This is a genomic window from Burkholderia sp. Bp9143, from assembly GCF_003853645.1.
Lineage (GTDB): Bacteria > Pseudomonadota > Gammaproteobacteria > Burkholderiales > Burkholderiaceae > Burkholderia.
In genome coordinates, this window is the sequence record NZ_QTPO01000015.1 from 113,603 (window position 1) to 154,959 (window position 41,357).

The window sequence follows — 41,357 nt, forward strand, 5'->3', positions numbered from 1 at the left end:
GCGCATGCACGACGCGGATCGAGCCGTCCGCGTGCTGCAGCCGCGCTTCCCATTCGTCGCCGTGGCGTTCGGCGGATACGAGCTTGGTGCGGGTGAGGATCTCCGCGCCGCGCTCCTTCGCATCGAGCGCGTTCAGCACGACGAGGCGCGCGTCGTCGACCCAGCCGTCCGAATACACGAAGCCGCGCTTGATCGAGTCGATCAGCGGCGCGCCGGCCGCATGGCGGCGCATGTCGATGCCGCGCGAGCCGGGCAACAGTTCGCGCTTCGCGAGGTGATCGTAGAGGAACAGGCCGATGCGGATCAGCCAGGCCGGCCGCAGGTTCGGCATGTGCGGCATCACGAAGCGCAGCGGCCACATGATGTGCGGCGCCGCGCGCAGCAGCGTCTCACGCTCCTGCAGCGCTTTGCGGACGAGTCCGAATTCGTTGTATTCGAGGTAGCGCAGGCCGCCGTGAATCAGCTTCGTGCTGGACGACGACGTGTGCGACGCGAGGTCGTCCTGCTCGCAAAGCAGGACCGACAGGCCGCGGCCGGCCGCATCGCGCGCGATGCCCGCGCCGTTGATGCCGCCGCCGACGACGAGCAGATCGTAGCGATTCGGTTGGGTCACCCTGCTGTCCTTATCGTCTGATGGAAATGGACGAACATGAAATGTTCGAATTCGAAATTTAACGAACGAAATCGAAAAAGTAAAGTTCGAATAAGCGGGGCCAGTAGCGCGTGGCGCGATCCCGGACGATACTGGCGGAATCGACCGCTTCGCGAGGTGAATCATGCGTATTGGGATGTGGGCCGGCGCGTGCGCCGTCGTGCTGGCAGCGTGCGGCGCCGGCACGCCGCCGCTTGCCGGCAACTGGCGGGCGCCGTCGTTCGTCGACCTGCAGACGTCGTGCGGCGGCACCGCGCACGACTGGGGCGCGGACGCGCAGCCGGTCTATTCGACGCTGTACGACGCGTATGTGGCGAAACGGTATCGCGGGCTGACGCAGGCGAACTATTGCGCGTTCGTAAACGAACTTTCGGCGCACTATGCGGCGCCCGACGCGGCGGGGCGGGCCGGATGGGTCGCGTATTTCAACGGCGCACGCGCGCAGGCCGTCAGCTGGCGGGCCGCGGTCGATCCGACGCTGCGCGGCGGCTGACGCCGGAACGCTGCGGGAGGCGGGAAAACGGGAAAAGCGGCGACCGGAAATCCGGCCGCCGCGCTCAGGTCAGGAACAGCGGGACTTCAGGAATAGCGGCATTTGATGGATCGCAACGCGGCGTCGCCGGTTTCGGTCACGCAGTATTTGCGTCCCGATCCCAGCCCTTCCAGCCGCACGAGCTGCTGTTCGAGCAGCGCGTCGAGTTCATCGCGATCCATGTCGCCGTGATCGGGGGCATCCTTCACAAGCAGTAGCGTGGCGAATTCATGCGGACTCAGCATCGTTCTCTCCATGGCAATCGGTTTGCCCGCGCCGCCGGCGCAAACGCCGGTGCGCGATACCCCGCAGGGTATGGCTTGGGGGGAAAGCTGTATTCGCCGGCCTTGGGATTCGCACACGCCTTGGCACAGGCGGATCGGGCGAACGGGCCGGGGAACTGGAGTCTAGTCGAGCGCGCGGGCAACGACAAATCGTGCCCCGTTAATTTTCAGTTTGACAGGCCCGCGTGCCGCAAGCGGTTCGGTCGCCGCGCCAACTTCTTGATTTCACTTGAAGTTTCAGGTGCGGTGCAGCATCGCAAGCGTCATTCCGGGACGTACACCTGGGTGCCCGCGTTCGCCACCGCGTCGGCCATCTCCGGCGGCAGCGGCTTGTCGGTGAAGAGCGCATGGACCTGGCTCAGGTGGCCCTGGCGCACCAGCGCCGGGCGGCCGACCTTGGAATGATCGGCGACGAGGTAGACCGTGCGCGCATGCTGCATGATCGCCTCGGCCACGCGCACCTCGCGCGTGTCGAAGTCGCGCAGCGTGCCGTCGGCCTCGATCGCGGACGTGCCGATGATCGCGTAGTCGACCTTGAACTGGCGGATGAAGTCGATCGCGAGTTCGCCGACGATGCCCTTGTCCCACGGCCGCACGATGCCGCCCGTGATCAGCACCTCGCAGTCGGGGTAGCCGCTCATCATCGACGCGACGTTCAGGTTGTTCGTGATCACGTGCAGCCCGTGATGGCGGTTCAGTGCGCGCGCAACTTCCTCGGTCGTGGTGCCGAGGTTGATGAACAGCGATGCCTGGTCGGGGATGTGCGACGCGGCGAGCGCAGCGATGCGCCGCTTCTCGTCGTGGAACATCCGCTGGCGCGCGGTGTACGACACGTTCTCCGAACTGGTCGGCAGGCTCGCGCCGCCGTGGTAGCGGCGCAGCAGGTTCAGGTCGGCGAGCCAGTTCACGTCGCGGCGGATCGTCTGCGGCGTGACCGCGAAGTGCGCGGCGAGATCGTCGACGGTCACGAAGCCGTCGCGCTGCACCCATTCGAGCAGTTCCTGCTGACGCGCGTTGAGGGTGAGGCGGGGATCTCGGGTCATGGCTCGGCGGTCAGGTCGTGAGGCGGAGCGGGTATTGTAAGGGCGGGAAGGGCGTTCGACCGGCCTCCGGCGTATCACTGCCCGGAATTCATGCGGAAAGAGCATGGATTCATGTGACAAATGAATTTGTGCGATCGCGCGGATCGCGCTGCAATGGCGGACTGTCCGCGCACGCCAGTCGTGCGTCCGGCGCGTTCATTCAGCTTTCGACGAGGTCGAACCGATGACTGGCTTCAACTGGCACAACCCGTATCCGACGACCCGCATTCCGGTGTTCGCGCGCAACGTCGTGTCGACGTCGCATCCGCTCGCCGCGCAGGCCGGGCTGCGGATGCTGTGGAAGGGCGGCAATGCCGTCGATGCGGCGCTGGCCGCCGCGGCCGCGATCACGGTGGTCGAGCCCGTGTCGTGCGGGCTCGGCGGCGATGCGTTCGCGCTCGTGTGGGACGGCGGGCGGCTGTCCGGGTTGAATGCGTCGGGTGTCGCACCGGCCGCGTGGAATCCTGACTATTTCCGCAAGCGCCACGGCGAGGATGCGCACGGTATCGCGAACAAGCCGACGCGCGGCTGGGACACCGTCACGGTGCCGGGCGTGATCGCGGGCTGGGAAGCGCTGCATGCGAAGTTCGGGTCGCTGCCGTTCGCGGACCTGCTCGAGCCGGCGATCGAGATCGCCGAGCGCGGCTATTCGGTACCGCCGATCGTCGCGCACAAGTGGGCGGCCGCGGTGCCCGAACTGCAGGGGTTGCCGGGCTTCGCCGATACCTTCATGCCGCGCGGGCGCGCGCCGCGTGTCGGCGAACGCATGTGCCTGCCGGGCCACGCGCAGACGCTGCGCACGCTCGCGAAGGACGGCCCGCGTGCGTTCTACGAGGGCGCGCTCGCCGCGCGGATCGCGGCGTTCGCGCGCGAAGGCGGCGGCGCGCTGACCGAAGCCGACTTGCGTGCGTACCGGCCGGAATGGGTCGAGCCGATCGGCAAGCGCTTCGGCCGCCACACGATTCACGAGATCCCGCCGAACGGGCAGGGCATCGCGGCGCTGATCGCGCTCGGGATCGCCGAGCATGCGGGCCTGACCGAATGGCCCGTCGATTCGGTCGACTCGCAGCACCTGCAGATCGAGGCGATGAAGCTCGCGTTCGCGGACGTCTATCGCTACGTCGCCGATCCGCGCGCGATGGACGTGACGCCCGCGCGGATGCTCGACGACGCGTATCTCGCGGAACGCGCGAAGCTGATCGATCGCACGCGCGCGACGCACTTCGCTGCCGGCCGGCCGCATTCGGGCGGCACGATCTACCTGTCGGCGGCGGACGAGCGCGGGATGATGGTGAGCTTCATTCAGTCGAACTACATGGGCTTCGGATCGGGGCTCGTCGTACCCGGTACGGGCATCGCATTGCAGAACCGCGGGCACGGCTTCTCGATGGACCCGGCGTCGCCGAACGTCGTCGCGGGCGGCAAGCGGCCGTTCCATACGATCATCCCCGCGTTCGTCACCGAGGAAGTCGACGACCGCACCGAGGCCGTGATGAGCTTCGGCGTGATGGGTGGCGACATGCAGCCGCAGGGCCACCTGCAGACCGTCGTGCGGATGCTCGGCTACGGGCAGCAGCCGCAGGCCGCGTGCGACGCGCCGCGCTGGAAGGTCAATCGCGACTTCACGCTCGACGTCGAGTCGACGATGAAGCGCGAGACGGTCGATGGGCTCGCCGCGCGCGGCCATACGATCAAGTCGATCGACGATCCCTACATGGATTTCGGCTCGGGGCAGTTCGTGTGGCGCCTCGATCGCGACGATCCCGAGCGCGGCTACGTCGCCGCGAGCGACAGCCGGCGCGACGGTCTGGCTGCCGGTTTCTGACGGAACGCTTCCAGTCTTGCGCTCGACGGGCGGCCGAATGGCCGCCCGTTTCGTTTGATGCGGCGCATACCATCGAACGCGCGCAACCGGTTCGAACAACTCATCTAACGAACCGCAACATGCGCAATGGAACTGCGACTGTCAGGCATGGTCAGTGCTTGAAGCACGAACATAAAAGTCCGGCTAAGATGCCAGCATGGTTCGGCCGGACCAATCCACTAATAAATGCAAGCAAAAAGTCGCCTGCGGGCGCGCCGGGCCCGTGCCGAACGCATTGGCCGGACGGCCGCGCGACGACTGGGAGCGCACCACCATGCCTACTGAAACGACGCATGTCATGCCGTGGCGTATCGAGGACATCGACCTGAACCGGATCGATCGTCAGCGCGCCGCCGCGAACGAGGATCTGCTGCTGTTGCTGTGCGCGTCGTCGTTCATCGAAAGCGGCTCGGATCTCTACACGAGCAACCTGAGCGAGTTCTTCAACGACGATCCGGAAGTCTCCGCGTGGCTCAACAATGCATGGGAGCACGAGGAACTGCAGCACGGGCGCGCGCTGAAGGCGTACATCGCGCACGTGTGGCCCGAGTTCGACTGGGATACCGCGTTCGCGAATTTCTTCGCCGAGTATTCGAAGACCTGCTCGGTCGATGCGTTCGAGAAGACCCGCGCGCTCGAGATGGTCGCGCGCTGCGTCGTCGAGACGGGCACGGCCACGCTCTATCGTGCGATCAACGAATGTTCGGACGAGCCGGTGCTGAAGGAAATTACCGACAACATCCGCTCGGACGAAGTGCGTCACTACAAGCACTTCTTCAAGTTCTTCAAGAAGTACAACAAGCTCGAAGGCAACGGCCGGCTCGCGGTGCTCGGCGCGCTGATGCGCCGCGTGATGGAAATCAAGAACGAGGATTCCGAGATCGCGCTGCGCCACGTGTTCGCGATTCGCTATCCTGATCGCATCGGCGACAGTCAATACAACCGCGAGCGTGCCGCGCGCATCAGCTCGCTCGTCCGGCGCAACCTGTCGGCCGACATGTGCGTGAAGATGCTGCTCAAGCCGCTCGACCTGCCCGCGAAGATCCAGCCGAGCGTCCACTATCCGCTGACGAAGATCACGCGGCACGTATTCATGCGCTGACCGTCACCGCGCGGCCTTGGCGCGCTATGCTGCGCCATATCGTCTGCTTTACACCGGGCCCGCCATCATGACCGATTCCCATCGCCACGCGCTCGAACAATGGACGTTCGACGCGTGGCCGCCGGCCGTCGTTTCGTTGTTCGACGGCACCGCGCTCGAATGCCATGCCGACTTCGCCGCATCGCTGATCGTCGCGACCGACGACGGCCAGTTGCGCACGACGTTGCTCAGCGTCGGCGAGATCCATGCGCGCGACGCGCACACGCTGCTGCTCGCGCTATGGCCGCAATCGCGCGCGGCGCGCGCGCTGGCGCAACGGCGCGCGGCCGCGTTGACGCTCGTCGCGGATGGCGCATTCTTTCAGGCACAACTGAGGATCGAGCCGCTCGAAGGGGACTTCGGCGGACTGGCCGGGTTCGCTGCGACGATCACGCACGGCGATGCGCAGCGGGTCGGCTATGCGCGTCTCGCGACAGGTGTCACGTTTGCGCTGGAAGGGGAGGCGCGCGCCGAGGTGCTCGCGCGCTGGCAGCGCCAGGTCGAGCACCTGCGGCGCGCGGCCGCGCGGCTTCAGTGACCGCGCTGGCCGCTGCGCGACGAACGATTGCGGTTCGCGTGCGCGGCATTGCCGTTCGCGGGACGCGCGCCGTTGCCGCCTGACGGGCGACCGCCGCCGCTGGCGTTGCCGGTCGCGCCGCCAGCCGCGCGCGGCTTGGCCGCCTTCGCGGCCTTCGGTTGCGCATTGCCGTCGCGCTTCGCGGCCGGCTGGCCGGAGCCACCTGCACGCGGCTGGCGATTGCCGCCGCCACCGCCGCCACCGCCGCCACCGTTGCCGCCGCGCGGCTGCTGCCCGCGGCGTTGCTGGATCGGCTCCGGCTTCGCGTTCGGATCGGGTTCGAAGCCCGCGATCACTTCCTGCGGAATCTCGCGCTTGATCAGCCGCTCGATGTCGCGCAGCAACTGCTTCTCGTCGACGCACACGAGCGACACGGCTTCGCCGGTCGCGCCCGCGCGGCCCGTGCGGCCGATCCGGTGCACGTAATCTTCCGGCACGTTCGGCAGGTCGAAGTTGACGACGTGCGGCAACTGGTCGATGTCGATCCCGCGTGCGGCGATGTCGGTCGCGACCAGCACCTGCAGCGTGCTGTTCTTGAATTCCGCGAGCGCGCGCGTGCGGGCCGACTGGCTCTTGTTGCCGTGGATCGCCATCGCGCTGATGCCGTCCTTCGTCAGCTGCTCGGCGAGCCGGTTCGCGCCGTGCTTGGTGCGTGTGAACACGAGCACCTGGAACCAGTTGTGTTCGCGGATCAGGTGCGTGAGCAGTTCGCGCTTGCGATCGCGGTCGACCGGGTGGATCTTCTGCGCGACGCTTTCGGCGGTCGTGTTGCGGCGCGCGACTTCGATCAGCGCCGGCGAATCGAGCAGGCTGTCGGCGAGCGACTTGATCTCGTCGGAGAAGGTGGCCGAGAACAGCAGGTTCTGGCGCTGCGGCGGCAGCTTCGCGAGCACGCGCTTGATGTCGTGGATGAAGCCCATGTCGAGCATCCGGTCGGCTTCGTCGAGCACGAGGATGTCGAGATCCGACAGGTCGATCGTCTTCTGCTGCATGTGGTCGAGCAGACGGCCCGGCGTCGCGACGACGATGTCGACGCCGCGCTTGAGCGCATCGATCTGCGGATTGATGCTGACGCCGCCGAACATCACGGTCGAGCGCAGCTTCAGGTACTTGCTGTACGCGCGCACGCTTTCCTCGACCTGTGCGGCGAGTTCGCGCGTCGGCGTCAGGATCAGCGCGCGCACCGCGCGCTTCGCGCCGCGATGCTCGGCGTAGAACGTGTGCAGGCGCTGCAGGATCGGCAGCGTGAAGCCGGCGGTCTTGCCGGTGCCGGTCTGTGCGCCGGCGAGCAGGTCGCCGCCGCCGAGGACGGCAGGGATCGCCTGTTGCTGGATGGGCGTCGGCGACGTGTAGCCGAGCTCGTTGACCGCCTTGACGAGCGGTTCGGCCAAGCCGAGAGATTCGAAAGACATAGATACCACTCTTGAGTTTTATGATCGGCGACGCCTCGCGCGGCCCGCGCGGGGAACAGCGTCGCAAAAAAAGCAAAGGGGCGCGGAACGCAGGTCGCTCACCTGTTGCGGCGAGATCGGCGTACCGTTGTTGCCCCACGACATCCGGATATACGTGACGACTGCCGCGACTTCCTGGTTCGACAGCGACTGTGCGAACGGCGGCATCCCGTACGGACGCGGATTCTTGAACGTGCTCGGCGGATAGCCGCCATTCAGCACCATGCGGATCGGGTTGACTGCCGATTCCATCACGATCGAATGGTTGCCCGCGAGCGGCGGATACGCCGGCGGCTTGCCCGAGCCGGTTTCGGCATGGCACGTCGCGCAGTTGTCCGCGTAGATCTTCTTGCCCTGGTCGAACAGCGTGTTGCCGAATTGCTTCGACGGCTCGTACTGCATGTTCTTCGGTGCTTCAGCCTTCTGCGGAATCGACTTCAGGTACGTCGACATGGCGCGCGTATCTTCGTCGCTCATGTACTGCAGGCTGTTGTGCACGACGTCGGCCATCGGGCCGAACACCGCGCCCTTGTTCGACACGCCGGCCTGCAGCAGATTCGACAGCTCCTGCACGTGCCAGTCGCCGAGGCCGAGTTCCTTGTCGTTCGTCAGCGACGGCGCATACCAGTTCTGCAGCGGGATCAGGCCGCCCGCGAAGGCTGCCGAGCTCACCGGGCCGCCCATCATGTTGATCGACGTGTGGCACATCGAGCAGTGGCCGAGGCCTTCGACGAGGTACGCGCCGCGGTTCCATTCGACCGACTTGGTCGGATCCGGCTTGTACTCGCCTTCCTTGAAGAACAGCGTGCGCCAGCCGATCAGCAGGTTGCGGTTGTTGAACGGGAACTTCAGTTCGTGCGGACGGCTCGGCACCGAGACCGGCGGGACCGAACGCAGGTACGCGTAGATCGCGTCCGAGTCGGCGCGCGTGACCTTCGTGTAGCTCGCGAACGGGAAGCCCGGATAGAGCAGGCTGCCGTCCTTCGAACGGCCGGTGTGCATCGCGCGATAGAAGTCGTCCGACGTCCACTTGCCGATGCCGTCCTTGTCGTCCGGCGTGATGTTCGGCGTGTACATCGTGCCGAACGGCGTCGCCATCGGCAGGCCGCCCGCGAACGACTTGCCGCCGCGCACGGTGTGGCACGCGATACAGTCGCCGACGCGCGCGAGGTATTCGCCCTTCTTGATCAGCGCGGCCTGGTCGGCCGGCGTGGCCGCGACGGCGGCAGCGCCGTGCAGCGTGTCGTTGCCCGGCCACAGGACCGGCACGAGGGCGGCAGCCGCGACGATCGCGACAGCCGAGAGTGCAAACAGGGACTTGCGTTTCATTGTGTCTGTCTCCCTTGCCTTATTGCGGTTCGCTGCCGCAGGCGAGCGGAGTCTTCATCGAACGCGCCGGGGCCGGCACGGGGTTGGCGGGCGCCGGTTGTGCGGCGAGCCATGCGGTCACGGCCGTCACGTCTTCGTCCGACAGCTTCGACGCGATGTCGTGCATGCAATCCGGTGCCTTCGCGTGGCGGTTGCCCGAACGCCATGCGCCGAGCTGTGCGCTCAGGTAATCGGCGTGCAGGCCGACGAGGCCCGGGATCGCCGGCTGCATGCCGGTCAGCCCTGCGCCGTGGCAGGCCACGCAGGCCGGCAGCTTGCGCGACGGATCGCCTTGCGTGACGAGTTGCTTGCCGCGCGCGAGCGTGGCAGCCGGCAGCGTCGGCTTGGCCGGCGTCGGGTACGGCGGGCGCTCGGCCGAGAAGTGCTCGGCGATCTCTTTCAGGTAATCGTCGTTCAGGTACGTCAGCAGATAGTTCATCGGCGGGTACTTGCGCCGGCCGTCACGGAAGTTGACGAGCTGGTTGTACAGGTACTCCGCCGGCTTGCCGGCAAGACGCGGGAAATAGTCGTTGTCCGTGCCCTGGCCGTGAACGCCGTGACATGCGGTACAGCCGCGCACGCGCTCGGCCATCGTATCGGGTGCCTTGAGCGGCGCCTGCTGGGCGTGCGCTTGCTCCGTGGGCTTGGTCTGCGCTTGAGCAGCGCTCGTAAGGCCCGCGCCGCCGATCAACAGAACGGCGAGCAGCGGACGGAAGAGGCGTCTTGAAGACACACGAGACTCCATGATTATTCGTCGGGGACCTTGTCCGGGCTACGATCGGCTCGGCGCATGGACGGCAGGACAGCCGGGCTGCTGCGACGCGGCATTCTATCATCGATGGGTAATGACGGCTATTTGGCAAAAGGACAGCGGTTCCTGTCTGTTTGCGACTTGCGACAATTTGACGCGCATTGCACCGCCGCAATGTGAACTGGCGTGCGTTTTCACCATCGAAGACCGTACACTCGCGGGTCGCGCGGCGCCGCCTCCGCCGCAGATCCAGTCATTTCTCCCGTTTCCGGATTCATCGATGACGTTCCTTACCGTGCCGTTGCCGTCTTCCCGTTGTCGTTCCACTTGCCGCCGCACCGCCGGCCGACCGTTCCCGGGAGGGCGCGCGCGATGAGGATCGACAGCTTGTGGATCGGGCAGGTCGCGCTGGCGGCGTTGATGGACGCGACGTTCGCAATGGCGGTCGGCTCGGCGCTGCTCAAGGCGTGGCTCGGCAAGGATGGTGCACGGCCGGTCGTCGCACCGTCGCATCCTGCCTGGCTGCGCGCGCAACATTCGCTGGTCGCGGCGGCGCTGGCGCTCGTGCTCGCCGATCTAGGCTGGCTGGTGTACGAAGCCGCGTCGATGAGCGGCGCGGGGCTCGGCGGCGCGTTCGCCGCGATTCCCGTCATGCTCACGCAGACGCACGCGGGCTTCGCGTGGAGCGTCGCGTTCGCCGGCGCCGTGGTGCTCGCGATCGTCGCGCTGGCGAAGCCGGACGGCCCGCTCGCGCACGCGGTGCTGTGGCTCGCGGTGATCGTGGTCGCGGCCGGCAAGGCGTCGCTCGGTCATGCGGCCGACACGGGCGCGCTGTCCGCGGCGGTCGGCGTGCAGACGCTGCACCTGCTCGCCACCGCGGTGTGGGGTGGCCTCGTGCTCGCGGGCGGGCTCGCGGTGCTGCCGGTGCTCGGCTCGTCGGTCGCGCGCGGCGCGCTGATCCGGATAGGCCAGCACCTGTCGCGTACGTCGGTGATCGCGGTCGTCTTCGTGCTCGGCACGGGCGTGCTCAATGCGCTGCGCGGGCTCGGCGGCTCGCTCGCGCCGCTCGACGGCAGCACGTGGGGGCGCGTGCTGCTGCTCAAGCTGCTGCTCGTCGCGCTCGCGCTCGTGCTCGGCGGGCTGAACCGCTTCTCGGCGCTGCCGCGCCTGCGCCGTACCGCGTCGACCGAGGACGCGCACACGTTCCGCAACATCCTGCATCTCGAGGCGCTGACGATGATCGGCGTGTTCGTCGCGGCCGCGGTGCTGGCGTCCTGCGTGCCGGGGTTCGCGGCGCTCGGCTGACGGCCGGGCCGGCGCGGCGCAGGGCAGGGCGTCCGCGCGCCGCGTATTGCAGATGCAAGAACGGCCGCCTGTCGGGCGGCCGTCTCGAAGACGATGCGCGGCATGCCCGCCGCGCAATGCACGTCATCTCAGCGCTGCATCACCACTCGGCGACGCTGCCGTCCGCGTGGCGCCACACTGGGTTGCGCCAGCGGTGGCCGGTCTTCGCCATCTCGCGCACCTTCTCCTCGTTGACGTCGATGCCGAGCCCCGGGCCCTGCGGGATCGCGACGAAGCCGTCTTCGTAGCGGAACACCTCGGGGTTGCGCAGGTAGTCGAGCAGGTCGTTGCCCTGGTTGTAATGGATGCCGAGGCTCTGTTCCTGGATGAACGCGTTGTAGCTGACCGCATCGAGCTGCAGGCACGCGGCCAGCGCGATCGGGCCGAGCGGGCAGTGCAGCGCGAGCGCGACGTCGTAGCTTTCCGCGAGCGTCGCGATCTTGCGGCATTCGGTGATGCCGCCCGCGTGCGACGCATCGGGCTGGATGATGTCGACGTAGCCGCCGGCGAGAATGTGCTTGAAGTCCCAGCGCGAGTAGAGCCGCTCGCCGAGCGCGATCGGCGTGTTGGTCTGGTTGACGATGTCGCGCAGCGCCTCGGCGTTCTCCGACAGCACCGGCTCCTCGATGAACATCAGCTTGTACGGATCGAGCTCCTTCGCGAGCACTTTCGCCATCGGCTTGTGCACGCGGCCGTGGAAGTCGACGCCGATCCCGACGTGCGGGCCGACCGCGTCGCGCACCGCCGCGACGTTCGCGATCACCTGCTCGACCTTGTCGTGGGTGTCGACGATCTGCAACTCCTCGGAGCCGTTCATCTTCACGGCCTTGAAGCCGCGCTCGACCACCGCGCGCGCGTTGTTCGCGACGTCGCTCGGCCGGTCGCCGCCGATCCACGAATACACCTTGATGCGGTCGCGCACCTGGCCGCCGAGCAGCGCATGCACGGGCACGCCGTGATGCTTGCCCTTGATGTCCCACAGCGCCTGGTCGACGCCCGCGATCGCGCTCATCATGATCGGGCCGCCGCGATAGAAGCCGGCGCGGTACATGACCTGCCAGTGATCCTCGATCAGCAGCGGGTCGCGGCCGACCAGGTAGTCGGCGAGTTCCTGCACTGCGGCCTCGACGGTGTGCGCGCGGCCTTCGACGATCGGTTCGCCCCAGCCGACGATTCCTTCGTCGGTTTCGATCTTGAGGAACAGCCAGCGCGGCGGGACGACGAAGGTTTCGAGGCGGGTAATTTTCATGGCGCGAGTCTCCAGGGTTGACCGGCGCGGACGCGGCGCCGGTCGAGTACGTGACGATTATCCTAGCGTAGCCCGCTAAAAAATAGTATTAATAGCACTATTGTGCAGATAGTGGGCAGCCGCGGCGTTGCCCGCCCAACGGAGAACGATCATTCAACGCGACCTGCATGGACAGACGGCCTTCCGGCTCGCGACGGCGATCCTGCGCGGCGACTATCCGCCCGAATCGCTGCTGCCGCGGGAACCCGACCTGATGGAGATGTACGGCGTGAGCCGCACCGTGATGCGCGAGGCGCTGCGCACGCTGACGTCGAAGGGGCTGGTCGAATCGCGGCCGAAGGTCGGCACGCGGGTGCGGCCGCGCCGCGCGTGGAACCTGCTCGACGCTGACCTGCTCGATTGGTACGCGCGCGTCGCGCCGCCGCTCGCGTTCGCGCTGAAGCTGCAGGAGATGCGCGAGATGATCGAGCCGCACGCGGCCGCGCTGGCTGCGCGCGCACATACGCCCGAAGCGTTCGACGCGATCGACGGCGCGGCGCGCGCGATGGCCGCCGCGCGCAACGTCGACGAATGGGTGCGCGCGGACCTGCGCTTTCACCTGAGCGTGCTGGAGGCCGGCGGCAACGAGCTGCTGGTGCCGCTCGGCGCGCTGATCGATCGCACGCTCGAGGCGCAACTGCACCTGAATGCACGCCGGGCGGAGGTCTACAACGCATCGCTCGCGGAGCACGTGGCCGTCAGCGACGCGATCCGCGTGCGCGACGAGGACGGCGCGCGCCGCGCGATGGCGTCGCTGCTCGCGGTGACGCGCGCGCGGATCGAGATGTCGTGACGGGGCGGGCGGGCCGTCAGTGGTTCGCGCAGCCGCCTGGCTTCAGCACGCGCTGCGTCGACGCCGGATATTTCGCGAGCAGGCTCGCGGGCCGGCGCGGGCGCACCACCAGGTCGCCGCCGCAGTTCGGGCAACGGCCCTTCAGCACGTTGTCGGCGCAGCTCGCGCAGAAAGTACACTCGAATGTACAAATGCGCGCATCCGCCGAATCGGGCGGCAGGTCCTTGTCGCAGCATTCGCAGCCGGGGCGCAGTTCGAGCATGGCGGTTTTCCTCGTGGTCGGAGCGGGTCGGGACGGGCGTCGCCGCACATTGCGCGCGACGAGGGTGCGCGCTACTGTACCTGCTTGAGTCGGCCCGGCCAACGGTGTCCCGCCGGGACGCCGTCGACGCGCACGGGCCGCCCCGGGAGACGACCATGCTCTATCGCGGAAGCTGTCACTGCGGCGACGTGAAGTTCGAGGCGGTAGGCGACCTGCAGGGCGTGATGGCCTGCAACTGCTCGATCTGCCGGCGCAAGGGCGCGCTGATGTGGTTCGTGCCGCGCGACCACATGACGCTCCTCACGCCCGACGACAATCTCGCAACCTACATGTTCAACAAGCACGTGATCCGGCATCGCTTCTGCAAGCGCTGCGGGATTCACACGTTCGGAGAGGGCACCCATCCGAACGGCACCGCGATGGCCGCGATCAACGTGCGATGCCTCGAGGATGTCGATATCGACGCGCTGCCCGTCACGCACTACGACGGCCGCTCGCACTGAGCGGCGCGTCGTCGCGCGAGCGCACGCGCCGCCGTCAGGACGGCTCGACCGGCGCGGCCTCCGGCGCCGGCGTTTCGGCCTGCGGCGCGGGGCCAGTGGTGCGCGTGCCGGCCTCGATCGGGCGCTCGATCAGTGGCGCGAGCGCCGGCGCCATCGACTTCAGCAACTGCACGGCCATCGCGCTCGTGAAGTCGTAGCGCGCCGCGTACGGCTCGTGCGCGGTCGCCGTCAGCACGCCGAAGAAGCGGTCGCCGAGCACGAACACGAACGTGCCGCTGCGATTGACCTTGCGCGACTCGATCAGCCGCGCGCCGCGCGCGTAGACATTGAAGCGCTGGTCGCCCGTCCCGGTCTTGCCGTATACCTGGAGCGTCTTGCCGTCGGGCAGCGTGAAGCCGCCCGCCAGGCGCCGCGCGGTGCCGCTCAGCACGACGTCGCGCAGCAGCGTGCGCGCCACGTTGACGATCTCCGGCGACAGCGTCGGCTGCGGCTGCGCGGCCGCGCGCACGAAGCGCGTTTCGTACGGCGTGCCCTTCGCGAAGTCGAGTCGCGTGATCGTCTCGGTCGGCGCCTTCTGTCCGCCGGTCGCGATCAGGCCGATCAGTTTCGCGAGCGCGTCGGGCTGGTCGCCCGATGCGCCGATCGCGGCCGCGTACGACGGCGTGACTTCCTCGAACGGGTAGCCGAGCGCGCGCCACGCCTTCGTGATTTCCGCGTACGCGCGCAGCTCGACCATGCGGCGGATGCGCCGGTCCTGGGTCCCGTGGTAGCGCGTCTTGTACAGCCACGAGTACGTGTAAAAGCGCGCATCTCGGCTGTCGCGGCGGACGTCGGCGAGCGACGCGCTCGGGTGTGCGCGCAGGTAGTTGAGCGTCCACAGCGCGAGCGGGTGGACGCTCGCGATATAGCCGCGATCGTTGAGGTTGAACCGGTCGATCGCGTACTTCGCGTAGAGCGCGGCGAGATCGTCGTCCGATAGCGTCGCGGCCGGCGTGCCCTTCAGCTGCGCGCGCATCCGTGCATCGAACCACGCGAGCGATTCGTTCGGCGCGACGCTGCGCAGCACCGTCGCGATCTTCGGCGGCGACTTGCGCACGTCCTGCAGCATCAGCGCGAGCGCGTCGTCGGGCGCCTTGCCCGCATAGCGCGTGTAGTAGCGCTTCACGTAGACCTGGCTTTCGCCGTCGACGAACTGCTCGAGGTAATGCTTGCGCTGCGCCGGATCGCCGAGCCACGACGACGACGGGCCGGCCGCCTTCAGCATCTCGTAGTGGACGATGTCGCGCATCAGCCGCACGAACACGAGGTTGACCGAATGCTCGAACGCCGTGTGCAGCGTCAGGATGCGGCCGTTGTCCGACTTCTCGAAGTTCGAGAACACCTGCGCGCCGCCGCCCGTGTAGAACACGTCGGGGCTCGCCGAGTACTTGCGTTCGACCGACGCGTCGAGCATCGCCTGCAGCGAACGGTCGCGCGTGTGCGACAGGTAGTCGAGCGCCCAGTGCGACAGCCCGTCGATCGGGTCGGGCTTCACCCGCGCGAGCTGTGCGTTCGAAAGATTGCCGTAGCGCGCGTGCAGCTCGGAGATGATCTGGAGGTAGGTGATCAGCGTGCGCAGCTTCGCGGTCGAGCCGAGGTTGATGCGGCCGCCGCGGTTCACGTCGAACGGCTGGTTCACGCTGTCGGTCTGCACGCGCAGCATGTTCGCGCCGTTGCGATGCTCGTACAGCGTGAAGCTGTACGTGAGATGCGACGGGTCGTCCTTCGGCGCGAGCATCTCGAAGCCGTACAGGCCGGCGGCCTGCGCGCCGTCGCGGGTCGACGCTTTCGCGAGCCGTTCGGCGACCGCCTGCTGCACGCCGTTGTCGAGCGTGCTGGTGGCTTCCAGGTCGAGCTGGTCGAGCTGGTACAGGTCGCTGATCCCGAGTGCCGACAGCAGCGACGCGCGTGCGGACGACACGGCCTTGCGCAACACGAACGACTGCACGTGCGCGGCGGCCGGCGGCGCGCTGCGCTCGATCTGCGCGGCGAGCGCCGCATCGCGCAGCGCGGGCGAGATCACGCCGCCGTTCGACAGGAGCCGCAGATAGCTGTCGGTCAGTTTCTGCAGCGCCGGATAGCCGCGATTCAGGAAGTACGACGGCGCGCGCTGCGCGATGATCAGCGACAGCACCTCGCGGAACGTCTTGCCCTGTTCGTCGACGTTGTCGCCGGTCGTCGGCGCGGACAGGATGCGGTTCACGTCGTTGAAGTCGCGGCCGTACCACGCGGCGAGACCGTCGCCGATGCCGGTGATTTCACCGACATGCGGCCGCGCGGCGAGCGGCACCGAGTTCAGGTAACGCACGACGATCGAGCGGCGCGCGAGCATCGTCTGCGGGCCGTTCATGTACGCGAGGATCGACGCGGACGCGATCTGCCGCAGCTTCTCCGGCGGCGTCGCGGTGCGGCCGTCGGGCGAATGGCGGAACTTCTCGATCTGCGTCGCGAGCGTGCTGCCGCCCGGGCGTGCCTGGTGACGGTTGACGACGTGCAGCGCCTGGTCGGCGAGTGCGCGGCTGAAGCGCCCCCAGTCGATCGCCGGGTTGCGGTTCGGCTGGTTCGCGTCGAGCAGGTAGCGATCCTCGATGAACAGCAGCGAATCGGCGACCACGCGCGGCACCGTGTCGAAGTCGGCGTACACGCGCTGCGGGAACTCGGTCGCGAACAGCGGCGAGCCGGTCGAGTCGAACAGCATCAGCCCGGCCTGGTCTTTCTCGTCGTAAGGTAGGAACAGGCCGCGATCGGCGAGCGACAGCATCCGTTCCGAATCGCGCGCCTGTTTGCCGACGACGAAGCCACGCGCGAGCAGATGCTGCTGGAACGCGGGAATCATCGAGTAGCCGAGGCGCTGGTCGTACGGCCCGTTGGCGGGGAAGCGGATGTGATCGCTTGCGCCCGCCTCGACGGTGTAGCCGACGTCACGGGTGAGCTCGGACAGATAGTGCGCCTGCAGGCGCGACGTCGCGATCTCGGTCATCACGAGTCGCGCAATGATCGCGATTGCGATCACCAGCGCGGCCAGCAAGGACCACTTGATCCACGTCCAGACCGATGCACTACCGGTCACGCGCGGCAGGATGCGATTCAGCGGCCGATTCATGGCGGCGTCTCCCTGAAGGCGCGGGCTCCGGCCGCACCTCTCATTAAGGATTAGTGTAGTCCTCCGCAGCGGGCTGCCAAGGGCGTTCACTACCGAGATGCGCCGACGCAACGCGTGTGCCCGCGATGCGCGACCACTGGCGTTGCGTTGGGGATGCACGCGCCGCCGTGACGCATCGTTTGCGCGTTCCGCGCGCTCGGCAGCGCCGGCGGGCCGCCCCGGCGAGCGGCCGGGCCGTCGATGCACCGGCTTTGTGCGCTGTGGTATCGTGCCAAATCGGGTCTGATCCCGTTCGGAGAATCATGGCTGGCGCATGACGGCGCTACAAGTTTGCGCAATAGCCGCCTGCACCGGTCGCAGGCGCGATCACCGGATGTGCGGCGCATTTTCGCTTTCGCAGGGGGTTCCATGTCGATCCATCCCGTCGCGCTCGTCTGCACGGCGATCCTCGGGTTGCTGCTGTTCGGGCTCGGTCTCGTCGTTTCGGTCACGCGCTTCCGGCACACCACCGGTTCCGGGTGTGTGCCCGATCCGGCCAACGGGTTGCACAAGATCGTGCGCGCGCACGGCAACACGGCCGAATACGCGCCGTTTCTCGCGGTGCTGTTTCTCTATTTCGGCGCACACGATCCGTCGCGCGCGATCGTATCGTTGATCGTCGCGGCAACCGCATGCCGCTGTCTGCTCGTGATCGGATTGCTCGCGTGGCCGACGATGGCCAGGCCGAATCCCTTGCGCTTCATCGGCGCGCTCGGCACGTATCTGTGCGGCGCAGCGCTATGCGTCGCGCTGTTCGTCTGAGCGGACGTCGCGAATGCCGCGGCGACCGACGCGCATTCGACGATTTGCCGCGGCGCCGGTGATATCCTCGCGAAACGCCCGCGTCCGACGGGCGGATACCGACTGCCCGCACGCGGCCCGACGCCGTGCTGCGCGGCGTTTCCGAGGGAGAGCCGAACCTTGAGCCGCAAATTCATTCTGAAGGGCGACACGACCGACCATGGCGGCGTCGTACTCGACGGGATCGCCAATTCGTCGTTCGACGGCCGCGAGCTCGCCTATCTCGGCGCGCCGGTGTTCTGCGCCGCGTGCAAGACCCGGGGCGTGATCGTGTCCGACGGCGGCGAGCGGACGATGACCGTGATGGGCAAGGTCGTCGCGCTCGAACACGACCTGTGCCAGTGCCTGTGCACGCCGCAGCCGAAGCTGATCCCGTCGCAGGGGACGGGCACCATCTCGGGCTGAAGCCCGTCGTCAGACGCTGCCTTCGGTCTCGATCACGAGGATGCGTGCTTCGCCGAGCGGGTGCGCGACGTGTTCGGTGCCGATCGTCGCGTGGAATATGTCTCCCGTTTCGAGCACCGTCGCGTGCTCGATGCCCGCTTCGCGGTAGCGCATCTCGACGCGACCGTCGAGCACCGCGAACACTTCCTCGCCGTCGTTCACGTGCCACCGGTACGGCTGATCGGTCCAGTGCAGGCGAATCGTGATGCCGTTCAGGCTCGCGATGTCCAGCGCGCCCCACGGGCGCTGCGCGGTGAAGGCGGTGCTGCGGATGATGTTCATCGTCAGGTTCGTGCGTGCGAATAGCGTGGAAGGCGGGTGTGCGGCGTGGTCGTGTTGCGTGCGTGCCTGCCCGCCGGTTTCCGCGCGCCGGGATCAGCGCGACATCGTGCGCAAGGCTGCGTCGATCGTCTGTCTGCGCTTTTCGAGCCCGGCCGCCGAGCGCTCGGTCACACGCTTGAGGACCGACACCGGCGCGGTATCCGGCGAACCCGCGTCGAACGGCGGTGCCGGTGCGTATTCGAGCTGCAGCTGAATCGACTGCGCCTCTTCGTCGCCCACGAGCTCGGCGGCGATCGTCAATGCGAAGTCGATGCCGGCCGTCACGCCGCCGCCGGTGATCAGGTTGCCATCGCGCACCACGCGCTCGCGCACCGGCACCGCACCGAGCGGCGCGAGCAGTGCATGAAACGCCCAGTGCGTCGTCGCGCGGCGTCCGCGCAGCAGCCCGGCCACGCCGAGCAGCAGCGCGCCCGTGCAGACCGACGTCACGTAGCGCGCGGCGGCCGCGCGCCGCTGCACGAACGCGATCGTTTCGGCATCGAGCAGCAGGTCGTTGATGCCGATCCCGCCGGGCACGCAGATCACGTCGAGCGGCGGGCAATCGTCGAACGTGCAGGTCGGCGCGAGCGCGAGGCCGCTGCTCGACACGACGGTGTCGCGCGATTTCCAGACCAGATGGACAGCCGCGTCGGGCAGCGACGCGAGCACGTCGTGCGGACCGGTGAGATCGAGTTGCTGGACGCCCGGAAACACGAGCAGGCCGATATGCAGGGTCATGCGAACACTCCGAAGGGAAGGGGATGCGCCGCGGCCGGCGCACGATGGACAGATCGATTCTAGGCGCGTAGTGTTTGGCGAAATTGCCAGATCACCCACGTTTTCAGCCAATTGCCATGCCTGCCGCTCCGCGCTCGATTCTGGTCCTCGCGTTCCCCCGTGCGCAGTTGCTCGACGTGACCGGGCCGCTGCAGGTGTTCGCATCCGTCAACGAGCTCGCGCAGGAGCGCGGCCAGCCCGCACCGTACGCGCCGCGCGTCGTCGCCGCCGAGGCCGGGCCGATCGAGACGTCGTCCGGCCTCGTCGTGATGGCCGATTCGCTGCGCTCGGCCGGGCGGCCCGATACGGTGATCGTGGCCGGCGGCAAGGGCGTGCACGCCGCGTCTCGGGATGCGCGGATGGTGCGCTGGGTCCGGCAGCAGGCGCAGCGCGCGCGACGTGTCGCGTCGGTCTGCACCGGCGCATTCCTGCTTGCCGAGGCCGGCCTGCTGGACGGGCGGCGCGCGGTCACGCACTGGGCGCGCTGCGACGAATTCGCGGCGCGCTACCCGAACGTGCGCGTCGAGCCCGATCCGATCTTCATCCGCGAAGGCGCGCTGTGGACGTCGGCCGGCGTGACGGCCGGCATCGATCTCGCGCTCGCGCTCGTCGAGGAGGATCTCGGGCGGGCGGTCGCACTCGATGCCGCGCGCGAGCTTGTCGTGTTCCTGAAGCGGCCGGGCGGGCAGGCGCAGTTCAGTGCGATGCTGTCGATGCAGCGCACCGACGACCGCTTCGGCGAACTGCATGCGTGGATCGCCGAGCACCTGACGGCCGACCTGTCGGTGCCTGCGCTCGCCGAGCGCGTCAGCATGAGCGAGCGCAGCTTCGTGCGCCACTACCGCGCGGGCACCGGCCGGACGCCCGCACGCGCGGTCGAACAGATTCGCGTCGAGGCCGCGCAGCGTTTGCTCGGCGAAACCGCGTGGCCCGTCAAGCGGATCGCCACGCGGTGTGGTTTCGGTTCGGAAGAGACACTGCGGCGCAGTTTCGTGCGCGTGCTCGGCGTGTCGCCGCAGGGCTATCGCGAGCGGTTCGTGCGGTAACGCGCCGGTGCGCGGTGAGCGAGCCGCGCGTGGTAACCGGGGACGGTGCCGCGGCGTCTGGAACTGCATGAATCCCGATCGCTTTCGGGTCCGAAATGCCGTGACTGTTCAGAAGTCGAGAACAATAGGTGGGGGCTTGTGCCGCGCGGGTTGCGCGCTCTATTCTGTTCTGTTGGCGATTCGAAGGGGGCGCAGCATGGACCGCATCCAGGCAATGGAAGTTTTCACCCGCGTGGTCGACGCGAACAGTTTTACGCGCGCAGCCGACACGCTCGCGATGCCGCGTGCGTCGGTGACGACCATCATCCAGAATCTCGAGGCGCTGCTCGGCGTGCGCCTGATGCACCGGACGACGCGCCGGCTGTCGCTGACGCCGGAGGGCGCCGCGTACTACGAGCATTGCATGAAGATCATCTCGGAGATCGCGGAAGCCGACGCGAGTTTCCAGACCGGCAACCGCAAGCCGAGCGGCGTGCTGCGCGTCCATATGCCGAGTTCGCTCGGGCGGCGCGTCGTGCTGCCGGCGCTGTCGATCTTCCGGCAGCAGTATCCGGACATCACGCTCGACCTCGGCTTGTCGGACCGTTACGTGGATCCGGTCGAGGAGGGCATCGACTGCATGATCCGGGTCGGGCCGCTCGAGGATTCGTCGATGGTCGCGCGGCGGATCGGGATGCTCAAGCGCGTGACCTGCGCGTCGCCCGACTATCTGGCGCGTCACGGCGAGCCGCAGGAAATCGCCGACCTGGCCGACCATCATGCGGTGAATTTCCGCGCGAGCCATGGCGCACGGGCGATTCCGTGGGTGTTCATGATCGAGGGCAAGCCGGTCGAGGTGCGGATGAACGGCAGTGTCACGGTCAACGATTCGGATGCGTACGTGACGTGCGGGCTCGAAGGGTTCGGGATGATCCAGCCGACGTTGTTCATGGTGCTGCCGAACCTGCGTGACGGCTCGCTCGTCGAGGTGCTGCCCGACTGCAATCCGAAGCCCAAGCCGATCTCGATCGTGTACCCGCACAACCGGCATCTGTCGCAGAAGGTGCGAGTGTTCGCGGACTGGCTCGCGGAGTTGTTCGAGTCGACGCCGGCGCTGGAGGGCGGGGAGAACTGGCGCGGGAAGGTGCGGGTGGAGGCGCCCGACGCGCAGCGTGGGGCAGTGGTGGCGTAGCTGCAGAGTGCGCGTGGCCTGAAGGACGGTCGACGCGCGACACTGCGTGCGCCGGATGAAGCAATGAAAAAAGCCGCTGATCCTTGCGGAACAGCGGCTTTTCGCATTTGGTGGCGAATCAGGGATTCGAACCCCGGACCTGCGGATTATGATTCCGTCGGATCACCCTGCATTAAGTCCGCATTGGCCTGCAAATCAATGACTTAGTGGCACTTGCTTCCGCCTTACGTCCGCATTGAACCGCTATGCCGTTGACAGATAGTTGACGCCAGCACGTATGTCCCAACGCAGCCGCTATTAGCTTACGTCGAGCGCGCACTCAGCCGTCAGCTTGAGATGTTGGACTCGGATGATGGGTACGTGGCGATGTAGTCGGAACAGTTTGCTATCGCGTCTCGCACACCCTTGTCGTCCGCGTTAGGCAGATGCGTCAACGTATCCAGCATCTGCTGCGCTTCGTCCAACGAGGGCCAGTGCTCCGGCTCCGAGAAACCCCAAAGCCAAATATCGACAATCTCGCAGATCTCCGCGCTTGAAGCACCTGCCAGCTCAATGGCATAGTCCATTTCGAGATCCTTTCAGGGTTGATTCTCGCATGCGAGAATCGACTACGCCGACATCTAGACGATCGGATTCTTGCACGTGAGTCTAATACGATCGCTACAGCTTTCGTACTTCAAGAACAAGGACAACCTCTGTTTTGTCGGCAGAACTGCCTCGGCCGCTTGCCCAACGAGGCAAGAACGAAATGCCCGATGTCGAGACGGCTGCGTGCGACTGAAGGAGCCCACCGATAACAGCGATATCGCCGTCCCTCATCGCAGTCACGGTCTGTAGCTTACGAGTGTTCTTGGTAGGGGAGGTGTTCACGCCACTCGTGGTACGCACGAAGTCCGAGATCTCTTCATCAATAGTCAGTTCGATGCTGTCTTGCATGACCATTGGAGAAACATCGAAGATGACGCCGGCGTCCTGATACACGACCGACTGCACGGCTGTACCTGATGAGCCCTGGTAGCTTATATTGCCCTGCGTCGGCACTTCCTGACCGACGTTAAGCCGAGCACGCTCCCCAGACAGCACAGTCAGGTTCGGCCTCGTCACGACCGTGAAGCGACTATCAGCATCGAGCGCTTGGATAGCCACATTGACAGCGTTCCCTGCGTGTAACCGAATAACTGCCGACGATGGGTCTGATAGGCCATTGTTGATGCCGAGAGCGGATCCCAAGATCGATACTGCGAGAGAGAATCCCGACTGGCTCGAGGAATTGTTAGTCACCTCGTATACCCACGCTCGGAGGTTCACCTTGCCTCGAGGAATATCAATCATCGGCAGGACCTTGCGCAGCGCTTCAACCTCAGGTGGTGTTCCAAGAAACACAAGCTGATCCGAGGTTTGATCGATAAGTGCCGCGGCGGACTGCGGCGGAACGTTTTGTGCAACGTCCCCCTTGCCACCCGGAGACGCCACGACTCGCTGAGTCGTAAAGCGTCCCCCAACCAACGGTTGGACGAGTCGCATCAGGTAATCTGCCTTCCGATATCGGGGCGCGTATACGAATGGCTCGCGCCTCTCGATCTTATCGTCGGAATCCGCCTTCTTCACAATAAAGTCGACACCCTCTTTCACAATCACGTCATACCCGAGCGACCCGAGAAAATTGCTGAGGAACGAGCGGAGATCTCCTGAGTCCGCCTTGTAACGAAACGATACCTGACGAGTATCCGCCAGCACATCGGGGCCGATTACGTGCGGCGTCTTTACCGCGTTCTCGTATACGAAATCGACGACGAACGAGACCGTCGCAAACCTAAGGTCGAACGAATTGCCCCTCGATCGTTGGACCATTGGCTGTGTTTGCGTTTCGGCAACTTTTGGGACCGGGCGCTGATCTTGTGGGCTATCGCCGCCAGGCAATGATGCCAACGTAGGCAGCGGTGGAACTTCGCTAGCCATCACAACGTTTGCAGAGATAGCGACGCAGGTGAACAAGACCAAAACCATCGTGTTCAGGCTGTTGCTCATTTCACGGCCCCCCCTAATGCCAGCGAAGGCCCACCTGAACGACCGCCAGACCACATCGCAACCCGCTGACCATCGACCCGGCCGACGGTCGCTACACCCATCCCGTTGTAAGCAGATGGAGAATCGACCCGCATACGGCCAGACGAATCTGCGAGCACAACATATTGAACCGAGTCCCATTCGACCCTGCCCAGGACACGCCAAGTTTCGGATATGTCAACGACCTTATTCGTCGGGCTAGCCGGGGTTGCACCGGCCGACGGTGCTGGAACATGCGTATCGTCCGCTTTAGTCTTTTCGGCAGCTCGTGCGGTTGATACCTTCGGATGAAAAAATCGCCAACCGGCCCATACGGACAACGCTACAACCATCACCAGCAGCGCGGCATACACCCACAACGTCCGATTCGAGAAGATGTTTTGCCTCCGGTCCACAACGGCTTCGTTACCTGTCCCGCCGGCATAGCTCTTATAGAGTGGGAAGATCTCTGACTTGTAGCTCTTGATGTATGTCCCGGTCCGCGTTTTCGCGTTTTGCTTCCAACCGTCGTATTGCTCTACACGGTAGCTGTTGGGCCTCCCAACGGACTTGAGTTTGTGCATCACAAACGTCAGCTCGAAGACTGGTCGAAGCATTCTGTGCACGTCGCCAATGGACTGCACCATGACAACGACGTCACATGCAACTTTCGTTTCAAGGTGAACAAAGTGGCGGTGCATTCGAAAGAAAGCGATGTGCTCCTTGGGAATCTTCTCGCCAGCAGCCCACAACTTCCAAGCTTCGTCGATGACAACCAGATCGCCCGCTTCTACGACCCCCGGAGTAACTACAGCACCACCGGTGGATTCGACTTCTATGGGAAAGAAGCCCGGTTCTAGGACGCGGTCAGTTGTCACATGCACTATCTGTCCAAGCCGCGACACGTCTAGCTTCCGTCGATCGGCAAGGTACGCATGAATAGCGTCCTCGTTCACACCGTCAATGTTCGTAACTACTCGACGACCGATGGCAACCGCATCTAGCAATGGCCCCGATACGACCTCGTACGATTTTCCAGAGCCCATGATTCCGCAATACGCGTTGATTGCCATGACTCACCCGATTAGCGGAATACGACGAATAACAAATCGAGCGCCGTAGGCTGCTACAACGAGCGGCGCACCATAGCTAAACGCACAAAGATCGAGGAAGTACCAAACACCAGAGCCGATACCACCAAAGGCTCCCGACAGCGTCGCCGAGTTCGGAAGGATCCCGACGTTTTGCATGTACGACACCGCTTCGGTAACGAAGAAGTACAGACCGAAATACAGCACAAACTTGACCAGGACGGACCTGACCAGCCATCCAAGAGCGGACCAAATTGCTGAAATGAATATCGCGTACATTGATCACCTCAAGCCATCAAAACAATGAAAACGGAAGCGAGTAGAAACATCAGTGAGAATGCGCCAGTGATCGGCGTCCGATACTGCTCGAGCAGGACGCAGTGCTCGCTAACGGTGTACGTGTTGCCGAAGACGGAGAACGACGCAGTCGGGCACGTTCCTGTATGTGCCGGAACTTGAAAGGACTTGAACCCCGGGAGCATGTTGAGAACCGGGTCGAGAATCATCTGGATCGTCGGTATGTTCTCTAGCGAGGGTTGAGGTACGTTCGGATTCGGTCCAAAGTCGACTTCACACACCGGTTCGCCCGGGGCACCGCACAATTGGCCCGTCGTGCCAGTGCCAGTGCCAGTGCCAGTGCCAGTGCCAGTGCCAGTGCCAGTGCCAGTGCCAGTGCCAGTGCCGGTGCCAGTGCCGGTGCCGGTGCCGGTGCCAGTACCCACTCCCGGCGTCGTGTCAGACGATCCCGGCCTGCCTGAAACCGGCAACGCGCCCAATGATCCGCCGCTGTTTGGCTGCCCTTGTGACCCACTGCCGACTCCGGTGCCGATAGCATCGCCAACGGTCGCAGTGAAATTAGGGTTGGCGTTCTGCCAGTCTGTCGCGTCCTGGGTCGTTATCGGATCAGTCGGGTCGAACGGGACACCCTGATAGCCAGACTGCTGCGACGCCTGCTGCCACATAGCGTTCACCGTATTCGCCATCAGTTCCGGATTGATTGGCTGAGCCTTTTCAGAGTCAGGGATATTGGACGCCGCAGTCGCATAGTTGCTCTTCACCGTCGAGGTGCTTCCTGACGACGAAGGTTGCAGATTGGGCGGCGCTCCATACGCCTGCGAAAAGACCACGGTCAGCTGTTCAGTCGTATCAGTCGCCGGCGTATAGGACGTGTAAGTGCATCGACCGCTCCCGTTACACGTCCCCGCGGTCACTTTGGAGACCTTTGACGCGTCGATCCCAAAGCACACAACTGGCGCTGTCTGAGCACGCTGGAGCTCGGCAGTCAACGCGTCAGTATCCGTTAAGTAGTCTTTCTCGATCTGGCGTCCACAAGCCTCAGGCCAATAGCTGCTGATGTTTGAAAAGTAGTACTGCGATGCCGACGGCGGTGCGCTCGAAACGGTCGTCGCCGTAACGCTGTCATCGGAACCAAACAGCCATTTCACTAGCTGGTCCAGTCCAAGCCCAATGGCGAAGTTCACTACAGCGCCAATGACTGCGCCCGCAACAATTCCCAACCAACCGGCCCCTATTCCCGCTCGCGCGCCATTGGCAGCCCCTACACCGACTGATTCCACCGCCTCAATGGTCTTGGTGACGGTCACGTCGGTGACTGCCATGCCGCGTTGGCCGAGTTTCTTGTATAGGAGGCCAGATGTTTCGGTTTGAGTCTTGCCGTATGTGTAGGGTGTAGTCGGATCGACGTAGGAACCGGTGATATTCCCATTTGTGTCGAAGACGATCACCGTGCCGGCTTCGGCCCGAGTGACCAAACCGAGAACTACAAGAATGCACACCACATTACGCAATCGCATCACTCACCCCGCAGACCGGTTACACAGGCCCAGCCGCATACAATTCCCCACGCGAAAACGACTACATACCAAACGTCAGCTGCCATCATGACCACGCTCCCGTAAACGACAGAGGGGAGCCTTGGCTCCCCCCATACAACTTCGAATACCGCTAAATCACGCGCCCTTGACCATGCGCAGGACGATGCGCGCACCCTTGATTGCGACATACACACCGACCATCACACCCGCCACGGCAAGAACCGCCGTGACCACGGTGCTCATATCGATCGTGGACGTCAGAGTGCTGAAGTCCGGGGCAGTCGTTGCTGCCTGTGCGTTGGCGGTCGCGGCCAGAATGCCGCCGGCAATCACGAGACCAGTACGTGCGGTCATTTTTTTCAGTGCGTGCAGTTTTGCCTTCATTACTCTTTACCTCGTAGCTCAATAAAACCGGGAAGCGCCCGGTGCGCATTTCTCATGCTCGACGAATAAAATCGAGCAAACTCCCCGCAGTTGCACTAACCATCCACACCGCGACGACCGTGGTGAATGCCAATGCGAAGAAACCTGCTGCAGCCGCGTAGTCGAAAGGCTCAGTCAACCCATCCAGATAGACTCCGCTCGCTGGACTGAGCACATACGCCGACTGCGATTGAAGATGGAAATACTGGTTGCCCGAAGGCGGACATACTTGCTGATCGACCGCTGACGATTGATCGGACGTGACGGGCATACACAGCAAGATGTTCTGAACAGTGCCGGCCGACACAATCAATTCCCCTTCCAGAAGATCACCGGCACGACGTCAAATGACCCGTCGCAATGGTCAATCCCAGCCTCATACGCCTCACCGAGATCCTCGAATCCACCCGCATCACGCAGGCGGTCAGTACGGCCCACGTCCCCGGAATCGGGCCGCAGAAAGCCGCCGGAAACAAGGTCCTGCACCACGTACACGACCCCGCCATCCATGATCAGCCTGCCTTGGCCGGCCGGGACATTTCCAGCGGCTTCAGCGAATGCATCACGGTTTTTTGCGTCTTCCCGTTCGTCACGAGCTCCAGATCTGCAGCAGCCTCGAAGGGGAAGGGCAGATGCTTGTACTTGTCGAACTCAGCGGACGTGCCAAGCGTGAACTCCGCGACCGCGAAGCCTTTAGCCGTGCCTTTCGAATCGTCCAGTGGCGTTTCGGTGTAGACCTTCGTGCTATCGAAGGTCGTCCCGTTTTCCATTTGACCTTTGCTCGCCTTCATCCCCGTCACCTTCACGTTGCTCGTGAATCGCATGGCTGTTTCCTGTCGTAGCGGCTGGTGCAAAGACCGTTTCCTCTGTCCAGCCATCGCCAGAGGGGTCTAAATCGTTGAATACTTGTGCTCGTGGCAACGCATGCAGCGGCGTCGCGCAAGTCTCGAAGTCGGGCACCTTGAGCCGCTCCGGCCACTCGCCGGACTGGTTTGTGATCGCGTCGAGAAAATCGGCATCGCCCAGGACGTTGCGAAGAACGAACGCATATTTGCCGTAGCTCGTACGGATGTTTCGCAGGCTCGCATCGACGTTGATTTCCGCCGCCTTGCGCTTAATCTCGATTTTTTCGGGCGCGCGCGAGGCGTCCAGCAGCCGAAGGCATGGATAAGCACCTACGAAGTAACTCGATGGATCGAGCAGCACATCGAACGGAATGACGCGCTTGTTGTTGCGAAACTCGACTTCGATCCGCAACCACTCCGAGTCGGCATCGCCTTGTTCACGGCCTTTCTCATATGCGCGGCACAGCTTCCCGTTCCGACGCAGGCCGATGTAAACGCTGCGACCCTTGCCGTTCGGTTTCTTCCAATCACCCTTGTACTCATGGTGCGGGGCATTCACGGAACAGGTGAACAGGCCATCGTCGTACCATCCATCGACCTGATCGACCGTGTATTCGCCCTCCATGCAGTCGTGCGCGAGGTCAACACGCGTAATCGTCGGTCGCACTGCCGTATCGACAAGGAAGTCGTGCAACCGGGATTCCCACCCAGCCTTAGCCGCGATGCAGCCTTGACCGCTCAGGTTGATGAGCATCGTTCCGCGTTGCCTGGCACCACCGAACGCGACGTGACCATAGTTGTCACCGAGTTCCCACGCATTCGTGTAGAAGTCGCGGCTCTTCTTCAAGTCGCGCGTAATGCCGAAGCCGAAGATTTCTTCGAGATACCTGCTGGCCTCGAGCACAAAGCACTCGTCACCGATAAGTTGCTCGCGGGCGGTTCGATTCCATGTTTCTTCACCCACGGTAAAGCGCAGCGTATCGATCATCGCGACCTGTTCATTGACCGGACGACGCACGAGTACCGTTTTCAATTCGCCCGTATCCGTCATGACCATCTGCAATTCCTGCACCGCCGCGATGGCCGGCCTTTCCGTTCCCCTCCTGTTAGTCAAGGAGGAGGCATCGACCGGAGCGCCGCCGCGCGACGCGGTCACGCGTGCCGAGTGGCCGTCCTCGCTCCCGCTGCGGGCGGCCGCTCGGCACGCGTGACCGTGCGAATCGATTACGAGTTCGTTCTTTACGCGGCTCACAGCACGAACTCCTGCTCAAGCGCGCGCTTCCGCACCAGCTCAACATTGATGAACACCCGTTTGCCGACGCGTACCACCGGCCAATAACCTCGTTCTGCTTGAGCGACAAGGACGGTGATTGGCAGGCCGATTGCAGCGGCGAACGCCTCACGAGTCATAAGCGGGATTGCCCCAATCGGGTGTGAAATACTCGAAAACGACGACTGGTCGGCGATAACTTTGCCGGGATTCTTGGGAGTTGCCGTATTGCGTTCCACACTTCTCTCCTGTACGGTCACCCGTCTATCCCTCATACGCTCGCTCCCCAGCATCACGTATGAGATACACGTTAATCACGTATTAGATACGCGTTTGTGGCAGTATAGCCACGTATGTTCGCGTGTCAAGAGGTAAGCGATGGCACAAGACAAGATCGGTGGTCGGACCGCGACCACGCCGAATGCCCCGTTCGAAAGGCGAGTGATCGAGCTCAGAGACCGGCTGCTTTTTGCTGCCGATCTCGTTGCACCAGCTCGCGGCAAGTACTCATGGCTTGAAAAGCGAACGGGCGTTGCGGCCTCGAAATGGCAAAACCTGTACTTGGAAAAACAGCTGCCTACGGTTGAGATGCTGCTAGCGGTAGTGCATCTCGGGCCGTCTTACGGCAAGTGGATCCTTACCGGCCTGCCGAACTTCGAGGCAACGATCGAGAAGGTGGCCGGGACGTTGGGCGAAGACGCAACGCACAACTTGCGATTACTTGCTGATGTCTGGCGAGATGACACGCCAGATCCCGGCTCGTGGAAAGAGTGGTGTGCCGAGAGGCATGCCAAGCGACCTAAACAACGAGATGACGATCAAGAAAACTGACTCAGGATGGCTGGCCGATCTTCAACCGGGCGGACGGGGAGGGAAGCGCTTTCGGAAAACGTTCAAGACGCAAGCGGAAGCAAAAGCGTGGGTGTCCTGGTTGACTGCCCAGGTGAATCAAAGAGCAGACTGGCAACCCGAACGTCGTGACACGCGCAAGCTCTCGACATTGATCGATCTCTGGTTTACGCACCACGGGACCGGCCTGCGTTCAGCTAACGATACGCTGAGACGTTTGAAGGCGATGGCGGATGCGATGGGCGATCCCGTAGCAGATCGCTTCACGGCTGAAATGTTTGCTGCGTACCGAGCTACCCGTCTGGCCGCAGGCATCACCGCGAACAACCTCAATCGTGAGCAGGCCTATATGAGGGCGATGTTCAACGAGCTGAATCGGATCGGGGTATGGACCCGAGACAACCCGCTGGCAAAAATACGCCAGTTCAAGATTCAGGAGACCGAATTGACCTATCTGACGACGGGTCAAATCAAAGTGTTGCTGGCTGCTCTCGACGACGCCCGAAATCCCCACGTGCGTCTAATCACCGTCGTATGCCTTGCAACGGGCGCGCGATGGAGCGAAGTCGAGGAAATGCGAATCTCGCAGCTAGGGAATGGACTCATCCAGTTCGCGAGAACAAAGTCTGGCAAGGTGCGGTCGGTGCCGATTGCCGACGATCTCGTCCAGGCAATGCAAGAGCACTACCGTGAGTACCGTAATGGCGACCGCATTTTCGGTTACGCTTGGTCGGCGTTTCGAGAAGCGGTTGAGCGAGCGGGTATCGCGCTCCCAGATGGTCAAATGACCCACGCACTTCGGCATACGTTTGCCAGTCACTTCATGATGAACGGCGGAAACATACTAACGCTGCAACGAATCCTCGGTCACCAAAGCTTGACGATGACGATGCGCTACGCACATCTCGCCCCTGAGCATCTGCAGGAGGCTAAGATGTTAAATCCGCTGCGACAATTGGAATATCTGAGGGAGGCGTCATGAGCAAAAAGCCGACTCGGGCTCGGTCCCCCAAGAACCGTAAAGCGATGACGGTCGACCTCGAAATGCAACGTTGGCTCGACATGAGTCCAGTCGGACGAGAGTTTGGCGCGGATCCTCTTGGCCGCCTACCAAGCTCCATTCAGCACATCGATAGTTCAGATGACACGTGCGAGTCCGATTGCGACTCTTCTGAGAAACGGCCGCCGTCTAGATAGGTGAACTGCTTGTGCCGCCTCTGCGCAAGCGGGGATGTAGGCCGTGCGACAGTCAGGTTCGACCCAAATAACGAAAACTCAGCACCAAAAAATTGCGGTTCGCGACAGTCGTTGCTACCGGTGCGTGGGCGATTCTCGCATGCGAGAACTCGACTGTCGTGCGAACCCAAATGCGTCGCTCGTGCGCAGATTACTTCGTACCGGGCATGTGCCCAAACTTCGCTTTGAGCGAACGCAACAATTCAAACGTGTTCAGATAGCCGACGCCAAATTGATCACAGACGTCCGGTATCTTTACAGCAGCCTTGGCAATCTTGTCGGGCTTCTCATGCGTTACAACGGTCGCGCCCATTATCGCTGCTTTAGCGATAAGCCAAGGATCAGCTTTGGCGAGAAATCTCACCTTTGCTGGATCAGTGTAGTTTTTATTGCCTTGAACGTAATTGACCACCTCGACATATTTTTTCTGTGTCTGAGAGTCACTTACCGGTAGAAACAGCGTAGGGCCTTTTCTTGCTTTCACCCACTTCGCTAACTCGTCCCCGCCTTCAACTAACTCTTTGTACACCCAGTCGATTGACGCGACCCCATGATGTCCATTAGCGTGATCTATCCACGCCCAGAATGCGGGGCAAAAATCCATGCCGTAGTAGGTGTTCTTGGCTTGGATGAAAACGTTAGAGTCCAGTAGGTAGGTCACCCTTTAGCCCCCGACAAGAGTTTCTTATAAGCCGCATGCAGGCTGTTCGGCTTGACACCGAGTAAAGACGCTGCATCGCGCATCAAGGATTGACCCTCAAAGGCACTCAACAATACCGCCCGAGTAAAGCGATTGCCGTTTCGACTTTTTAATGTGTTGAAAAAATCAGCTTGCCCGTCGGTACGCTGACTTTTTACCCATTTCTCTTTTTCGCGTCGATAGGTGATCACGTACTCGTTCCACCCAAAAATCTTCAAGTCGAATGCGCGGCGTGCGATCACGACCGTGCTTAGACGAAAATATCGTGCGGTACGAGTGAGACGTTCGTCATCCGGAACGGCTTGATTCCAAACCGATAGAAACTCTTTCTCTGGCGCGAGCAATTCCGCAGCAATCTGATTGCAATAGCGTTCAACGTCCTCGTCGTCCCCGCTGTGAGACTCCAAACTTTGATTCGATATGCCGCTTGCACCAACCCACAAGTGAGCAAGCTCGTGCGCGAAAGTGAATATCTGCGCCGTCTTCGAATCCGAAGTGTTGATGAAAATAAGGGGGGCGATGTCATCAGCAATGGCGAATCCCCGGAATTCTTCCTCCGAGAGCTTGCGCGTATTGTTGTTACCTACAACGCTGTTACGCAATACCCAAATTCTTGCGGCTTCGGCCTGTTTGATCAATTTGCCGAAATAATCTTCCCAGTTACTTGCGCTGCGACGAAGCGTCTCGGTTATCCCTAGCTCTTTCCCAATTTCGCTTGCTGCAAACTGCGAAGTTGCGCTTCGCCCCTTGAAGCGCCCGATGAAGGGCAAGCTCTCAGCTCCCTTCTGGACGAGGTAATCTCTGTACCACTGCTGCTTATAGAGCACATCGTTCAGAACATCGCGAAGATCCGGGCTGATCCTGTTTTGCCACTTCGTGCCCATCCTTCGAAAATCCGGCAGCGGAAGGCTCTCTTGTGGTGGATTGTCCAGGAACAAAAACCCGAAGGGGATACGGGTCGCCTTCGCAAGCTTCTGAGCTTGGGCAAAGGAGGGGCGCACACGACCTTCTTCCCAGTCGACGACTTTGTCGGCACTCACCTTGATGTCGCGCGCCAACTCGTCCAGTCCGAGTTGTGCTCGCTCACGAGCCCAGCGAATCTGAGAAGGATTGACTAACGCTTCCATAGCAGATTGACTCTCGCCGTCGGTCGCCTTGGTTTAGTTGGGATGGCCGGTGCCAGAACTGCCGATCATCATACCCTCACGGGGGCAAGATTCGTGACTAGAGCAAAGGGCAATTTCGACCCAAATTTGACCGATCGCCCCCGCAATCGAAGGGCTGTCTGGTCCTGATCGATCAGCCCCAAAGAGCCGGTTCAATGCAGACGACAAAATTCGTCCGTTGACACTCGGTTGACGGAGCAGAAATGAAAAAGGGGTTAGCTTGCGCTAACCCCTTGATAATGCTGGTGGCGAATCAGGGATTCGAACCCCGGACCTGCGGATTATGATTCCGTCGCTCTAACCGACTGAGCTAATTCGCCGAAGAATTGAATTATGTAGATGTGCCGCCAGGCTGTCAACACCTTTTTTCATCTTTCCTGAAAAAAGGTACCGGCCCGGGTTGCGGGCGGGTTCCCGCCCGCGTCCGATCTCAATCCTGCGCGTAGATGTTCGAGTCCTTCGTCTCCTTGACGAACAGCAGCCCGATCACGAACGTGGCCAGCGCGATCACGATCGGATACCACAGCCCCGAGTAGATGTTGCCCTTCGCCGCGACGATCGCGAACGCGGTCGCCGGCAGGAAGCCGCCGAACCAGCCGTTGCCGATGTGATAGGGCAGCGACATCGACGTGTAGCGGATCCGCGTCGGGAACATCTCGACCAGCATCGCGGCGATCGGGCCGTAGACCATCGTCACGTAGATCACGAGGATCGTCAGGATCACGATCGTCATCGGCCAGTTGAGCTGGGCCGGGTCGGCCTTCGCTGGGTAGCCGGCCGCCTTCAGCGTCGACACGAGCGTCTTGTCGAACGCCGCGCCCTGCGCCTTCGCGTCGGCCGCCTTGCCGTCATAGGCTGCAATCACCGTATCGCCGACCTTGATCTGTGCGGTCGTGCCGGCCGGTGCCGCGACGTTCTCGTAGTTCAGGCCGGCCTTCGCGAGCGCGCTCTTTGCGATGTCGCACGAGTCGGTGAACTTCGACGTGCCGACCGGGTTGAACTGGAACGCGCAGGTAGCCGGATCGGCGATCACCGAGATCGGTGCTTTCTGCGTCGCGATCTCGAGCTGCGGATTCGCGTAGTGCGTGAGCGCCTTGAACAGCGGGAAGTAGGTCAGTGCCGCGATCAGGCAGCCCGCGAGGATGATCGGCTTGCGGCCGATCTTGTCCGACAGCGAGCCGAAGAACAGGAAGAACGGCGTGCCGATCAGGAGGGCGATCGCGATCAGGATGTTCGCGCTGGCGCCGTCGACCTTCAGCGTCTGCGTGAGGAAGAACAGCGCGTAGAACTGGCCCGTGTACCACACGACGGCCTGGCCGGCGGTCAGGCCGACGAGCGCGAGGATCACGATCTTCAGGTTCTTCCACTGGCCGAACGCTTCGGTCAGCGGCGCCTTCGACGTCTTGCCTTCCGCCTTGATGCGCAGGAACACCGGCGATTCGTTCAGCTGCATCCGGATCCACACCGACACCGCGAGCAGCAGGATCGACGCGACGAACGGCACGCGCCAGCCCCAGCTGCCGAACGCTTCCTCGCCGATGAACGTGCGCACGCCGAGAATCACGAGCAGCGACAGGAACAGGCCGAGGGTCGCGGTCGTCTGGATCCACGCAGTGTAGAAGCCGCGACGGTTCGCCGGCGCATGCTCGGCAACGTAGGTCGCCGCGCCGCCATACTCGCCGCCGAGCGCGAGGCCCTGCAGCAGCCGCATCGCGATGAAGATCACGGGCGCCGCGATGCCGATCGACGCATAGCCGGGCAGGAAGCCGACTACGAAGGTCGAGATGCCCATGATCACGATCGTCACGAGGAACGTGTGCTTGCGGCCGACGAGGTCGCCGAGCCGGCCGAACACGATCGCGCCGAACGGCCGCACGGCGAAGCCGGCCGCGAAGCCGAGCAGCGTGAAGATGAATGCGGCGGTCGGGTTGACCCCGGAGAAGAAGCTCTTGCTGATGTAGGCCGCGAGTGACCCGGCCAGGTAAAAGTCGTACCACTCGAACACGGTGCCTAGCGACGACGCGAAGATCACCTTCTTCTCTTCGCCCGTCATCGGCGCGTGCGAAATTTGCCCGCCTAACGTTGCCATGAATCGTCTCCAAGTCCCTTGATATAGATATGCGGCCGCCTTGGGTGGGCGGGCCTGTCGACGATTATTGGCAGGGAAACTTACGGCGCACTGACTCGCGCGGACAAAACGACTGCGCGTTAACCCGCGCCGAATCGGTCGTTTCGCGCCCCGATCGTGTCGCTAACGGGCGGTAAAGCGCCGGTTTCGATGCGATCGCGGCCTGTTGTGCAGGATTGGCGCCGGCGCGCGTCAGGATTGATCCGGATCGGCTTCCGACAGCGGCAGGCTGATGCGCACGAGCGTGCCGGCGAGGCGCGGCGCCTGCTGATAGACATGATCGTCGAGCGTCAGCGTGCCGCCGTGCTGCGCGGCGATTTCGCGCACGATCGCGAGCCCGAGGCCGCTACCGTCGCCTTCGCGGCCGAGGATCCGATAGAAGCGCTCGACCACGCGGTCGCGTTCGGCGGCCGGGATGCCGGGCCCGGTGTCCTCGACTTCGAGATGCACGCGCCGCGCCGCACGCTCGGCCCGCACGCGCACGGTGATGCGGCCGCCTTCGGGCGTGTAGCGGATCGCGTTGTCGACCAGGTTGCCGAGCATCTCGCGCAGCATCACGGGATTGCCGTCGACGTCGAGCGGCGCGTCGTCCTCCGGGCCTTCGTAACCGAGGTCCATCCGTTTCGCGAGTGCCGCCTGCACCCAGTCGCGCACCGTGCGTCGTGCCAGCGCGGCGATCTCGACCGGCTCGAACGTCAGCCCGCTCGCGCGGTTCTCGGCGCGAGCGAGCGCGAGCAGTTGCGTGACGAGCCGCGCGGCCTGCTCGGAACTCGTCGCGATCTGCTCAAGCGAACGCTGCACGTCGGGCGGCACGGGGTGGCGCAACGCGAATTCGGCCTGCGTGCGCAGCCCGGCGAGCGGCGTCTTCATCTGGTGCGCGGCGTCGGCGATGAAGCGCTTCTGCAGCGCCATGTTCTGTTCGAGGCGCGCGAGCAGGTCGTTGAACGACGTGACGAGCGGCTCGATTTCCGGCGGCGCGCGCTGCGCCTCGACGGGCGACAGGTCGTCGGGCCGCCGCGCGCGGATGTGCGCCTGCAGCGCGTTGAGCGGCGCGAGCCCGCGCGACAGCCCGAACCACACGAGCAGGATCGCGAGCGGCAGGATCACGAATTGCGGCAGGATCACGCCCTTGATGATGTCGTTCGCGAGCGCGTTGCGCTTGTCGAGCGTCTCGCCGACCTGCACGAGCACGGGCTGCGCGCCGCTCGCCTCCGGCAGCGCGACGGTTGTATACGCGACGCGCACGTCGTTGCCGCGCAGCAGATCGTCGCGGAACACGACCACGCCCGGCGACGGGCGGTCCTCGTCGCGCGGCAGCGGCATGTCGGCCTCGCCCGCGACCAGCTCGCCGCGCGTGCCGAGCACCTGGAAGTAAACACTGTCGATGTTGTCCGCGCGCAGGAAGTCGCGCGTCTGCTGCGGCAGCGTCAGCTCGGCGACGCCGTTGACCGGATGGATCTGCCGCGCGAGCACGTACGCATTGGTCTCGAGCGCGCGGTCGAACGGGCCGTTCGCGATCGTCTTCGCGACGAGATAGGTGACGGCGATGCTCATCGGCCACAGCAGCAGGAGCGGCGCGAGCATCCAGTCGAGGATTTCGCCGAACAGCGAGCGCGGGCGCGCGGCCTCGGGCGTATCGGTTTCGTCGGGCGGCGCGAACGGGTTCTCGTAGCGCGCGTCGCGCGCGGCGTCGGCGGCGGACGGTTGCTCGCCGGTCGGATGGCGGGGATGGGCCGGCGTGGCCATCGCGGCGACGGCCGGTTTCAGCGCAGCGGCGTGCCGGCTGCCGCGGGCTGGGGCGCGGCCGAGTCGGTCGGCGCCGCGGGCGCGACTTTCTCGAGGCAGTAGCCGAGGCCGCGCACGGTGGAAATCCGCACGCCGCTCGGCTCGATCTTCTTGCGCAGCCGGTGCACGTACACTTCGATCGCGTTGTTGCTGACTTCCTCGCCCCATTCGCACAGATGGTCGACGAGCTGCTCCTTCGACACGAGGCGGCCGATGCGCTGCAGCAGCACTTCGAGCAGCCCGAGCTCGCGCGCGGACAGATCGAGCACGCGCTCGTTCGCATACGCGATGCGGCCGACCTGGTCGAACGCGAGCGAGCCGTGGCGCACGACGGTCGGGCCGCCGCCCGCGCCGCGCCGGGTCAGCGCGCGCACGCGCGCCTCGAGCTCGTTGAGCGCGAACGGCTTGGCCATGTAGTCGTCCGCGCCGAGGTCGAGCCCCTTCACGCGCTCGTCGACGCTGTCGGCGGCGGTCAGGATCAGCACGGGGAGGTTGGAATTGCGCGCGCGCAGGCGCTTCAGCACGTCGAGCCCGGACATCTTGGGCAGCCCGAGATCGAGGATCAGCAGGTCGAAGGTCTGCATCGACAGCGCGGTATCGGCCTCGACGCCGCTCTTCACGTGGTCGACCGCATAGCCCGATTGGCGGAGTGACCGGGTGAGGCCGTCCGCGAGTATGCTGTCGTCTTCGGCGATGAGAATTCGCATGTTGCTGACCGGTGGCCGGCGGGGCGTTCGCGCCGGCGCGGCTGTCTCCGAAGTTATCCGTGTACAACGCAGCCTGCATTGCGGGCTTGCATAAAACACTGTTTTTTTATACAGTGTCTGCATTCGTGGGCAGCGCTTGAAAGCGGGCGCGCCTCTGACAGACGCTGCTCATCATAGCAAAGGACGATTCATGGAAGATAGCAAGAAGGGCTCCGGGATGACCGCCGAGAAGAGCAAGGCGCTGGCGGCCGCACTCGCGCAGATCGAGAAGCAGTTCGGCAAAGGGTCGATCATGCGGATGGGCGACGGCGACGCGACCGAAGACATCCAGGTTGTCTCCACGGGCTCGCTGGGTCTCGATATCGCGCTCGGCGTCGGCGGCCTGCCGCGCGGCCGGGTGGTCGAGATCTACGGTCCGGAATCGTCGGGTAAAACCACGCTCACGCTGCAGGTCATCGCCGAACTGCAAAAGCTGGGCGGCACGGCAGCCTTCATCGACGCCGAGCACGCGCTCGACGTCCAATATGCAGCGAAGCTCGGCGTGAACGTGCCGGAGCTGCTGATCTCGCAGCCGGACACCGGCGAGCAGGCACTCGAAATCACCGACGCGCTGGTGCGCTCGGGCTCGATCGACATGATCGTCATCGACTCGGTCGCGGCGCTCGTGCCGAAGGCCGAAATCGAAGGCGAGATGGGCGATTCGCTGCCGGGCCTGCAGGCTCGCCTGATGTCGCAGGCGCTGCGCAAGCTGACGGGCACGATCAAGCGCACGAACTGCCTCGTGATCTTCATCAACCAGATCCGGATGAAGATCGGCGTGATGTTCGGCAACCCGGAAACCACGACGGGCGGCAACGCGCTCAAGTTCTACTCGTCGGTGCGTCTGGATATCCGCCGGATCGGCTCGATCAAGAAGAACGACGAGGTGATCGGCAACGAAACCCGCGTGAAGGTCGTCAAGAACAAGGTGTCGCCGCCGTTCCGCGAAGCGATCTTCGACATCCTGTACGGCGAAGGCATTTCGCGTCAGGGCGAGATCATCGATCTCGGCGTGCAGGCGAAGATCGTCGACAAGGCAGGTGCCTGGTACAGCTACAACGGCGAGAAGATCGGTCAGGGCAAGGACAACGCGCGTGAATTCCTGCGTGAGAACCCGGAAATCGCCCGTGAGATCGAGAACCGCATTCGTGAGTCGCTCGGCGTCGCTGCGATGCCCGATGGCGCAGGCCACGATGAAGCCGAGGCGATGGACGAAGAAGAGTGATGGTCGGGCGCCGAGGTCAGGCTGGCGAACCGGAACCGAGCGACACGCCCGAAGCGGCGGGTCGGTCCGGCCGGCGAGCCACATCCTCGGGTGCCGACCGGCGGGACGCGGGCAGCCATGCCGCGAACCGCACCGCGACGAGGGCATCCGACGATGCCCTCGTTTCGTTTGAGATGGCCGCGCCGGTCGATCCGTTCGACGACGACGAATCGTTCGACGCGCACGACCGGTCGCGCCGTCGCGTGTCCGGTGTCGGCTTCTCGGGCGAGCGCGCAGCCGATGCGGCGGCGTCGGTCAAGGGAGATGTGTATACACGCAGCAGCCAGCATCCGCGTCGCACGCGCCGTGCGTCTGGCGGTTCAGGCAGCGCTGCTTCCGGCGACGAATCCGGCGCCACCGAGCGCAAGTCGTCGAAACCGCCGCGTTCGCTGAAGGGCCGCGCACTCGGCTATCTGTCACGGCGCGAATACAGCCGCGCCGAACTCGCGCGCAAGCTCGCACCGTACGTCGGCGAGGACGAATCGGTCGAGCCGGTGCTCGATGCGCTGGAACAGGAGGGCTGGCTGTCCGACGCACGCTTTGCCGAGAGCCTCGTGCATCGCCGCGCATCGCGCGTCGGCGTCGCGCGCATCGTCAGCGAACTGAAGCGCCATGCGGTCGGCGACAGTCTCGTCGAGGAGGTGAATGCGCAATTGCGCGAGACCGAGTGGACGCGCGCGCAAGCCGTCTGGCGCAAGAAATTCGGTGCACTGCCGCAAACGCCCGCCGAGCGTGCGAAGCAGGCGCGCTTCCTTGCCGCGCGCGGCTTCTCGAGTGCGACCATCGTGAAGTTGCTGAAGGTCGGCGACGATTTCCCGATCGACGATTGACCAGTTCGGTCGCGCGCGCTGCGCGCGATTTTGCTGCAATGCAACCGTTTCCGGACAGGCGGGAATACCCGCCGTCGCGGCCGGATGCCTCAAATACCCGATATGCTAAAATCCACGGGTTTTCCTCTTCGGCCTCAACCTCCAGCATGCCGCTATCCGAGCCCGTGCCCCGTCAGTTGCGACATCGACGCGCAATCCGAGCGGAAGCCTACGAGCGCGGCGACGGCTTGTGGGACATCGAAGCCTGCCTGACCGACCACAAGCCGCGCGATGTCGCGCTTGCGTCGGGCATCCGGCCCCAGGGCCTGCCGATCCACGAACTCTGGCTGCGCGTGACTATCGATCGTGACCTCAATGTCGTCGACGCCGAAGCGTCCTCGGAATGGGTTCCCTATCCCGGTCACTGTCAATCCGCTCCTCCCGCCTATCGGGCCCTCATCGGGCTCAATCTCTTCCGCAATTTCCGCCGCAACGCGAACCGGCTGCTCGCCGGCGTCGCAGGCTGTTCCCATCTCACCGAACTGTGCGCCGTGCTGCCGACGGCAGCGATCCAGGCGTTCGCCGGTGACGTGTGGAACGTGCGCGAGGAGGGCGGCGAAGGGCCGGACCATGGCGGCGAGCACGTCGAACCGCCTTTCCAGCTCGGCCGCTGCCGGGCATTGCGGTTCGACGGCGAGGTCGTGCGGCAGTACTACCCGCGCTGGTATGGCGCGAGCCGGCCGGACGTGCCCGGCGAGGGCAGCACGAAGGAGTGAACGGAAATCATTCGAAGAAGCGTCTTAAGCGACTTTTCATCCAACTCTCAGACTGAAGGGAATCACGCATGAAGATTCACGAGTACCAGGGTAAGGAAATCCTGCGGAAATTCGGAGTCGCGGTACCGCGCGGCAAGCCGGCGTTCTCGGTTGACGAGGCCGTCAAGGTGGCAGAAGAGCTGGGCGGCCCGGTTTGGGTCGTGAAGGCTCAGATTCACGCGGGTGGCCGTGGCAAGGGCGGCGGCGTGAAGGTGGCGAAGTCGATCGAGCAGGTTCGCGAATACGCGAACCAGATCCTCGGCATGCAGCTCGTCACGCACCAGACCGGTCCGGAAGGCCAGAAGGTCAACCGTCTGATGATCGAAGAAGGCGCCGACATCAAGCAGGAACTGTATGTCAGCCTCGTCGTCGATCGCGTGTCGCAAAAGATCGTTCTGATGGGTTCGAGCGAAGGCGGCATGGACATCGAAGAAGTTGCCGAAAAGCACCCGGAACTGATCCACAAGGTCATCGTCGAGCCGTCGACCGGCCTGCTCGACGCCCAGGCTGACGACCTCGCCGCGAAGATCGGCGTGCCGGCTGCTTCGATTCCGCAAGCGCGCGCCATCCTGCAAGGCCTGTACAAGGCATTCTGGGAAACCGACGCGTCGCTGGCTGAAATCAACCCGCTGAACGTCTCCGGCGACGGCAAGGTCATCGCACTCGACGCGAAGTTCAACTTCGACTCGAACGCGCTGTTCCGCCACCCGGAAATC

Annotated in this window: 44 protein-coding genes and 1 tRNA gene (1 of these 45 cut by a window edge); 17 read left to right on the top strand and 28 right to left on the bottom strand. The window is 64.1% G+C overall.

Annotated features, from left to right (window positions below):
* Positions 1–613: the 5' portion of a glycerol-3-phosphate dehydrogenase gene (glpD, locus tag DIE23_RS13980; protein ID WP_124612654.1), read on the bottom strand. The gene continues 911 nt to the left of window position 1, outside the view; only the first 613 of its 1,524 coding nucleotides appear in the window; it begins with the start codon at positions 611–613; the stop codon falls past the left edge of the window.
* Between the two features lie 163 nt (positions 614–776).
* Here glpD and DIE23_RS13985 point away from each other — a divergent pair, with 163 nt between their 5' ends.
* The gene (locus tag DIE23_RS13985) at positions 777–1,145 is read left to right on the top strand and encodes a hypothetical protein (RefSeq protein WP_185646445.1); all 369 of its coding nucleotides are present in this window, start codon (positions 777–779) and stop codon (positions 1,143–1,145) included.
* A gap of 86 nt (positions 1,146–1,231) precedes the next feature.
* Here the strand turns inward: DIE23_RS13985 and DIE23_RS13990 are convergent, their stop codons facing one another.
* Together DIE23_RS13990 and DIE23_RS13995 are read right to left on the bottom strand one after the other, a co-directional pair.
* Complete coding sequence (locus tag DIE23_RS13990; protein WP_044846784.1) at positions 1,232–1,429, bottom strand: hypothetical protein; 198 nt, start codon at positions 1,427–1,429, stop codon at positions 1,232–1,234.
* A gap of 302 nt (positions 1,430–1,731) precedes the next feature.
* Positions 1,732–2,511 (bottom strand): DeoR/GlpR family DNA-binding transcription regulator, encoded by a 780-nt coding sequence (locus tag DIE23_RS13995; protein ID WP_124612655.1) that lies wholly within the window; start codon positions 2,509–2,511, stop codon positions 1,732–1,734.
* A 223-nt stretch (positions 2,512–2,734) separates the two neighbouring features.
* Here DIE23_RS13995 and DIE23_RS14000 point away from each other — a divergent pair, with 223 nt between their 5' ends.
* The 3 genes from DIE23_RS14000 to DIE23_RS14010 all read left to right on the top strand — a co-directional run bounded on the left by DIE23_RS14000 (position 2,735) and on the right by DIE23_RS14010 (position 6,093).
* The gene (locus tag DIE23_RS14000) at positions 2,735–4,375 is read left to right on the top strand and encodes a gamma-glutamyltransferase family protein (protein WP_124612656.1); all 1,641 of its coding nucleotides are present in this window, start codon (positions 2,735–2,737) and stop codon (positions 4,373–4,375) included.
* Between the two features lie 313 nt (positions 4,376–4,688).
* The gene (locus DIE23_RS14005; protein ID WP_124612657.1) at positions 4,689–5,516 is read left to right on the top strand and encodes a ferritin-like domain-containing protein; all 828 of its coding nucleotides are present in this window, start codon (positions 4,689–4,691) and stop codon (positions 5,514–5,516) included.
* A 67-nt stretch (positions 5,517–5,583) separates the two neighbouring features.
* Positions 5,584–6,093 carry a hypothetical protein gene (locus DIE23_RS14010; RefSeq protein WP_124612658.1) on the top strand — a complete coding sequence of 170 codons (510 nt, stop codon included), beginning with the start codon at positions 5,584–5,586 and terminating at the stop codon, positions 6,091–6,093.
* On the opposite strand, the gene DIE23_RS14015 is transcribed toward DIE23_RS14010, so the two are convergent.
* Genes DIE23_RS14015 through DIE23_RS14025 form a run of 3 tightly spaced genes read right to left on the bottom strand, consistent with a single transcriptional unit; the run spans position 6,087 to position 9,696 of the window.
* Positions 6,087–7,544 carry a DEAD/DEAH box helicase gene (locus DIE23_RS14015; protein ID WP_124612659.1) on the bottom strand — a complete coding sequence of 486 codons (1,458 nt, stop codon included), beginning with the start codon at positions 7,542–7,544 and terminating at the stop codon, positions 6,087–6,089. The two genes, DIE23_RS14010 and DIE23_RS14015, sit on opposite strands and share 7 nt — an antisense overlap.
* 18 nt (positions 7,545–7,562) lie before the next feature.
* On the bottom strand, positions 7,563–8,912 hold the full coding sequence (locus tag DIE23_RS14020) for a cytochrome c (RefSeq protein ID WP_124612660.1): 1,350 nt from the start codon (positions 8,910–8,912) through the stop codon (positions 7,563–7,565).
* A gap of 19 nt (positions 8,913–8,931) precedes the next feature.
* On the bottom strand, positions 8,932–9,696 hold the full coding sequence (locus DIE23_RS14025; RefSeq protein WP_034176448.1) for a c-type cytochrome: 765 nt from the start codon (positions 9,694–9,696) through the stop codon (positions 8,932–8,934).
* A gap of 378 nt (positions 9,697–10,074) precedes the next feature.
* On the opposite strand from DIE23_RS14025, the gene DIE23_RS14030 reads away from it, so the two are divergent.
* A complete protein-coding gene (locus DIE23_RS14030; protein WP_124612661.1) occupies positions 10,075–11,007 on the top strand; it encodes a CopD family protein in 933 nt (310 codons plus the stop codon).
* Positions 11,008–11,146: 139 nt separating this feature from the next.
* Here DIE23_RS14030 and dgoD read toward each other — a convergent pair whose 3' ends face one another.
* A complete protein-coding gene (gene dgoD / locus DIE23_RS14035; protein WP_124612662.1) occupies positions 11,147–12,295 on the bottom strand; it encodes a galactonate dehydratase in 1,149 nt (382 codons plus the stop codon).
* Between the two features lie 127 nt (positions 12,296–12,422).
* Here dgoD and DIE23_RS14040 point away from each other — a divergent pair, with 127 nt between their 5' ends.
* The gene (locus DIE23_RS14040; RefSeq protein WP_124612663.1) at positions 12,423–13,127 is read left to right on the top strand and encodes a FadR/GntR family transcriptional regulator; all 705 of its coding nucleotides are present in this window, start codon (positions 12,423–12,425) and stop codon (positions 13,125–13,127) included.
* 16 nt (positions 13,128–13,143) lie between these two features.
* On the opposite strand, the gene DIE23_RS14045 is transcribed toward DIE23_RS14040, so the two are convergent.
* Positions 13,144–13,389 (bottom strand): DUF1272 domain-containing protein, encoded by a 246-nt coding sequence (locus DIE23_RS14045; RefSeq protein ID WP_124612664.1) that lies wholly within the window; start codon positions 13,387–13,389, stop codon positions 13,144–13,146.
* Positions 13,390–13,544: 155 nt separating this feature from the next.
* On the opposite strand from DIE23_RS14045, the gene DIE23_RS14050 reads away from it, so the two are divergent.
* Positions 13,545–13,892: a GFA family protein gene (locus DIE23_RS14050; RefSeq protein ID WP_124612665.1), complete on the top strand. Its 348-nt coding sequence runs from the start codon at positions 13,545–13,547 to the stop codon at positions 13,890–13,892.
* 34 nt (positions 13,893–13,926) lie between these two features.
* On the opposite strand, the gene DIE23_RS14055 is transcribed toward DIE23_RS14050, so the two are convergent.
* Positions 13,927–17,034, bottom strand: coding sequence for a transglycosylase domain-containing protein (locus DIE23_RS14055; protein ID WP_124612666.1), 3,108 nt, complete (start codon positions 17,032–17,034; stop codon positions 13,927–13,929).
* A 408-nt stretch (positions 17,035–17,442) separates the two neighbouring features.
* On the opposite strand from DIE23_RS14055, the gene DIE23_RS14060 reads away from it, so the two are divergent.
* Positions 17,443–17,835 carry an MAPEG family protein gene (locus DIE23_RS14060; protein ID WP_124612667.1) on the top strand — a complete coding sequence of 131 codons (393 nt, stop codon included), beginning with the start codon at positions 17,443–17,445 and terminating at the stop codon, positions 17,833–17,835.
* 159 nt (positions 17,836–17,994) lie between these two features.
* Positions 17,995–18,279 (top strand): PAAR domain-containing protein, encoded by a 285-nt coding sequence (locus tag DIE23_RS14065; RefSeq protein ID WP_124612668.1) that lies wholly within the window; start codon positions 17,995–17,997, stop codon positions 18,277–18,279.
* A 9-nt stretch (positions 18,280–18,288) separates the two neighbouring features.
* Here the strand turns inward: DIE23_RS14065 and DIE23_RS14070 are convergent, their stop codons facing one another.
* The gene (locus DIE23_RS14070; protein ID WP_124612669.1) at positions 18,289–18,600 is read right to left on the bottom strand and encodes a cupin; all 312 of its coding nucleotides are present in this window, start codon (positions 18,598–18,600) and stop codon (positions 18,289–18,291) included.
* A 93-nt stretch (positions 18,601–18,693) separates the two neighbouring features.
* Positions 18,694–19,377 (bottom strand): DJ-1/PfpI family protein, encoded by a 684-nt coding sequence (locus tag DIE23_RS14075; RefSeq protein ID WP_124612670.1) that lies wholly within the window; start codon positions 19,375–19,377, stop codon positions 18,694–18,696.
* A 116-nt stretch (positions 19,378–19,493) separates the two neighbouring features.
* Between DIE23_RS14075 and DIE23_RS14080 the strand changes: the two genes are divergently transcribed.
* Positions 19,494–20,462, top strand: coding sequence for a GlxA family transcriptional regulator (locus DIE23_RS14080; protein ID WP_124612671.1), 969 nt, complete (start codon positions 19,494–19,496; stop codon positions 20,460–20,462).
* A gap of 196 nt (positions 20,463–20,658) precedes the next feature.
* Complete coding sequence (locus DIE23_RS14085; RefSeq protein WP_124612672.1) at positions 20,659–21,633, top strand: LysR family transcriptional regulator; 975 nt, start codon at positions 20,659–20,661, stop codon at positions 21,631–21,633.
* Between the two features lie 326 nt (positions 21,634–21,959).
* Here the strand turns inward: DIE23_RS14085 and DIE23_RS14090 are convergent, their stop codons facing one another.
* The 11 genes from DIE23_RS14090 to DIE23_RS14140 form a co-directional block, all read right to left on the bottom strand.
* The gene (locus tag DIE23_RS14090) at positions 21,960–22,199 is read right to left on the bottom strand and encodes a hypothetical protein (protein ID WP_124612673.1); all 240 of its coding nucleotides are present in this window, start codon (positions 22,197–22,199) and stop codon (positions 21,960–21,962) included.
* 94 nt (positions 22,200–22,293) lie between these two features.
* A complete protein-coding gene (locus DIE23_RS14095) occupies positions 22,294–23,661 on the bottom strand; it encodes a type II secretion system protein GspD (RefSeq protein ID WP_260436058.1) in 1,368 nt (455 codons plus the stop codon).
* Positions 23,658–24,752, bottom strand: a complete 1,095-nt coding sequence (locus DIE23_RS14100) for a zonular occludens toxin domain-containing protein (protein WP_124612674.1) — start codon at positions 24,750–24,752, stop codon at positions 23,658–23,660. The genes DIE23_RS14095 and DIE23_RS14100 overlap by 4 nt, the downstream gene beginning before the upstream one ends.
* A gap of 3 nt (positions 24,753–24,755) precedes the next feature.
* Positions 24,756–25,049, bottom strand: coding sequence for a DUF2523 family protein (locus DIE23_RS14105; protein ID WP_124612675.1), 294 nt, complete (start codon positions 25,047–25,049; stop codon positions 24,756–24,758).
* An 8-nt stretch (positions 25,050–25,057) separates the two neighbouring features.
* Positions 25,058–26,584: a hypothetical protein gene (locus DIE23_RS39520; protein WP_185646446.1), complete on the bottom strand. Its 1,527-nt coding sequence runs from the start codon at positions 26,582–26,584 to the stop codon at positions 25,058–25,060.
* Positions 26,585–26,740: 156 nt separating this feature from the next.
* Positions 26,741–26,989, bottom strand: coding sequence for a major capsid protein (locus tag DIE23_RS14115; RefSeq protein ID WP_124612676.1), 249 nt, complete (start codon positions 26,987–26,989; stop codon positions 26,741–26,743).
* A gap of 52 nt (positions 26,990–27,041) precedes the next feature.
* Positions 27,042–27,341: a hypothetical protein gene (locus DIE23_RS14120; protein WP_124612677.1), complete on the bottom strand. Its 300-nt coding sequence runs from the start codon at positions 27,339–27,341 to the stop codon at positions 27,042–27,044.
* Positions 27,338–27,538, bottom strand: a complete 201-nt coding sequence (locus DIE23_RS14125; protein WP_124612678.1) for a hypothetical protein — start codon at positions 27,536–27,538, stop codon at positions 27,338–27,340. The genes DIE23_RS14120 and DIE23_RS14125 overlap by 4 nt, the downstream gene beginning before the upstream one ends.
* Positions 27,539–27,540: 2 nt before the next feature.
* Entirely contained in the window at positions 27,541–27,798 is a 258-nt protein-coding gene (locus DIE23_RS14130) for a hypothetical protein (protein WP_311767816.1), read from the bottom strand.
* The gene (locus DIE23_RS14135; protein WP_260436059.1) at positions 27,773–29,125 is read right to left on the bottom strand and encodes a replication initiation factor domain-containing protein; all 1,353 of its coding nucleotides are present in this window, start codon (positions 29,123–29,125) and stop codon (positions 27,773–27,775) included. Before DIE23_RS14135 ends, DIE23_RS14130 begins: the two co-directional genes overlap by 26 nt.
* On the bottom strand, positions 29,122–29,382 hold the full coding sequence (locus DIE23_RS14140) for a hypothetical protein (RefSeq protein ID WP_124612679.1): 261 nt from the start codon (positions 29,380–29,382) through the stop codon (positions 29,122–29,124). Before DIE23_RS14140 ends, DIE23_RS14135 begins: the two co-directional genes overlap by 4 nt.
* Positions 29,383–29,521: 139 nt before the next feature.
* On the opposite strand from DIE23_RS14140, the gene DIE23_RS14145 reads away from it, so the two are divergent.
* Positions 29,522–29,974, top strand: coding sequence for a hypothetical protein (locus DIE23_RS14145; protein ID WP_124612680.1), 453 nt, complete (start codon positions 29,522–29,524; stop codon positions 29,972–29,974).
* On the top strand, positions 29,955–30,974 hold the full coding sequence (locus DIE23_RS14150; RefSeq protein ID WP_124612681.1) for a tyrosine-type recombinase/integrase: 1,020 nt from the start codon (positions 29,955–29,957) through the stop codon (positions 30,972–30,974). Before DIE23_RS14145 ends, DIE23_RS14150 begins: the two co-directional genes overlap by 20 nt.
* A 405-nt stretch (positions 30,975–31,379) precedes the next feature.
* On the opposite strand, the gene DIE23_RS14155 is transcribed toward DIE23_RS14150, so the two are convergent.
* From DIE23_RS14155 to DIE23_RS14180, 6 genes are all read right to left on the bottom strand, one after another.
* Complete coding sequence (locus DIE23_RS14155) at positions 31,380–31,889, bottom strand: DUF4411 family protein (RefSeq protein WP_124612682.1); 510 nt, start codon at positions 31,887–31,889, stop codon at positions 31,380–31,382.
* A complete protein-coding gene (locus DIE23_RS14160) occupies positions 31,886–33,055 on the bottom strand; it encodes an XRE family transcriptional regulator (protein ID WP_124612683.1) in 1,170 nt (389 codons plus the stop codon). Before DIE23_RS14160 ends, DIE23_RS14155 begins: the two co-directional genes overlap by 4 nt.
* A gap of 282 nt (positions 33,056–33,337) precedes the next feature.
* Positions 33,338–33,414, bottom strand: a tRNA-Met gene (locus DIE23_RS14165).
* Between the two features lie 110 nt (positions 33,415–33,524).
* Positions 33,525–35,183 (bottom strand): MFS transporter, encoded by a 1,659-nt coding sequence (locus tag DIE23_RS14170; protein WP_124612684.1) that lies wholly within the window; start codon positions 35,181–35,183, stop codon positions 33,525–33,527.
* A gap of 231 nt (positions 35,184–35,414) precedes the next feature.
* The gene (locus DIE23_RS14175) at positions 35,415–36,968 is read right to left on the bottom strand and encodes a sensor histidine kinase (protein WP_124612685.1); all 1,554 of its coding nucleotides are present in this window, start codon (positions 36,966–36,968) and stop codon (positions 35,415–35,417) included.
* A 17-nt stretch (positions 36,969–36,985) separates the two neighbouring features.
* A complete protein-coding gene (locus DIE23_RS14180; protein ID WP_124612686.1) occupies positions 36,986–37,714 on the bottom strand; it encodes a response regulator transcription factor in 729 nt (242 codons plus the stop codon).
* Between the two features lie 190 nt (positions 37,715–37,904).
* Between DIE23_RS14180 and recA the strand changes: the two genes are divergently transcribed.
* From recA to DIE23_RS14200, 4 genes are all read left to right on the top strand, one after another.
* Positions 37,905–38,978, top strand: a complete 1,074-nt coding sequence (recA, locus tag DIE23_RS14185) for a recombinase RecA (RefSeq protein ID WP_124612687.1) — start codon at positions 37,905–37,907, stop codon at positions 38,976–38,978.
* Positions 38,978–39,847 carry a recombination regulator RecX gene (recX, locus tag DIE23_RS14190; RefSeq protein WP_124612688.1) on the top strand — a complete coding sequence of 290 codons (870 nt, stop codon included), beginning with the start codon at positions 38,978–38,980 and terminating at the stop codon, positions 39,845–39,847. Before recA ends, recX begins: the two co-directional genes overlap by 1 nt.
* A gap of 146 nt (positions 39,848–39,993) precedes the next feature.
* Positions 39,994–40,602: a DUF2889 domain-containing protein gene (locus DIE23_RS14195; protein ID WP_124612697.1), complete on the top strand. Its 609-nt coding sequence runs from the start codon at positions 39,994–39,996 to the stop codon at positions 40,600–40,602.
* A 68-nt stretch (positions 40,603–40,670) separates the two neighbouring features.
* A partial coding sequence (locus tag DIE23_RS14200) for an ATP-grasp domain-containing protein (protein WP_185646447.1) occupies positions 40,671–41,357 on the top strand: 687 nt, incomplete at its 3' end.

Bases quoted from the DNA above. Each gene is read 5' to 3' on its own strand.
- DIE23_RS13985 (WP_185646445.1), top strand. From the start codon at position 777: ATGCGTATTGGGATGTGGGCCGGCGCGTGCGCCGTCGTGCTGGCAGCG.
- DIE23_RS13990 (WP_044846784.1), bottom strand. From the start codon at position 1,429: ATGCTGAGTCCGCATGAATTCGCCACGCTACTGCTTGTGAAGGATGCC.
- DIE23_RS13995 (WP_124612655.1), bottom strand. From the start codon at position 2,511: ATGACCCGAGATCCCCGCCTCACCCTCAACGCGCGTCAGCAGGAACTG.
- DIE23_RS14000 (WP_124612656.1), top strand. From the start codon at position 2,735: ATGACTGGCTTCAACTGGCACAACCCGTATCCGACGACCCGCATTCCG.
- DIE23_RS14005 (WP_124612657.1), top strand. From the start codon at position 4,689: ATGCCTACTGAAACGACGCATGTCATGCCGTGGCGTATCGAGGACATC.
- DIE23_RS14010 (WP_124612658.1), top strand. From the start codon at position 5,584: ATGACCGATTCCCATCGCCACGCGCTCGAACAATGGACGTTCGACGCG.
- DIE23_RS14015 (WP_124612659.1), bottom strand. From the start codon at position 7,544: ATGTCTTTCGAATCTCTCGGCTTGGCCGAACCGCTCGTCAAGGCGGTC.
- DIE23_RS14020 (WP_124612660.1), bottom strand. From the start codon at position 8,912: ATGAAACGCAAGTCCCTGTTTGCACTCTCGGCTGTCGCGATCGTCGCG.
- DIE23_RS14025 (WP_034176448.1), bottom strand. From the start codon at position 9,696: ATGGAGTCTCGTGTGTCTTCAAGACGCCTCTTCCGTCCGCTGCTCGCC.
- DIE23_RS14030 (WP_124612661.1), top strand. From the start codon at position 10,075: ATGAGGATCGACAGCTTGTGGATCGGGCAGGTCGCGCTGGCGGCGTTG.
- dgoD (WP_124612662.1), bottom strand. From the start codon at position 12,295: ATGAAAATTACCCGCCTCGAAACCTTCGTCGTCCCGCCGCGCTGGCTG.
- DIE23_RS14045 (WP_124612664.1), bottom strand. From the start codon at position 13,389: ATGCTCGAACTGCGCCCCGGCTGCGAATGCTGCGACAAGGACCTGCCG.
- DIE23_RS14050 (WP_124612665.1), top strand. From the start codon at position 13,545: ATGCTCTATCGCGGAAGCTGTCACTGCGGCGACGTGAAGTTCGAGGCG.
- DIE23_RS14055 (WP_124612666.1), bottom strand. From the start codon at position 17,034: ATGAATCGGCCGCTGAATCGCATCCTGCCGCGCGTGACCGGTAGTGCA.
- DIE23_RS14060 (WP_124612667.1), top strand. From the start codon at position 17,443: ATGTCGATCCATCCCGTCGCGCTCGTCTGCACGGCGATCCTCGGGTTG.
- DIE23_RS14070 (WP_124612669.1), bottom strand. From the start codon at position 18,600: ATGAACATCATCCGCAGCACCGCCTTCACCGCGCAGCGCCCGTGGGGC.
- DIE23_RS14075 (WP_124612670.1), bottom strand. From the start codon at position 19,377: ATGACCCTGCATATCGGCCTGCTCGTGTTTCCGGGCGTCCAGCAACTC.
- DIE23_RS14080 (WP_124612671.1), top strand. From the start codon at position 19,494: ATGCCTGCCGCTCCGCGCTCGATTCTGGTCCTCGCGTTCCCCCGTGCG.
- DIE23_RS14085 (WP_124612672.1), top strand. From the start codon at position 20,659: ATGGACCGCATCCAGGCAATGGAAGTTTTCACCCGCGTGGTCGACGCG.
- DIE23_RS14090 (WP_124612673.1), bottom strand. From the start codon at position 22,199: ATGGACTATGCCATTGAGCTGGCAGGTGCTTCAAGCGCGGAGATCTGC.
- DIE23_RS14095 (WP_260436058.1), bottom strand. From the start codon at position 23,661: ATGAGCAACAGCCTGAACACGATGGTTTTGGTCTTGTTCACCTGCGTC.
- DIE23_RS14100 (WP_124612674.1), bottom strand. From the start codon at position 24,752: ATGGCAATCAACGCGTATTGCGGAATCATGGGCTCTGGAAAATCGTAC.
- DIE23_RS14105 (WP_124612675.1), bottom strand. From the start codon at position 25,049: ATGTACGCGATATTCATTTCAGCAATTTGGTCCGCTCTTGGATGGCTG.
- DIE23_RS39520 (WP_185646446.1), bottom strand. From the start codon at position 26,584: ATGCGATTGCGTAATGTGGTGTGCATTCTTGTAGTTCTCGGTTTGGTC.
- DIE23_RS14115 (WP_124612676.1), bottom strand. From the start codon at position 26,989: ATGAAGGCAAAACTGCACGCACTGAAAAAAATGACCGCACGTACTGGT.
- DIE23_RS14125 (WP_124612678.1), bottom strand. From the start codon at position 27,538: ATGGATGGCGGGGTCGTGTACGTGGTGCAGGACCTTGTTTCCGGCGGC.
- DIE23_RS14130 (WP_311767816.1), bottom strand. From the start codon at position 27,798: ATGGAAAACGGGACGACCTTCGATAGCACGAAGGTCTACACCGAAACG.
- DIE23_RS14145 (WP_124612680.1), top strand. From the start codon at position 29,522: ATGGCACAAGACAAGATCGGTGGTCGGACCGCGACCACGCCGAATGCC.
- DIE23_RS14150 (WP_124612681.1), top strand. From the start codon at position 29,955: ATGACGATCAAGAAAACTGACTCAGGATGGCTGGCCGATCTTCAACCG.
- DIE23_RS14160 (WP_124612683.1), bottom strand. From the start codon at position 33,055: ATGGAAGCGTTAGTCAATCCTTCTCAGATTCGCTGGGCTCGTGAGCGA.
- DIE23_RS14170 (WP_124612684.1), bottom strand. From the start codon at position 35,183: ATGGCAACGTTAGGCGGGCAAATTTCGCACGCGCCGATGACGGGCGAA.
- DIE23_RS14175 (WP_124612685.1), bottom strand. From the start codon at position 36,968: ATGGCCACGCCGGCCCATCCCCGCCATCCGACCGGCGAGCAACCGTCC.
- DIE23_RS14180 (WP_124612686.1), bottom strand. From the start codon at position 37,714: ATGCGAATTCTCATCGCCGAAGACGACAGCATACTCGCGGACGGCCTC.
- recA (WP_124612687.1), top strand. From the start codon at position 37,905: ATGGAAGATAGCAAGAAGGGCTCCGGGATGACCGCCGAGAAGAGCAAG.
- recX (WP_124612688.1), top strand. From the start codon at position 38,978: ATGGTCGGGCGCCGAGGTCAGGCTGGCGAACCGGAACCGAGCGACACG.
- DIE23_RS14195 (WP_124612697.1), top strand. From the start codon at position 39,994: ATGCCGCTATCCGAGCCCGTGCCCCGTCAGTTGCGACATCGACGCGCA.